Below are 57,671 nucleotides of genomic sequence, written 5' to 3'. Positions count from 1 at the left end.
GCCGAGCGAAACGGCGATTGAAATGACGCGCTTGATGGGCGGCGCCCCTACCCCAATGGCATTTGGCGAAGTATATACTGCCCTTCAGCAAGGAGTCATAGACGGTACTGAAAATAATGAAACCGCTTTAACTTCGAACAACCACGGTGAAGTAGCAAAAGAGTATTCTTACACAGAGCACGCGATTGTGCCCGATTTGCTTATCTTTAACCAAAGCCGCTGGGAAAGTTTTAGCGCAGAAGAACAAAGGATCTTAAAAGAAGCTGCACTTGAGTCAAGTGCGTTTCACAAGGAGTTATGGGCCGCCGAAACTGCAGAAGCGATTGCCCACGCAGAAGAGATGGGCGTCACATTCCATAAAGATGTCGATAAAGCGGCATTCCGTGAAAGTGTGGAACCTATGCATCAACAAGTAAAACAAGACCCAGATTTAGCACCATTTTATGAGCGTATTCAAGAAACGCGTAAGGAGGGGCACACAAATGATTGAGAAAATCAATGATGGATTAGGAAAAATCATCATGTTTCTGTCGTCTGCCATGTTTGGGCTCATGGTGCTCGTTGCGATTTGGCAAGTCTTTAGCCGCTATGTCCTCAATGCCCCTAGCACCTTTTCAGAAGAATTTCTACGCTACTCGCTTATTTGGGTCACGATGGTTGGCGGTGCCTATGCCTTCCATCTTAAAAAACATATAGCGATTGAGATGGTCGTAAACCGCTTTTCGGATTCGACTCAAAAACGAGCGCGCCAGCTCGTCCAGCTTTTTCTAATTGCGTTTGCCTTACTTGTCATGGTATATGGCGGGATCCAGCTTGTATCATTAACAATGTCTCAACAAACAGTTTCACTTGGCATACCAATGGGCTTTGTCTACTTATCATTGCCAATCTCTGGCCTGCTGATCACTTGGTTCTGCCTGACAGAACTACTAACAGGCAAAAACGGGGCAAACCACGGCTCCGATGAACCGATTGACCTATAAGATTATTTCATAGAGAAGGATTGATAAAATGGCTCTCCTTGCAGGAATTAGTTTAATTGTCGTGTTTTTAGGATTGCTTTTATTAGGCGTGCCAATCGCCATCAGTGTCGCAGGAGCATCGATTGTTACGATGTTTCTGATCGCCCCGTTTGATGTCGCGATCTTTACATCTGCGCAAAAGATGGTGACAGGCATTGACAGCTTTACGCTGTTAGCGGTCCCATTCTTTTTGTTGACAGGCATTATTATGAACCAAGGAGGCATCGCTCTTCGGCTTGTCAATTTAGCTAAACTATTTACGGGCAAATTGCCAGGTTCCCTCGCCCATACAAACATTGTCGGGAACATGCTTTTTGGATCGATTGCTGGCTCCTCCGTTGCTTCAGCTGCTGCAATCGGCAAAGTCATGAACCCATTGCAAGAAAAAGAAGGATATGACCGAACGTTTTCAGCCGCAGTCAACATTGCCTCCGCCCCAACTGGATTGATTATTCCTCCAACAGGATTGTTTATTATCTATTCCTTAGTTAGCGGTGGAACGTCGGTGGCTGCCCTTTTCCTTGCTGGTTATTTGCCAGGCTTCCTTTGGGGTCTTGCCACAATAGTTGTCGCTTTTTTTATTGCCAAAAAGAAAGGTTACACGACATCATCAGCAACAAAGGTCGAATCTCCCTTAAAAGTCATCTGGGAAGCCATCCCTAGCCTGTTTTTAGTCATTATCATTATTGGTGGCATTATCGGCGGTCTGTTTACAGCTACCGAAGCGTCTGCAGTCGCGATTGTATACGCGTTGCTCCTGTCTTTTGCGTACAAGAGTCTGACGCTGCGCCAGTTGCCGGGCATTTTTAAAGAAGCCGTTGAACTGACCGTAGTCATCATGTTCTTGATTGGGACATCGGCGATGCTTTCCCTTGTCATGTCTTTTACCGGCATCCCAGCCGCCATTAGCTCTGCGATTTTAGCTTTGACTGATAACCCTATTCTTATTTTGCTGTTGATCAATGTGATTTTGCTAATAATCGGCATTGTCATGGACGTCACACCTGCGATCCTTATCTTTACGCCAATCTTTTTGCCAGTGGTAATGGAGTTTGGCATGGACCCTGTCCACTTTGGTGTCATTTTAATTGTTAACCTATGCATTGGCAACATTACGCCTCCAGGAGGAAGCGCTTTATTTGTTGGCAGCACCATCGGCAAAGTCAAAATTGAAGAAGTTATTCGCCCCTTGCTTCCATTTTACGCCGCGGTCATCGTTGTTTTACTCCTCGTAACGATGTTTCCTTTTTTAAGTACGTGGCTGCCGACTCTAGCTGGATTAATGGAATAAAAAAATAGATAGATAAGCAGAAGGAGAGAAACCTATGAATATTCAACAGCGTTATTCATTTACTGTTGCAACGAAACGCGGTGCTCATGTCGAATTTTCTGCTCCACCTACAGAAATAAAAGCACATGTTTTTGTGCTTGAACCTAAAATCATCCGCGTCTTATTTGAAAAAGAAGGTGGGCTTGAACTTGAGCGCACGTGGAGCATTGCCCCTGGCCTAGACGATCTCGCTTATACAGGACGGGAGCGCAAGAGTACGGAACATTTTAGCTGTCCACCATATGATTTTCGTGAAACGGAAGACGCCTATGTGGTCGAAACAGAGATGTTAAAAGCGACCATTAAAAAAGAAGGATTTCGCATCACCTGGCACCGTCGTGACAAAGACAAGTGGACTTGGTTTGCCCAAGACCGAGACACACAAGCATACAATTTCAAAGGCGAGCTCGGGACAGGGGTCAAGCATTATTTAAAACGAGACATTCGTGAACGCTATTATGGATTAGGCGAACGGACAGGGACCCTGGACCGCCACCACGGCCGTTACCGCAGTGTAACGATTGACGCTATGGGCTATGACGCCGAGCACTCGGATCCACTGTACAAACATATCCCTTTTTATATCACACACCAACCTGAAACAGCCTTTTCTTACGGCTTGTTTTATGACAATTTGGCTCCTGGCTATTTTGACCTGGGCAAGGAACTGGACAACTACCATGGGCTATACCGCTATTTTGAGGCTGAAGCAGGTGACCTAGATTATTACATGATTGCTGGGCCAACGCTGAAGGAGGTCGTACAAACATACACGTGGATGACAGGGAATACGGCGCTACCGCCTAAATGGAGCATCGGCTACTCTGGTTCAACCATGACTTACACAGACGCTGAAAATGCCCAAGAACGGCTATACGAGTTTATCGAGAAATGCGAGGAAAACGATATTTTATGCGATTCATTTCAACTGTCGTCTGGCTACACATCCATTGGCGATAAACGGTACGTCTTCCACTGGAACAAAGACAAATTCCCTGATGTTCAAAAGCTTGCCCGTGACTTTAACGACAAGGGGCTACGACTTGCAGCCAATATTAAGCCTGCTTTGCTTAAGGACCATCCACAATATAGCGGCTTGGAACAACAATCGTTTTTTATTAAAAACGGTAACGGCGAAACAGAAACAGCCCAATTTTGGGATGGGGGCGGGGCTTATATCGACTTTACAAATGAAGCAGCTTATCGTTGGTGGATAGACCAAGTACAACAGCAATTGCTTGCATACGGGATAACGTCCACTTGGAATGATAACAATGAATATGAAATTTGGAGTCAGGACGCCCGTGTCAATGGATTCGGAAACGAGCTCCCATTCCAAACGATCCGCGCTCTCCAGCCGCTTTTAATGATGAAAGCCTCATTTGAAGCGCAAGCTGAGCATACGCCAAAAGAACGGCCTTTCTTAATTTCGCGTTCTGGCGCTCCTGGCATGCATCGTTATGTGCAAACGTGGACAGGCGATAACCGTACCGAGTGGAAAACGATTCGCTATAATATCAAAACTGGCATAAGTCTAAGCCTATCTGGAATTTACAACTTTGGGCACGATGTCGGTGGATTTGCTGGCCCAAAGCCAGATGAAGAGCTATTCATCCGTTGGGTGCAAAATGGGATATTCCACCCGCGTTTTACGATCCATTCATGGAATGAAGATCAGACCGTCAACGAACCTTGGATGTACGAAAATGCCATCCCTGCCATTCGGGAATTGATCCAACTTCGGTCGATGTTAACGCCTTATTGGTACACAGCTTTCTATCATGCCAGCGTCAACCATGAGCCGATTGTAAAGCCAACGTTTTTTGATTTTGAAGAAGACCCACGCACTTGGGAAGACAACGATGATTTTCTCGTCGGCCCATATATGCTTGTCGCTTCCGTTGTCGAACCAGGCGTTTCAGAACGGACTGTTTACGCTCCTGCTCACAAAGGCGGATGGTATGATTTTTATACAGGCAACCATGTCGAAGGCGGCACAACTACTACTTTGCCAGCCCCATCACACCGAACACCGCTGCTTGTCAAGGCAGGAGCGATTATACCTACAAATGAAGCAAAGCGAACATTTGCCAAAAAAGACGAGGACACACGCGGCTTTTTGCTGTTTCCTAGCCGCGGCGCCGGGCACACATCAAACTACACGTTATACGAAGACGACGGCATTACGAAAAATTGGCAGTCCGCACACGCGCTTGTATCCATCGACATGACCACAACAGCTGATGCCATTTATGTGACAACAAACGTTGTTTCAAAAGGCTATTCCCTGCCTTATGAAGAAGCACGTTTCACTATTATGACTGACGATAGCCGGCCTTTATTTGTAAACGGGAAAGAAGTCGTGGAGAAGGGGAAGGGGACAATTGTCTAGCCATACCCTGTTTTGAAATTCAGCGACATCATTCATATTGTCCACGTCAGACATTGGGATCATCATAAATAGAGAACATGCTAAGAAGCCCCTTCGAACGACCGGATGTGTTCTAAGGGGCTGTTTTTGCAACGATAAGCCTAAATGATTTTCTTATAAGATAGTGACAGGACTGTTTTGAGACTCTCAGCTTGTATAGCTTCAATCATCTCGGTCCGTTCCAAGCACATCTCCATTTGTGGCGTCGAGTTTAATGTCATAAGCGTTGCCTGCATTGGTGACCGTTACTTCATAGTAGGTCACTTGGTCGTCCTTCTCTAACTTCCAGCTGCTTATCGCACCTTCTGCTTCCGATAGAGCGATATCAACTGCTTCCTGAGGATCAATGATGTTGTCCATGTTCAATGCATCCTCTTGACGCTCCACCCCTCCAGCATCATTTGCATCAAGTGCTTCTTCCCGTTCATTTGTTACTTCTTGTGTATTTGCGTCTACGATGATCTCATATTCCTTTTCATCATCAAGTCCTTGAATCTCATATTGCCACGTACCGCGCTCCGCCTCTAACTCGATGCTTGAAATAGAGGCGTCAGGATAGGCGTTCTCAAATTCAGAAACTGCCGTTTCCATGTCCACTTGAATGTTTGCATTATTCAAGTCTTCTGTGTTATCTGCCCCTTGGCCTTGCTCTGTGCCAAGATCGGCCTCTTGCTCTGGTGGATTGTCGTTGTTATCGTTATTGTCTTGGTTGCATGCCATCAAGGCCATGACCATAAACGTCGAAGCTAATGTAACCTGTAATTTTTTCATAGCAATCTCCTTTGTGCATCTGAAAATCTTCCTACTTTTATATTCTCATCATTGCACAATTTAAAACCCGCTATACACTAAAAAGTGAGTGTAAATCCGTGGAGAAACGTGAAAAAACATATTAGCGGCGATAAAATCGTGCGTTGTGCTGGTTAAAACAGCAGCCATCGCACAGCCGGCTAGTTGGAAGAAGCACATAAATGTAAATAATGACAGGCAAAAGTTATCCTATTATAGTTATACGGTCATTATGTTTGTCACAATTTCCCTGTTCTACTTAACACACTGTTTACAAGAAAAATCGGTAGAATTTATTTTTATGTAGAGATTCAATCGTCTCCATTTCATTTATCTGTGTAGACTTGCTCCCTATCTTTATAACCCTAATTGACAGACAACGTTTCTCATTACAATTAGGCTCGATTCTGCTCGCTATCGCTTTATCTCATTACGAAGCTCCTTCCAACGTACCATCTGGAACTGGCAAACGTTCAACCTAATCATCATCAACAATGGAGAACGCCTCTGGCAAATGCTCAATAATATCGCTTGGGGTAATAGTGGCAAGGACGTGTCGTTGTTTAGCCAGCAAGTCCGCTGCATAGCCATGAAAAAAAACGGCTGATGACAGAGCAGGTTGAATTCGTTGCCGGGCAACCAGTGCAGCGACCATCCCTGTAAGCACGTCGCCTGAACCGCCTTTGGCAAGCCCGGCATTGCCTGTTACATTGACAGAAATACAACCGCCTGGTTCAGCAACAATTGTATTTGGCCCTTTCAAAACTACATACACGCCATATAGCTCGGCATAACTCTCTGCTACTTCAAAGCGATTTTTATTGACATATGAAGCTGATTGGTCAATTAACATCGCCATTTCGCCAGGATGAGGCGTAATCACCGTCGGAGCCGTTCGTTCCTGGACAATAGCCGCACACTCTTTCAAACTATGCAAAGCGTCAGCATCAAGAATAAGCACACCTTTGAAATGATGAAGCAAGTACGCAACCATCTTTGTCAGTTCGGGCGTACGTCCAAGCCCAGGTCCGACCGCGATTGATTGCTTATTGTCCATACAAGCGGCCAATTCTGCTTCTGTAGGGGCAAGATAGCCGTGTTCTTCGCTAAAAATGGTGTACATCGCTTCTTTTACGTGGCTGGCAATCACCGGCACATTTTGCGCTACTGTCGCTATGGTCGTAAACCCCGCTCCGCTGCGAACAGCTGCCGATCCGGCCAATGCTGCTGCACCTGGCATCGCTTCACTGCCGGCAATAATGCCGACCCGTCCGTTATCGCCTTTGTGGGCATTCGGTTTGCTCATCACCCAGCTATTAACTACTTCATTTTTGCCCCAAACATAGCGTTGCGACGCGAGATGGCGCAACGTGTTAGGCGGAATGCCGATGGGAACTACGTTCACTTCTCCGAAATATGGTTTGGTTTCCTCTAAATAATAGCTTACCTTTGTCCATTGTAAAGTAAGGGTACGGTCTGCTTTTATTGCTTCATGGCTCAGCTCCGCGCTGCCAGCTGGAACGCCGCTTGGCAAATCAATTGATACGATTTCGTTTTTCAATTTGTTTAAGCTGCTGATCACAGAGGCATACGGTTCCTTAACTTGGCCGCTTACACCTGTGCCGAGGAGCGCATCAACAATAATATCGGTTTCGTAAAGCATAGCTGGCAATTGGTTTTCAATGTCTTTCCAATACTTCCAGCGGTAGCCACTTTGCTCGAATACACGTTTATGCAGTTTGGCATCACCTTTGTACCGACTTTCTTCCGGCACGATGAACACTTGTACTTCTGCGCCTTCATCTTTAAGCACCCTCGCAACAACAAACCCATCGCCGCCATTGTTTCCACTGCCAATGACAATAAAAAAGCGGTGCTTACGTCCATAGAGATCTAACAGCTTACGGGCAATTCCGCGTCCGGCATTTTCCATTAGGACAGCGCCAGGGAGACCCACTTTGTTCATCGTAATTGCATCAATGCTCGCCATTTCCTCGCCTGTAACAATCCGCATCGCTACCACCCTTTTTATAATATTCGTTCTGTTCCCGGTAAACTGTAGCACAAACCGGAGATTTTTGCATTTTAAGAGAACTGATTCATCTATTTCCTAAAGAATGTGGTATAGTACTGATACAGTTTCTTTTTTTACTATCAAAGGAAGCAAACGTATTGTGAAAAAGAAAGGTTGAGCGTGCAATGATGGAGAGCAAAGCATTTCGTTTTGCGTGTTGGATTATTGTCCTTTTGCTGATCGTTTACTTAGGTTCATTGGTTAACTTTATTTTTCGGCCGATTGCCGTGCTTTTTCAAACGTTGTTTACGCCAATCGTCATCTCCCTTGTCATCTACTATTTGCTAAGACCATTTGTTAACTTGCTAAACAAAAAACTTCACCGCGGTCTTTCGATTCTCATCGTCTTCCTTGCGTTGGCTGGCCTTGCCACAATGGCATTGCTTTACGTTGGGCCGCTTTTACAAGACCAATTCATGGCATTCATTGACAATTTGCCAGGATACGCCAATACCATTCACCACTTTTTGGTCGATTTGCAAAAGCAGCCTGCGCTGCAAAATTTCTTGGAAAGCGCTAATTTTTCATTGGATGAGCTCTCTAGGACGCTAACAGAAAACTTGCAAGGCTATTTACAATCGATCATTGACAGCATTGGCACATTCATTAGCGCAGCAGCGAATGTCGTCATTATTGCCATTATTATCCCTTTCGTGCTTTTTTATATGCTGAAGGAGGGCAAGAAGGCGCCTATGATGGTCATTAACCAGTTTCCAGCAAGAGAGCAAGAAGAAGGAAAGCGTGTGCTTGGCGATTTAGACAAAGCCTTAAGCTCGTACATACAAGGGCAAATTCTTGTCAGTGCTTGCGTCGGCATTCTCTGCCTCATTTGGTATTTAATCATCGACATGAAATACGCGTTGATTTTGGCGCTTGTCGCTCTGTTTACAAACGTTATTCCGTTTATCGGGCCTTGGATTGGCACTGCCCCTGCTGTTATCGTCGCATTATTCGATTCACCAGGAAAAGCGTTGCTCGTTATTGTCGGTGTCGTCATTATCCAGCAAATTGAAAGCAATGTCTTTTCACCGCAAATTATGGGGCGCCAGCTTTCCGTGCACCCGTTGACAATTATCTTTGTTCTCCTTGTCGCTAGCCAGCTTGCTGGTTTTGTCGGGATTCTCCTTGCCGTGCCTGCCTATGCAGTCAGCAAGGTCATTGTCCAGCACACGTACCGGCTTATACGTATCCACAGACGGTCCAAGAACATTAAAACCTAAACGGGCAAGTTAAAGAGGATTGGCAAAAACATGGGCAGGGAATATGCGCAAATAGCAGTTATGTCCACGTTGCTTTTTGCTTAGACTCTATCTGAAGCCGCCCAAGTAATCATGTCAGCAAATCACCTATTTCAGAATTGGAAAGGATGATCCATCATGCTCTCGGAAAAAATTGTCAAAGCGTTGAACCACCAGATGAATATGGAATTTCAAGCTGCCCATGATTATATGGCGATGGCTGCCTACTGCCACCATATTAGTTACAATGGATTCGCCGATTATTTCCTTAAGCAGGCAGAGGAAGAGCGGGAACACGGCATGAAAGTGTATGACTATTTAAATGATAAAGGCCAGAAAGCCATCTTTGAGGCGATCCAAGCGCCAAAAGCCGATTATGGTTCTCTGGTCGCTACATTTGAAGCAGCGCTGGCCCAAGAGCGGGAAGTGACGAAAAGCTATTATAAGGTGTACCAGATTGCCCAGGAAGAACAAGAATACCAAACACTTTCTTTCTTAAACTGGTTCCTCGACGAACAAGTAGAGGAAGAGGCCACATTTGAAACGCACATCGATTATTTAAATCGCATCAAAGATGATGCCAATGCTCTTTATATTTATGAGCAAGAGCTGCGCAAACAAAAAGAAGACTAAACAGCAAAAAGCCGCGCCTAAGCAAAGCGGCTTTTTGCTGTTTTTACTTCTCGATTCCCTATCTTTGATGCTCGCCCAATCGAATAGGTCCAGGGCGACATAGGCTAACGGTAAGAAGGGATAGGGGGGACTTAAATATGTTTCCGTTTCGACAGGGGGGAAAAGCATACATGCCTGCCACAAGGCCACTGCCTCCTGCACCAAGACCTGTTGTCCATGAATACATTGTTCAAGAAATACAGCCTGTCTTAACAACGTACGTCACAAACCGTGTCTACCGCCATGTGCACACTTTCCCGCACTCAGCATCAGTCGCCAATGTCGTCCAAAATCAGCAAGCTTTTCCTCCTACGCACTATGTTCCAGGCCGACCTCCTCGCTAAGCGAGGAGGCAAGACTGATAGAAAACGCTCGTATATTTCACCGTACGCCTCAACTGACAAGCGCTATCAGTCTGATTGAGGAGGTATTTATGTGCGGCTCGCATAGCAAACTCGCCAGAAGGCATTTGGTTTCGAATAGCCTGCAGCGTAGATGCGGTGTCAGATGAAATCATTGCCTACTTAATATCCTCTCAAAATCCTCTATTTTCCTTAGCCCGGTCCAAAAAACGTTGAACCTCTTTCCTTGTCTTTAATACGACAACTCGCTTTCGATCTTTTACTTGCTCAACCGCTTGAATAACCTTGGGTCTACTTCTCTTTCTATAATTCCAAACCCAAACAAAAAAAGCCCAATCCAGTTTTTCAGGGCAATCCTCGTTCAAATCGGGTCTTGTTTTTCCATGAAAGATCATTCTTCTTTTTATAATCCTATAGATGCATAAAAGCCTAGGCATATCTAAAAATATGACGGCGTCTCCTTCATGCAACCTCATTTCGAGCGTCCTTGAATAATTCCCATCAATAATCCATTTATTTTGGCTTACCGCATCTTTAAGAAACGCATCCCATTCGTCGTTTGGTGTTGGCGTCCAGTTAGGTTTCCAATAAAATCGGTCTAAATGAATAACCGGCAACGATAAACATTCACTGAGTTTTCGAGACAAGGTAGATTTACCAGAGCCAGCTGATCCGATTACAACGATTCGATTCATCCCTTTATCCTCCTTGCTCTTTTCAAAGGATACTCCTGATCCTATTCTAACATGGACACAGCCCAATATATTGTTTTGTTCTTGTGCCCATCAAGGCTCCATTCAAACTGTATTCAGATGCAATAAAGCAGGCTAGATGCTAGCCTGCTTTTAAAATATGATTTTGATCCAACAGAAAGACTCTATTTCTTATAGGAGAATCGAATGGACAATTACTCATCCAACAAGCATGCCTGCAATCGCAGCGTTCATTAAATTGACGAGCGTTGCCGCAATAAGTGCTTTCAACCCATATTTAGCGATTAAAGGCCGACGTTCTGGCACGAGGCCACCAAGACCGCCAAGCAAGATTGCGATGGAGCTAATATTCGCAAACCCACACAACGCAAAGCTCATAATGACATATGTTCGTTCTGACAACTCGCCCGCTGCAGACGCCAGCGCATCAAAACCAATAAACTCGTTGACAATCGTCTTTTGCCCGATAAACGAGCCCGCTTGCACTGCCTCTTCCCATGGAACGCCAATGATCCACGCAATCGGGGCAAACACGTAACCGAGGATTTGCTCTAGTGTAATGGAACCATAGCCAAACCATCCGCCAATCGTACCTAAAAACAAGTTGATCAGTGCAATTAAGGAAACAAAGGCGATCAACATCGCTCCAACATTTAGCGCTAATTTCAGTCCGTCCAACGCCCCGTTTGAAGCGGCATCGATCACATTTTTGGACTCGCGCTCGACTTGGAAATTAATTTTGTCCTTTGTTTCGCTTATCTCTGTTTCTGGGACAAGCATTTTAGCCATCAAAAGCCCGCCAGGCGCAGCCATAAACGTAGCAGCAATTAAATATTCTAGCGGAATGCCCATCTGCGATATCCCTGCCATAACGGAGCCCGCTACTGTCGCCATTCCCCCTGTCATCACCGCAAAAATCTCAGACGTTGTCATTCTGCCAATATAAGGCTTAATTAGCAAAGGAGCCTCCGTTTGCCCAACAAAAATGTTGCCTGTCGCCGAAATCGATTCTGCCCGGCTTGTCCCAAGCAACCTGGCAATCCCGCCTCCTAAGTATTTGACAACAAATTGCATGATGCCGAAATGATAAAGAATACTAATAATCGCTGAGAAAAAAATGATCACAGGCAGCACTTGGAAAGCGAAAACACTGCCGACTCCTTCTGCTTGTAGAACACCGCCAAAGAGCATATCAATACCGGCAGCGGAAGTGTCAATCGCTGCTTGTACAGCGCCTGTCACTTGCTTAAGTACATAACTCCCTGCATCTGTCCATAAGACAATCACCGCAAAAACGAATTGCAACGCCAGTGCCGTCAAAATGGTTCGCCAGTTAATCGCTTTCCTATTTGCAGAAAGCAAATAGGCAATCCCAAGCAAGATGGCCATACCCATTAAGCCCCATAAAAAATTCATCTTTACCTCCTGAATGGTCAATCGTGAATTCTTGTCCGACTTTGTTTACTATTCCCGTTGTGCACCAATTTTTGCACGTTTCCCTTGAGAATCAGACACAATATGGCTAAGCTTATGAAAAATGACTAGTACTGTCAACCACCATTCAAGTTAAAAAAATTATCAAAAAACCCCGGGCGTGGTGTGGAAACGCCAGAGTCGTTCCTACCCATTTCATCGTATATGATTTCGATAACTCTCTTCTGTTACAAAATGACTCCCTTAGGAAAACGATGTATTCAAAAAAATAGGCAAAAAAAGCCTCCTGACTAGTTTCGTCAAGAGGCTTTGTGCTGTTGTAGAAAATCAGCTAATTCCTGTGTATGCTGCTCCGATCCCTTGCCGAGGCAAACAAGATGGCCCCACGTATCTAAATAGACGAGCTTCGAGGAGCGAATCCGTTCATGGGCATAGCGGGCATGCTCCAACGGCACAATCGCGTCATTTTTGCTATGGATGATAAGCGTTGGTGCAATAATCGTCTCTAATTCTTCCTCAAGGGACTGGCGCATATGCTGCAAATCAATATAAAAACCGTGCCCTGAGCGCTGAAATTCAGTCATCCGGTCAAACAAATACCAGTCTTTGGCCAGCATCCTCCGCTTAATTTCTTCATATGAGAGCGTGCTGTAAGCAGGTGCAATTTTTTTAAATGCATAATCTGGAGAAAACCGAGCTAAAGAAGAGAGGCTCCGCCAAACAAACCGCTCAATGAAAGGGTGGAATAAGAAGCGGCTCAACAACGCATCTCGGACACTCGCTTCTTTCCAAGGTTTCGTGATTGCCCCTTGCAATGTAAAAGATTGGACCCTTTCGGGATAGTGACTCGCTAAATAAATACCAGATGGACCGCCAGTCGATGCCGCAATCAAATGTACTTTATCAATATTCAATTCATTTAATAGTTCAATATAAAAGCTACACGCCTTCTCGAGGGTCTGGCCAATTTTCTTGGACGTCTGCCCATATCCTGCCCGGGACGGCACAATCACGGAGTAGCCTTTTTGCGCAAGTTCCTCAATCCCCAGTTGCTCCAAACAGTTTGAATGGCCACCATGCAAAAATAGAACTGGCTCCCCTTCTCCGGTTATGGCGTATTCAAGCGTGCAATCTGAATACGTAAAAGAAGCGATGCCTCTTTCCATCGGTCTCTATCCCCTTTATATTTATGATAATCCTTTTTTTTCAAATCGTTTCAAATCGCTGTTCTCGCCTGCCAAAATTAAAAGATCATTTTCGTAAATGACCTCTTCAGGTGACAAATGAATATTCAATTGCCCATTCCTCTTATAGCCAATTAATGTACAGCCATACTTTCTGCGAATGTTCAGTTGCGCGAGCGTCTTATTAGCTATCTTTTCTGTCGCAGCCAATTCAACAATGCTGTGCTCATCCGATAATTCAATATAGTCAATGACTTTAGTAGAATCAAGCAAGTGGGCTATACGAATGCCCATTTCATGTTCTGGCCGGATAATCCGGTCAGCGCCGACTTTCTCTAAAATACGGTAATGCTTGGTATTGCTTGCCTTCACCCACACATTGGCGACGCCGAGCTCTTTTAGAAGCAACGTAGCAAGAACGCTCTCTTGAATATGTTCGCCAATTGCCACAACAACATAATCAAAATTGCGGATTCCAAGTGCTTTAAGTGAGCGCTCATCTACTCCATTTGCAACAATCGCTTTTGTTGCATAGTCGCTGACAAACTCGACTTTTTCTTCAGACCGGTCAATGGCAAGCACTTCATGCCCCATTTCATAAAGCTCCTGGCACACACTTGTGCCAAAACGGCCGAGCCCTATGACAGCAAACTGTTTTTCCACTTTGTCCCTCCTGAACACAGCCAAGATTTTAAGTCTAAATGAGATCTTACTCCTGTGTAATAAGAAAGTCAACGCGTCCTCGTTATTTTTTATCTTTTCTTTAGGAAGTAACGGATTGCACTGATTCTCTTTATTAAAATTTTTGTTTATTGTAGACAGAAAAAATGATATTCTAACTATTCAACCTAAATGCCTGTCTTTTTTTATCGGGGTTTACCGACGGCTAATCGGGGTAAATTGAGAAAGAGTCTTTCTCCTTACCCATTCAAGAAACAACGTACTTTTAACGACAGGAAAGGTGGTTTGCGCATGCCGCAAAACTCTGACCCAACACCAAGAAAGTCTTCATTTGTCCTCTATGCGTCAGCAACGGGAATGGCATTATTCGTGTTGTGGGGCATCGTGAACCCTTCCCACTTAGGCGCTACGGCAGAAACGGCCTTAGCTTGGATTATTGACAACTTTGGTTGGTTTTATATGACCATCGCTAGCATTTTCATCCTTTTTGGCATTGTCGTTGCCGTTACGCCATTTGGCAAACTTAGGCTCGGCAAGGACAACGACCGTCCTGAACACTCTTTTATTTCATGGATCGGCATGCTTTTTGCTGCCGGCCTTGGTGTCGGCTTCGTCTTTTTTGGTGTAGCTGAACCTATTCTTTACTATATGGATCCGCCACCTGGCTATTCGTTCCACTTACCTGAAGATTCGGCGAATGCTGCTGCGATTGGACTCCGTTATGGTGTTTTTCATTGGGGGCTTCATGCATGGGGGGCGTTTTCAGTCGTCGGCTTAACGCTTGCCTTCGTACAATACCGCAAAAACCGACCAGCACTGATCAGTTCAGCGTTTTATCCCATTCTTGGCTCAAAGACAGACGGTTGGATGGGCAAAACGATTGACTTGCTTGCGGTTATTTCCACTTGTGCAGGTGTGGCAACGACATTTGGCTTAAGCGCAATGCAAATTTCAGGTGGAGTTTCCTTTTTAACGCCGCTAACGAACAACATTCCTTTACAGCTATCAATCATTGCCGTCATCACTTGTTTGTTTTTGTTCTCCACCATTGCCGGAATTAATAAAGGCATTAAACGGCTGACCAATTTGAATTTGGTGTTTGCTGGCATCTTGCTGTTATTTGTTTTATTTGCAGGACCTACCATTACAGTGCTTGAAAGCATGGTAACGACTTTAGGGGGCTATTTGTCCAATGTCGTGTCGATGTCATTTACGATGACGCCTTTTTCTAATGATGAATGGCTAGGATCAAACACCATTTTCTTCTGGGCTTGGCACATGTCATGGTCGCCATTTGTTGGCTTGTTCATTGCGCGGATTTCAAAAGGGCGCACCATCCGCGAATTTATCGCAGGCGTCCTGCTCGTCCCGACACTTATGGCAGTCGTTTGGTTTTGTGTGTTTGGCGGTACCGCCTTGAATATAGAGATTTCTGGGCTGTTCCCCCTTGCGGAGATTGCTCAGTCTGAAGTGGAGCTTACTCTTTTCTATATGCTGCAAAATCTCCCATTCACCACAATTTCGAGTATTTTAGCAGTCATTGTCGTTGGAATCTTTTTTGTGACGTCCGCTGACTCGGCTGCGTTTGTACTAGGGTCGATGACATCGAACGGCTTGCTTAACCCAAGCTTTAAATTAAAAATGCTCTGGGGTGTACTAATTGCTGGCACTGCGTCTGTTCTCCTAATAAGCGGAGGCGGAGGATTGGATGCTTTACAGACTGCCGCACTTACGGCCGCACTCCCATTTGCTTTCATTCTTGTCTTTATGCTGTTCTCGATTAGCATTATGATTGCCAAAGACTGGCGAACAGAGCAGCGGAAGGCGCGTCTTGCACGCGATGAAGAATTAAAACAACGCTTAAAAAAGGAAGCGTACGAAGAACTGCGACAAGATTTGAGCCAAGAGTGGCGCGATGAACTCCGCAGAGAACTATTGGCAGCCGGTCGCAACACTGCGGAAATGATCCACTTCCAAACGACAGAGGATACGGCAATTGTCGGCAGAACACTTGCTGAAATCGGCTTTCCCCCTCATGTTAACGTAAGTGCAATTGAACGAGGCGATGATGTGATCTCTCCTTCTGGGAGCACAGAAATTAAAGCAGGTGATTATTTGTACATTCTAGTAAAAATTCAACAAAAGGAAGCATTGCTGGCTATTTTACGAGAAACGAAGTCAGGATTGTAAAAAAATCGGTAGAGGTTTTCCTTTCGAGGAGGACCTCTATTTTTTAATAAGCGCTTTCATTTTATTACGTATTCACTACATTAAAATAATTTGACAATTACGATCTCCTCTATGTAAAATAATAATAAAAATTGGGAAACTAAGGGGGATACGCATATTAAAAAAAGACTTTTTCCAATCGCCCTCACATTAGCGGCAACAATCGGGCTTGCCGGATGTGGCGGAAATGACAATGACACAGGTGGAAACGGGAATGAAGCTGAAAACAACGGAGAAAACGCCTCATCAGAAGATCCGCAATTTCTCAACCTTTTGACAGGGGGCACAAGCGGGACCTATTATCCACTCGGCGGAGAAATGGCCAATTTTATTTCCGACGGCACTGGCGTCGAAACAACGGCCCAATCATCGAATGCTTCAGCTGAAAACGTAGCACAATTAAGCAGCGGCGACGCGGAGATTGCGTTTGTGCAGACCGATGTAATGTCCAATGCGGTGGAAGGCGTCAATTCTTTTGAAGGGGAGCCTGTTGACAATGTGCTTGCGCTCGGCTCGCTATACCCGGAAACCATTCAAATTGTAACCACTGCCGATTCAGGCATTGAGAGTGTCGAAGACCTTGCCGGCAAATCAGTATCTGTTGGAGCTCCAGGATCAGGTACATATGTAAATGCTGAACAGATCCTCGAGATTCACGGCATGAGCATGGATGACATTAATCAACAGCCTTTAAGCTTTGATGAATCGACGAGCGGCATACAAGACGGCAACATTGACGCAGCCTTTATTACCGCCGGAACGCCAACAGGAGCTGTTGAAGGATTATCGGCGACAAATGAAGTCTCAATTGTGCCAATTGACGAAGACAAAGTCAATGAGCTAATCGAAACGTACCCATATTATGCATCCGATGTCATTGAAGCCGGTACTTACGGAATGGAAAACGAAGTCCAAACAGTAGCTGTGCTTGCAATGATTGCTGTCAGCGATACGTTATCGGAAGACTTGGTCTATAATATGACCAAATCCATTTACGAAAATGCTGAAAACATGGCACACGAAAAGGCACAATTTATTAAACTTGAAAACGCTTTAGACGGCATTGGAACAGAAGTTCATCCTGGGGCACAGCGCTATTATGATGAACAAGGCGTATCAGCAGAATAACGGAGATATGGGTTAGAAAAAACCGGCTGTCAAACCGACAAGGCTCTTGCGGCCGGTTTTCTTATTCCAATAAGGAGGATTCATGGCGCGTTTGTTGTTAACGAGGAAATATTGGGTCGGTATTGTATTGTTGCTGTTACTTGCCACTTCAGTGCTACTGATTCCTTTTCGTACCGCTCTCGTTTTTTATAAAGAAAACACGAACTCCATTTCCGCCTACCTTCCCCTTAAACCTGGGGATACGTTTGAGATTATTTATACACACTCCATTCATCGATCAGATGTAAGTGAAAAATATATTATTCTAGACAACCTTACTATTCAGCAATATGAATTCGTTTTTGAAGAGTTTGGTATCGGCATGCCGTCAAACGCAAGAGGCAAAGAACAATTCGTCATGGAAGACGGAAAATATTACATACGGAATATGGAAAACATCTTTCCATCCTTTGCGCTGCGAACTGGATCAGTCGTACCAGAACACCGGCTAGTGTGGGGACAACATGCTGAACATATGGCCTGGTTCGCTGATTATTTTGATCCAGGCGCTTGGTTTACTGTCAAAATGGAACGTCTCAATTTATGGCAACGGCTGAAAGGAGAAGAAATAAATGACAAATAACGAGCATCAGCTTTCGCTTGAAGAACAGAACAAGCTAATGGAAAAATACGATGCCGAATCACGTACACGCAAATTAACAGGCATCTCAGCCGGTATCGTCTTTGTCGGCCTTCTTGCCTTCTCGCTATTCCAGCTCTATACAGGTGCATTCGGCCAATTTACCGCATATATCCAACGAACAGTCCACTTAGGCTTTGCCTTGACATTGATCTTCTTCTTATTTCCAGCAAAGCGGAAAACGAAGAAAGAAAGCGTTCCTTGGTATGATTACATTCTTATATTGGCTTCTATTATTGTGTGCGGGTATTGGCCTGTCTTCTATGACACGCTTGTACAACAATTTGGTGGTATTAGTTCAGCTCAGCTCATTATCGGGACTGCCGCGATTGTGCTCGTATTAGAAGCGACAAGGCGTGCAGTCGGTTTGCCGATCATCATCATTGCAGGCTGCTTTATCCTTTACGCTCTTTTTGGCCCTTATATGCCTGGCATGTTCGCCCATAGAGGCCTATCGCTAGAACAATTTGTACAATCAATGTTCTTTACAACAGAGGGCATTTTAGGGACACCGCTGCAGGTGTCGTCCACTTACATTTTCTTGTTTCTATTGTTCGGCGCCTTTTTAGTGCAAACGGGAGTCGGGAACTACTTTAATGACCTTGCTATTGCAATCGCGGGGAGGCGCGTTGGCGGGCCAGCAAAAGTAGCGATTTTTTCAAGTGCTTTAAATGGTACGATTTCAGGGAGTTCCGTTGCCAACACCGTGACCACTGGCGCTTACACGATTCCAATGATGAAACGATTGGGCTACAAACCTAATTTTGCCGGTGCAGTGGAAGCAGCCTCTTCTACTGGCGGCCAAATTATGCCGCCGATTATGGGGGCAGCTGCATTTTTGATGATTGAATTTGCAGGGGTCGGTTATTGGGAAATTGCCCGTGCTGCTCTTATTCCGGCTGTATTGTATTTTTCGGGAATTTGGATTATGACCCATTTTGAAGCGAAGCGTCTAGGTCTATTAGGTCTACCCAAAGAGAGCATCCCGAAAAAAAGCGTCGTGTTAAAAAAAATTCATTTGCTATTGCCGATCCTCGCTATCGTGTACTTGCTTTTTGCAGGCTTTAGCATTGAACGTAGCGCGATATACGGAATCGGCATTACTATACTCGTTAGCCTATTCTTAAAAGAAACGCGCATTACGCCAAGCAAGTTTGTCCTTGCCCTAACAAGCGGGGCTCGTACCGCTCTCAGCGTAGCAGCAGCGACGGCTTGCGCAGGTATTATTGTCGGTGTCGTCACCAAAACCGGCTTAGGCCTTAAGCTTGGAAACGGCATTGTAAACATGGCTGGCTCTTTAACCACTTCCGTCGATATTCAACTTTTATTGACTCTTGTGTTCACGATGATCACTTCGATTATTCTTGGGATGGGTTCGCCGACAACCGCCAACTATATCATCACATCAACGATTGCTTTACCTGCGATTATCGCTTTAAATGGGCAATTGGAGGTAGCCATCCCGGTTTTAGCTGCCCATATGTTTGTTTTCTATTTCGGTATCGTCGCAGACATCACTCCTCCAGTAGCGCTTGCTGCGTTTGCAGCCTCTGGCATATCGGGAGGAGAGCCGATTCGAACAGGAATCAACGCCACAAAGTTGGCTATTGCCGCCTTTATTATCCCGTATATGTTTGTATTGCAGCCGCAATTGCTAATGATTGACTCGACCCCTTTCCAAATCGGTCTTGCCTTCGTTTCGGCTCTTCTCGGCATGATCGCCATTGGGGCTTGTATGATTGGTTTTTGGTATAAAAAGCTGAACTGGATTGAACGAATTCTTTCCTTGGCAACTGGGCTTATGCTTATTTATCCAGAAGGGTACAGCGATGCAATCGGCTTGTTTTTATTCGTTGCCTTAATTGGTTACCAACTAATCGGCATGAAAAACAAGAATAAAATGCAAGAACAAAGCAAAAGTACAGAAAGCTAGCGATGATGTAAAAAAGCACGACGGCTTGAGCCATCGTGCTTTTTTAGCCATTATTGAAGCAATGCTGCATTTCAATAAAATCATAAACAGCACCTTTGATTTCCCGCTTACGGGCGCTTCCTTTTTCAAAACCACACTCTTCAGATACATGAATGGCCCGTTTATTGTCTGCAGCAACAAATAATTTAACAGCCGTTATTTCTTCGAAGTTGTTTTTAATAAACGACAAACAATTTTGTAAAAATGCACGGCCAAATCCTTTTCCTATGTAGTCTGGTTTCATTCCGAGTCCGATCTCGGCCACATCCTTTTTAGGTTTGATCCCAAGAAACCCTACCATATCTTCACCTTTATAGACGGCATATTGTCTTGCACTGCTCTTCCCAACATCTATAAATGCATGCAATCCAAGCTTTTCAACGTCTGTATGGTAAAAAGCATAAGCCCCCTCATATTCCCATTGGTAAGCGAGCCATTTCGCTTGGTCTTCCGACATGGCGACAAAGCGCAGTTCCATTTTTCGCGAAGCCTCCCTTTCACACCCTTTTCCTGTTAGTCCATATACGGCTGCCTTTGGTTAAGCTGATTGCGGATAATTGAAAATTGCTCTAGTGTATTACGGTTTGCCGATAGCGGCGGCAAATCATCAAATGAAAAGAAGCCAACGTTGCTCGTTTCTACGCCTGTTCTTGCTGTTCCCCCCGTGATTGTACAATGCAAAACCAACTTATAAAAATGGAACATATGGGGTGGATGGCGATGTTTCTTCGTATCGAACAAGGCAAGCACCCGCTCGTATTTGCTTTCGTAACCAGACTCTTCTTTAATTTCCTTTACGATGTTTTCTACAGGCGACAACCCCACTTCACAATAGCCTCCTGGTAACGCCCACGTGCCGTCGTTTTCTTCTTGCACAAGCAAAATATGGTTGTCCTTTATGACAACGCCACGGACATCCATTTTCGGTGTCTGGTAGCCGTTTTGTTGGACAAACGTTTCCTTAACACTCGCAGCATCAAGATTTTTCGCACATGCCATCATTTCAGCACTTATGGTCAATAACTCTTCGTAACGTTCCATGTCATACTTGTCTTTTGTAAATGTGATTCCTGCCTGCGCTAGGGCTTGAATACGCTGTGCCCAGTTAAGCCAATTTGAATTCACCCGAGCATCCCCCTTTTTCTTGCTGTTGATACAGCGCGAAAAACACAGCTCTAAAAAAGGAGCGGCTACCCAAATCGCCATGTTTCTTTGCGCCTTTTAATAATGCCCCTCCCTAAATCATATCAATAATTAGCCTTGCTGCAACCCTTGGACCTAAGCCAGCTAGTAGACATTCCCAATTCGTTAAGACGAAAAAAGGCATTTGACGTATACGAACGACCTAGGACAGAAACACTGTTAGTAAAAAGGAGGGACGTCCTATGAAGCATTCCTTGCTGTTGCTTTGCAAATTTATCGCTTCCTTTATTGCCTTTACAATTGGATTTTTTTATTTTTCAGAAGCGACCTTTGTTGATGTTACTACATTTGCGCTCCTCGTCACCGCCGTTTCCTACATCGCTGGCGATTTGTTTCTGCTTCCTCGCTTTGGAAACATGATTGCTCTCGTTGGTGATTTTTTGTTCACATACTTGGCTGTATGGATTTTCGGGTCCGTTTTGTTCCATAATTACATGCTAATTGCCTGGGGAAGCATCCTCTCCGCTTTCATCGTCACAGTCGGAGAAGTTTTCGTGCACCGTTATATGTTAAAACATTCCCGTTCTGTTGAAACAAACGAGAGAACGCAAACACGTTTTGCTTTTGACACAGAGTTCGGCGAAGAAGAGGACTATTCGGAGATACAAAAGAAAGAGGACTAGCCATCCTCTTTCTTGCTGAGACTTCACAAAACGATCAAGCTACCAAGTTCTCAGACAAAGCGCCGCCCCTTTTAGCCGCGGTGCTTTTTTCTGTGCCTGTTTTGGAAAAATAAATGTCCACGGCATGCTTACCTGAGGCTTCAAGCCCAGGCGTTTAAGCGAAAAACGACTGGCTGCCACTTCCTCGCCGTCCTCTAAATAGACATACTCCTGTTCTTCATTTGGCCACTCCCCGTTCCCTGTATGCTGAACAAGAACGGTCACCAAAAGATCGCCACGATGGTTAAGCGCTTGCCATAGCGGGAGAAACGGCTGCAGTTCCCCTTGCTGGGCTGCAAACACGTTTTTGATCGCTTGTACATCCTTCTCCGAAATCGTCCGTTGCCAAGCCTCTTCAAATTTAAGCGTCTGCATCAAGGGATCCTCCTTTCAATTGTTTCACATAACAGCGGCATTCATGGACCCGTTTGAAAGCGTTCCGTACTTCCTCTTTCCGATCACCACTGTAGTGGGCAAAAACGCCTACGGGTGTAATGCTTTGGCAGTGGCTATGTATATTCCTTTTCGCTTCTTCTGCGTCCATGTATACATGAAGATAGCTCGTGTTTTGTCTAAAAAGGTGGCGCTTGTACCATTGGTTAGCAGCCGGATCTTCCCTCGTCCACGCTTCTAAATAATCAAGGCTGTATGCATGTGCTGCTTTTTCCACTTCAGCAAGCAACAAGGAGGCAATGCTTCTTCTACGATAATCAGGATGAACGGCAATGTGCCAGATCATTCCGCCCTTTCCCTCTTTTAAGGAACAGACGGGGCGGCTATCGCTATCAAGCTCAACGTCAATAAGTCCGACTAGCTGGCCCGCTTCGACGCAAACCAATTCAATTGCGGGATTACGGTACCTTTCTTTCACTTGCAGGACATTGTCATAATAAGGCGTGTCCATAAAAGCAAGCACCCGTAAGCGCAACCAGTCTCTCTCGTCATCAGCAACATACGTGCGCACTTCCACTGTCATTCACTCTCCTACGAATTGGTCGTCATATGCTTTCCTTACTTGCAGGAGACCCTTCTCCATGTTTTCCAAGCTTTCAAACGCAAAAGAAAAGCGGATCGATGCCTGTCTCTCCTCTCCGTAAATAAATCCAGGATGAATGACAACGCCTCTTCTGTGGCAAGCAGTCACAAAACGTTGCATATGAGGCGCTCGCTCTTTTCTAAAAGTAAACCAAATGAAAAAACCGCCTTGCACGTCTCCACAAGACCCTAGTTCGCCAAAGTGTTTCTGGAGCAAACCAAGTAACCAATCTTTCCGCTCCCGTAAATGTTCTTTCAATGTCCATACATGGCGGCGGTACGTACCGGTTTCCAATAGGTGACGGCAAACAAATTGGGACAACATGCTCGAACCATAATCCGTTTGCATCCGCAAGTCGGCCAACTTCTGGACAATATCGGGCGGTCCCACTAACCAGCCAATCCGTAAACCTGGGCTAACCGTTTTTGAAAAACTGCCTAAATACAATACTTGTCCTTTTCGATCATAGGCTTTTAATGGCTTTGGCCCTTCTTCAAATGACAAATCGCCATAAATGTCGTCTTCGATTATCGGCGTCCTTGTTTTGCCTGCAAGCAAAAGCAACTTGCGGCGCGCCCCTTCATCAAGCGTCATTCCTGTTGGATTGTGGTGTGTCGGGTTCACATATAACGCATGGGCACTCTGCTTGGCCAACTCTTTTTTTGCATGGTTGGCTGCAAAATCAAGAGGCGACGTCCGGATGCCCAAGCTTGCGAAAAACGTTAAAGACCGCAAATAAGAAACAGGCTCGTGGAACAACACACTGCCCGTCTGCAAAATCCCTGTGCCTATTAACTGCAAGCCGCCGAGCGCTCCGGAAACAATTAAGATCGAATCAGGAGATGCTTGAATCCCCTTTTCCTGTAAATACACAGATAGTGCCTGTCTTAACCCTTCATCCCCTTTCCCGTCGCCATAACCGAAACCAACATTTTGTGCAGCCATTGCCGTGAGCGCTTCCCTGATTGCATTCTTTGGCTGCAATTCATGAGCAAGCACCCCTTTGCTTAGCTGAATAAGAGTAGCATCGTTTTCCCATTCGTTCAAATGCTGGACAAGCGCTTTGTTTTTCGGATAAAACGACCATTTCGCCAACTCTTTCCACACAACGCCTTCTTCATTGCCAGAATCGTTGCTAACAAAAGAGCCTTTTCCTTGAATCGAAACAATGATGCCTCTTGCCTTTAAACGGTCTAAAGCTGCTATGACAGTGCTTCGGTTTACCTGATAATAGGCAGCAAGCTCTTGTTGGGTCGGCAGCTTCATCGTCGGATACCATTCGCCAGCTTCAATTTTTGCGCGAATGTCAGCCGCAATTTTTGCACGTTGCCCTGAAATGATGCTCACTCCTTCTAGTTGTTGGTTTTATTTTCTCATAAGTTGTTGGTTTCTCCAAACCAGATTTGCCTTAGGCTAGACCCACTAGCTTAAAAAGGAATGATCACCATGAAACTCATTTTTGTTTACGGAACAGCTGTCCTCCTATGGGCTTCGGCTTTTCCCGCCATTCGTGCGAGTCTTGGTTATTACTCACCCGAGCACCTTGCTGCTTTAAGGCTTCTCATTGCCTCGGCTGCCTTGCTTCTCTTTGCCTTGGCTGCGCGTATCCCTTTGCCGAAACGAAAAGACATGCCCGCCATTTTTTTGCTTGGCTTTTGCGGCTTTTCTGTTTACCATGGCGCACTTAGCATTGGGGAAAAAACAGTCGAAGCCGGCACAGCATCACTGCTTGTGTCGACGACGCCGCTTTTTTCAACGCTGCTTGCAGCCCTGTTTATGAAAGAGCGCCTGCATCTAAAAAACGGGATTGCTGCTCTCATAGCATTTATAGGGATTGGGATCATTATGCTAGGCAGCGGCGCTTCGTTTCATTTGCAGCTAGGGGCACTTATTATCCTCGTAGGCGCTTTTGGCGAAAGCATCTATTTTGTTTTTCAACGCCACCTTTTGCCGATATACGGTTTCCTGCCACTGACTATTTATGCCATTTTAACAGGGACGCTGTTTATGCTGGCGTTTACCCCTGGCCTAGGGCAAATGATGTTAGCTGCACCTTCCTCTGTCAATTGGACAGTTTTGTACTTAGGGCTTTTCCCAACGGTTATTCCTTATTTTTGCCTCGCCTATGCTACAGCAAAAGTTGGCGTCTCAGAAGCTACGAGCACTCTCTTTTTAACCCCGGTCGTGGCGCTTTTTCTTGCTTGGCTTTGGCTCGGGGAGACACCTGCCTTGTTGTCTCTTGCAGGCGGTGCACTTACTCTTGCAGGAGTGGCGGTTGCCATAACCGGAAAACAAAGTTAACAATACGGCGAAATTTGCATAGTTATTGCTGCCGAATGATCGCGACAGAATCGGCACCTTTTTGAAATTGATAAGACACCCGTTTTTCCGTGACCGTATATCCTTTTTGCCGAAGACGTTTAAAAAGAGGATCAACATGGGCGGACCGCTTCCCATCCAACGAAACAAGCGGGAAAACACGCACTTCTTTTGCGACTCTTAGCAATTCATCAAGTGTAGACTGGTGGAAGGCATCATCCAATTGTTCACTATAGGTGAACAAAAAATGAGCTGACAAAACAAGGTCAAACGTGTGATTGGCGAATGGCAGCTTTGGCAAAACAGCGGCCACATAACGTTCTGGCCGCCTGGCCATATCTTCTGTCGCCAATAGCAGTGCCTGCTTTCGTTGGGCAGCCAACGCAGGAACGTCGGCAACATTTGTCCAGATGTAATCCTTTTTGGCTTGTTTGATTTTATCAATTGTATGACCAAGATCCGCCAGCCCTTTTTGTCGAATCGTTGCTGGCGAGAGCTGATAGGCCATGTCGCTTGCTGTTGCATCTATGCCTAAATCAGCAGCTTCCTTTGTAAAAGAACAAGCACCCGCCGGACAGTCAAGTATACGGCGCCCTTGAAGCTTGGCTGTATCTAGGTCAAACATGGCCACATATTCAGCAAATGTCCTGCCGATAAACACAACTCGATCTAATTCTAAACTCACCTTTACTCAACTCCGCTAAATTTAAAATTGGTCAATCGCTTCAAACAGTCTTTCCTTCAAAGACCGACTGCTTTCTTTATTTCCTGTAAGAATGGCTGGCTATATGCTCTAGCCCGTTCCGCCCCTTTAGCCAGTAGGCGGTCCACTTCTGGAGATGCCAATAACTCGTTGTACCTACGTCTCGGTTCGCTCATAAACTCATTGATCGCCCAATACAGCTCTTTTTTAACTTCCCCCCAGCCAATGCCCTCGGCAAACCGGGCCCGCATCGCTTCCACTTGCCGTGGCTCAGCAAACTCCTTATAAAGGGTAAATAAGTTAGATGTCTCTGGATCTTTTGGCGCTTCTGGCGGCAGTGAATCGGTTTTGATCCGATTCACTAGCCGTTGCAGTTCGTTCGCCTCTGAAAACAGAGGGATGGTATTTCCATAGCTTTTGCTCATTTTCCGGCCATCCAGCCCAGGCAAAACAGCAACGCTTTCTTCGATGTGGACACGCGGCTGCTTAAACACATCGCCAAAGACATGATTAAAGTGCCGCGCTACATCACGGGCAATTTCAATGTGCTGGATTTGGTCACGGCCAACTGGCACAATATCTGGCTGAAACAACAGGATATCAGCCGCCATTAAAATCGGGTACGTAAACAACCCCATATTGACGCCAGCATCTGCTTCCTTGCCTGCTGCCTGGTTTTCATCGATTGCGGCTTTATAGGCATGGGCGCGGTTCAAAAGTCCTTTCGGCGCTACACATGCCAAAATCCAACTAAGCTCAAATACTTCCGGCACATCGGATTGACGATAAAAAACCGATTTTTCCGGATCGAGGCCAAGAGCTAGCCAAGTCGCAGCGATTCCTCGTGTCAATTGCCGCATTTCCTCGCTGTCAGTGATTTTCGTCAAGCCATGGGCATTGGCAATAAAATAAAACGACTCTAAACCTGTCTGCTTTGTAAAAGCAAGCGCCGGCTTAATCGCGCCAATGTAATTGCCAAGATGGACTTCCCCAGTGGGCTTAATCCCAGTTAAACTCCTTGTCGCCATTGCGTCTCCTCCTTTTGCTTTTAACTATTTTTGAACGCCAAAAAGGGCTACCCATCCTAAAAAAGGACGGATAACCCGCGGTGCCACCTTCATTCGCTCCACAAAAAAGCGCTTCTCAAGACGTACAGAAGTCTACTGCTTCAATACGCTGCCTTTTTTAACGGCAAGGCACCCGCTTCGCCTACTCTCTTTTTCAGCCAAGAAGCTCCGAAGCCCATTCCGCCTTGCTCCTGCACTGATTTCCACCAACCATCAGCTCTCTACAGCATTCCACAACGCGTACTTACTCTTCCTCATCGCTTAAACGTTTTTTCTATCATAGCCGATTTGATCAAGGCCTACAAGGGAAATTTGCTGGCTTATTGCTCTCTTTTTTTACAGACGAAAATCATTTCACTACTATTGTTTGTTAGCACTGTCTCGTTCCAATCTTTATAAACATGAATGATTTCAAAACCACACGCCGTTAAAAGACGTTCCATTTCTTTCGGAAACGTGTAGCGCAAACGAACATTGCTTCGTTTCTCCTTGATGATAGCACCAACGTTGTTTTTGTACTTTCTTATCGTCGTATAATGTTGGATTTGCTTGAGCGCGTCGTACTCACTGACCGTATAAACATCGACTGTAAAGCTCGTTTCCCTATCTACGTATGTCCGCCAATACTCCTCCGTGCAGGGCTGAAGCAATTCTTCCTGACTCGGAAACCGTGTATCAAAAATGAACACGCCGCCGCTATGCAAATGCCCATTGACAGAAGCAAGCAGCTGATTCTGAGCCTCGTTTGTTAGAAAATGTTGAAACGAATGGCCAACACAATAGATTAATTTGCTTTTTAGCGGCAGATTCAAGTTTGTACAGTCTTGCTCGACCCATTCAATTGGCAAGCGGGCTGCTTTTCTTCTTGCCTCGTTTAGCATCCCTTTATGGACATCGACACCTACTAGCTCAAACCCTTTTTCAGCCAATGGAATTGTTGCTCTCCCTGTTCCACATGCCAAGTCAATGATAAGCCCCTTTTGCTTGGCTGCCCATTTTAATAAGAATGGAATTTCGCTTTCGTGTTGGCCATTTTCTTGATCATATAATAGAGGGTCATGGTACTCCTCGAAATTGTCAAAATCGATCATTTCACTCACTCATTTCGTCACTATCGGATCTTTTCAGTCACAATGGCTATAGACACCACATACGGCGAGATTATGCACATCGCAGCCCCAAACAACGAAGAGATTCGTTCTAATTTCTCGTCTAAAGTTCAAAAAAACCCATTGTTTTCACATCGGCTAAAGAAGATAAGTAATCATCAATGATATAATTTTCAAAATTCATTTTGTCTACCTCTGGCAAGCCAGCGAAAAAGGCGACCAAGTTATATAATCTGTTTATCGTGCCACCAATATAGCAACCAGACACCGTCTCAAAATCATCTGTTTCTAAAATGACGAGTGAACCAATTGTAAGAATCGTGTCGGTATTCGTTAAAGGAACGGATTTTTGAGCTAATTGTTGAAATGCCATATCATTGACACTTTTTACTTTGCCATTAAGAAGCGCAGTAATGGCTGAATCATATATCCCATAAATTCCACCTATTTTATTCCTTTCAGGTATCTCATGCTCGATCAAAAATGGTTTGAGATCTTTATCAGACAAGGACAGGGGCTGCGCTTTTAAAGTGTTGATAAAAAAATCATGGACATCTTCGATTGGCCAAGGTTTGTATCTATTTTTTGTTTTCTGGTACAACGCATATTTATTCAATTTCGTTATTCCCCGTACGTTCCCAAATGAAATGGACAAACATTACTGTTTCCCCATTGAATTCAAATACTTCATCACTAGTGCCGACTTTTTTAAAGCCGTTGTTTTCCATCGTTTTTTGGGAGGCGATATTGTTGTTTGTTGTTTTTCCTTTTATTGTTTGAAAGCCTTTTTCCGTTTCAAGTAACTGTTTTAATGCGTTGGAGGCGACTCCTTTTCCGACATTGTTTTCGCCTACTCTAAAGCCAACTTCGGCCACACGATTGGGCTCGTCAATGGCAACAAAATTGATTCTGCCGATAATGTTTTTCCTATCATCTCTGATTAAATAAAATCTCGAGCCAGTGTCGTCTTGTTCGGTCAGCAAGTCTCTATGTCTAACTTTAAACGTTTCAAATTGATAATAGGCTTCGCCTCTACTTGGCACCATTTGTTCGAAAAAAGCCCGATTATCGGTTTCAAACTTAAACAATTCCTCGGCGTCACTTTCTTGTAACCTACTAATCGATAAACCCACGTCCATTCATCCCTTCAACATTAATTCCTTTCATTTGCATCATACCATGGCAAGCGGTAACTGAAACGTTTCTTTATACGTACATAAATAGTCGGCCATTTCGTCTTTTGTCGGATAACCTTTTGGATCGCCGCTAAAGTCAAGGCCAGGCAAGCTGCTGTAAAACCTTGGTGTAAACAAAACTAGCGAATCATACCGTTTTCGCCACGAATCGCCTGCCTCGTTTTGCTCATCTACTATAAGAAATGGTTGCTTTTGCTTTTTCAAGTAGTAACCAACTGCCAGGCCTGCTTGGCCGTCACCTATAACGACTACATCATATTGCATTGAGACCAACCCTTCCATGCAAAAGTTCAAAACAGAATCCTAAGTACGCGATCAAATCGGCCTACTCTTTTACACCGATTAGCCTCATGCTGTTTAAGGCAACCAACAGCGTAGCGCCCATGTCTGAGAGAATCGCTATCCAAAGGGTTAGCCAACCTGGGACAACGAGGAGCAATGCCGCTAGTTTAATGGCAATCGCAAAGGCAATGTTTGCTTTAATGATGTTCAATGTTTTGCGGCTCAGCTTCACTGTAAAGGGAAGCTTCTTTAAGTCGTCGCCCATTAGGGCAATGTCGGCTGTCTCCAACGCCGTGTCTGTGCCAGCTCCGCCCATGGCGATGCCAACCGTTGCCGCAGCAAGTGCAGGAGCGTCATTGACGCCGTCACCAACCATGGCCACATGGCCATGTTTCTCTTGCAGTTGTTTAATAAAATGTAATTTGTCCTCGGGCATTAACTCTGCCTGAATATCAGCAACGCCTACAGCTTGGCCGATGGCATGGGCAGTCCGTTTGTTATCGCCTGTAAGCATCACTGTCTTCGCAATGCCTGCTTCATGAAGTTTACCAATCACTTCTTTGCTTGATGGGCGCACTTCATCTGCGACTGCTACGATGGCGAGCAGCTCCGTTTCTGTCCCGACCAGCATCGCTGTCTTTCCCTGTTGTTGCAAGCTTTTGATGTCTTGCGCAAGTGGCGTTATATCATGCATTGGCAACCGTTCTTGGAACAGCTTCGGACTGCCAACGTAATACGTTTCTCCATTGACTGTTCCTGTAATGCCTTTGCCTGTGAGCGCCGTGACGTTCTCAACCGTATAATCGTGATAAGGCAATTGTTCGTCTTCTGCCTTGGCGACGATGGCAGAAGCCAATGGATGTTGCGAACGATTCTCTAATGCCGCCACAATTGCAAACAGTTGTCTGTGATCAAGTTGGGGGTTCAATAAGGCAAAGTCGGTAACAACAGGGACACCTTTCGTTAAAGTCCCTGTTTTGTCAAATGCAATCGCTTTTAGCGATGCCATTTCTTCTAAATAAACGCCACCTTTGACAAGCACCCCTTTTTTAGCTGCATTGCCGATCGCAGAAACAATCGAAATCGGCGTGGAAATGACCAACGCGCATGGGCAGCCGACAACAAGAACAGCTAACCCTTGGTAAACCCAAGTACTCCAATTCCCTCCCGTAAATAACGGTGGAATGATTGCAACAAGGGCAGCGACAACCATAATAATCGGTGTATAATACATAGCGAATTTATCGACAAACGCTTGTGCCGGAGCCCGTTCACCCTGTGCTTCTTCGACAAGGTGGATAATTTTTGAAATCGTCGTGTCGTCAACCAACTTTGTAACTTCGATTTCAAGCAGCCCTTCTTCATTTAACGTACCGGCAAAAACCTCGTCAGAAACCGCCTTTTCCACAGGAATCGATTCTCCTGTAATCGCTGCTTGGTTTACAGAAGAATGGCCACGCACCACTATTCCATCCATCGCGATTTTCTGGCCAGGTTTCACAATCATGACATCGCCAACGACAATATCACCAACATGAACAGTGAACTCTCGGCCATTCCGCTTAATAAGTGCTTCATTTGGGGCAATGTCCATTAACGACTGAATCGACTTTCTCGCCCGGTCCATCGAAAATCGTTCGAGCGCTTCGCTAATGGCGAATAAAATCACAACGACGGCCACTTCCCCCCATTCGCCAATGATGGCACCACCAATGACGGCCACCGTCATTAACGTCTTCATATCAAATTCAAGCCGCGTTACATTTCGAAGCCCCGTTTTTAGCAGAGGAAAGCCGCCGACGAGAATCGATGTTAAAAACAAACCGATCGTTCCGATATTCGACTCGCCATATCTAAATTGAAACACGTAGCCAAACACAAGCAATAAGACAGATATAAGAATCGAGCGGTGTTTTTTATAAAAAGGAATTTGTGTATATTGAAGAGGCTGTCGCCGACTCGGTTCCTTTGTCACTTTTAACTGTTCAAATGCACCTGCTTCCTCAAGCGCTTCTATCGTTGCCTCTCCGTAGACGGTTAGTTTCGAGGCGCCAAAGTTCACTTTTGCATCTTTGACCCCTGGCAAGTCCTTAACGTTTTTTTCAAATTTCCCTGCACAGTTCGCGCACGTAAAGCCGTCTACACGATAGACAGAGGTATGTTCATCCCCCATATCCTAAGCCCCCCTTTTATGACTGGCTCCATCATTCAAACATTTATTTGAATGTAAGTGTATCGGCAACGATACGCTATGTCAATCTATTATTCAAACATTTATTTGAATGATGCGGCATTTGCCCGTCCAAGCAGAGAATTGACAAAAAAACAGAACCTGTCTAAAATGAGTGACACCATTTTCACGACAAAGGAGGGGAGGAATGTGAACAAGAAAGCAAACGACGGCGACCGTTGTGAAGTGTTTTGTTATGATGAGCAGAAAGTGAAACGAGTCCAAGAAAATGTAAAAAATGAGACGTTTGCCCCCCTTTCTACTATGTTTAAAGCGTTAGCAGACGAAACAAGGCTAAAAATTGCTTATGCCTTAACAACCGAACAAGAGCTATGTGTATGCGATGTTGCCCATATCATCGGCAGCTCAACAGCAACGGCATCGCACCACTTGCGCCAATTAAAACAAGCCGGCGTCGCCAAAAGCCGCAAAGACGGAAAATGGGTATTTTATTCTTTGCAAAGTCCCCATATTGCCGCTTTTATTCAATATTCGTTTACACAACAAAAAACATCGGTTTAACACAGCTTTTCTAAAAGTGAGCCGTTTTTCAAACATTTCCCCTAAAACAGGCAAGCCGCTGCAACAGCTTGGATAAATACCCGCAACCATCCCTCCGAAATACGATAATGAGATCGAATTCGAGCGTGCGAAATCGTCACTATCTGAAGAACAAATGACAAACAATTATGTCATTTCCCTTGCCAATTAAATGCCTTTTAGGTAACCTTTTCTTAATCAAACAAATAGGGGTGGTTCGAGTGCACCGAAAAAAAATCCCCCGTTAATCTCGAGGTCCTCCATTCATCGTTCATGTCACACACCCAAATTGAAACAAAAGGAGATGGATGTGAATGAACATGAATGGACCTGCACCAATGTCGCAAAAAGAAAGACTTCAGACTTGCCATGAAATTGCCGAGAGATTACACGAGGTTTATGGAAACGACATTCTCGCCATCGGCGTCTACGGTTCTGTGTCCAGAGGCACAGATGGCCCTTTCTCAGATATTGAGATGTTTTGCGTACTCCGTGACTCGACTGAAACGGTAGATAAAAGTTATGAATGGTCAGCTGGACCGTGGAAGGCGGAAGTTGACGTTTGTTGTGCGAGCATTCTGCTAAAAGACGCTGCAACTGTTGAAGAACGATGGCCATTGACACATGGGCCTTACTTCTCTCCGCTTCGTCTCTATGATCCTGAAGGCTTCTTTCAACGCTTGCGGCTTGCAGCTGAATCGCCAACAAAAGAAGATTTCCGCCAAGCTATTCATGAAATCCTTGTAGCAGAAATGTATGAATATGTTGGCAAGCTTCGAAATGTAAACCGAAACGGCCCTTCTACCTACTTGCCATCCTTGGCATTGCACTTTGCCCACTATGGCGCAATGTTGATCGGCCTCCACAATCAGACACTCTTTTCTACGGGCGCAATGGTTTTGCCTGAAGCGCTGAAACTCCCACATCAGCCAAAAGGGTTCGACCAAGTTGCCGAGTTAGCGATGTCTGGAGACTTAGCAAAACCAACGAAAATCGTGGCCGCCTGCGAAAATTTCTGGGAAGGCCTAGTCGCGTGGGCAGCGGAACATGAATACGTCATTCACTCAAAACGAATCCCGTTTTAAGCAATGTCAAACCGATCATCCTTTGTAAATGAACGGAGGCAGCTTCTCATACTGAGAGGCTGCCTTTCGAATCGACTATTCTTTCCGTTTTTGTTCTAAGATCGCGTACAGTTCATCCAGCTCTTCTTTTGTTAGTGATTCTTCCTCCAAGAATTGGACCAACAATGGTTTTACTGTTCCCCCGTAAACTCTCTTTACGAAAGACTGCGCTTCTGCATGCTTACACTCTTCTTCTGAGTATAGTGGAAAAAAGACATAGATTTTCTGTTCTTTATCCACGCCTACTACTTTCTTCTTCGTTAATCGATCCAGTAACGTACGAATCGTTTTCGGCTTCCAGTCCGTTTGCTCTTGGATCGCGGAAATGACTTGATTGGCTGTTTGCGGCCCCTTTTTCCACAAGACTTTCATTACTTCCCATTCTGCTTCTGATATGCTAGGTGTTTGGTTCGACATCTTTCTCTCTCCTTTTGTCACAACTAATCAATAAATTCCTTTGCTTGACAGAATGGATAAAGTGATTTCAGCAGCCGTGCTTCCAAATGCATGATCTTGCTGTTGAATGTTTGTCGCAAAAAAGTACGTATCCGTTTCAGTTTCGACAAATCCGATAAACCAACCATTTATTGCATGGCCGTTAACAATGCCAGTCCCGGTTTTTCCATAAAGCGTGCCCTTTTGATTTTCTTCAAGTTTCATAACCTCTTTAACGAATTGCACATGCTCTTCTTTAAAGTCTAGTTGGTTTGTATAGAAGGAATGTAGAAGCTCTACTTGTTCTACTGGTGATATCTTCAAGGAAGATTCCAACCAATAGTGATTTAATCCACCGGAAAGATCTTTATTCCCATAGTCTAATTGGTTTACAAAAGATTGAATGTTCCTTTGTTTCATCCGCTCGTCTAACTCTTGAAAGTACCAAGTGACCGATTGGCTCATCGCCGATTTCAAATCTTGCCCGCTATTCCAGGCTTCATCCTCGTATTCGACTCCATCCCAATCTAGCCATGAATCATCTCGCCCAATCACTCCTAGTTCCAATGCCATGAGCGCGGTGTAAATTTTATAGGTAGAATTGGGGGAAACTCTCCTTACACTTTTTTCTTTATTATAGATTTCGAACTGGTCGCTGTTTAAGCTATATAATACAAAACTACCCTCATTTCCTGCAAAATGAGTGCTATAATCTTCAACAACCGCCTGGCTTTCATCAAATTGGTAGCGCTCTGTAGAAACAGCGGTTGCCGTTAAAAAAGGAAATTGAGCAATGACAAAAACGCTGAGAATAGCAAAAACAAACATGCTTTTTAATTGGCGCCGCTTTGACTCGCCAGTAAAAGAAGCAATATTCAAGATCCGTATTTTTAAAGCCTTTTTCGAACTATGCAGTTGGTTCGTCAAATGGAAAAACCGAGATTTTCTTTCCAGAAAACGCATGATCGTCTGGCCATACGTTTTATACTCCCGCTGGCCCAATGTAAGCAAGACCTCCGTATCACAAGCTAATTCCCGATCAAGACGCATCTCTTTAAAGGCTTTCCATACTAAAGGATGAAACCAATAAACCATTTGGTAAACGACAAATACATAGTTCACTTTAATATGTTTGCTTTTATAATGGTGCAACTCATGCAACAACACATGTCTGATTTCATCATCAGATAGATACAATTCGATATTTTGGGGCAACAAGATATACGTCTTTAACAATCCAAAGGTCATTGGCGTTTGAATGGCAGGGGATTCTAAAAGCGTTAATGTATTCGTTATTTGCAATTCTGCCATGCAATCGCTAAACGCCTTTTGGACTTTTTGATTTTGTATGCGACTTGCAGCTTTTACTAACCGTTGTAGCTTTGCATAATGGTACAACGTCAATAAAAGGAAAAAAATCATTCCCCCAATCCAGATTGAAACAACCGCTGAATGAATGAACGTATCGTCAAAGCGACTAACGGACGTGCCAAAATCAACCATCCACTGCTCATTTTGATTCGCAAAACCGAAACGCTCCTGTGATGAAGGGGGAATCTGTTGACGCCCCTGGTCAAAAAAAGACAAGCCCGTCAATAGATGAATCGGTATAAACGGAAGCGTCATCACAGTAATGAGTAAAAACCATAAATGATAACGCCATTTTGCCGACAATTGTTTATAAAAAACGGCTCTCGCACAAAAGATCACTAGAATCGTTGCCGTTATTAATACAAGAGAAAGTAAAATATGCGGTAACGTCATTTTTATCCCCATCTTCCATCCTTTTGCTTCTGACTTCCCACCCCTCATAACCATAAAAAATTGTAGCATTCCCATCCGTGAATGTAAATTTCTATTGACAAAATAGACTACAAATGTAATATTAGATTACACGCGTAGTCAATACACGTCACACATTATAAAAAGGAGTTTTTTTATGCTGAAAACAAAAATGACGTCGTCTATCCTTGTAGGTGCCTGTTTACTGTTTGGTTGTTCGAATAGCAATGAGCAACCGGTTTCCAACGAACCTGAACCTGAAAAGTCTGTTGAGACTGGAGAGGCGGTTTTTAAAGCGTTAGAAGAAGAGTACGCCGCCCGTCTTGGCGTATTTGCTTTAGACACCGGGACAGGCGAAACGGTTTCCTACCGCGCCGATGAACGCTTCACCTATGCGTCTGCCCACAAACCACTTGCCGTTGGCGTTCTGCTTCAACAAAAATCAATAGAAGAGTTGGAACAATTGATAACGTACTCGGCTGATGATTTAGTAAACTACAATCCAATTACCGAAAACCACGTTGAGACAGGCATGACACTAAGAGAGCTGAGCGATGCTTCGATTCGTTATAGCGATAACACGGCTGCTAACTTAATTTTCCATGAAATCGGCGGGCCAGAGGGCTTTAAAGAAGGACTTCGAGCGATTGGAGACACGGTAACCGAACCTGAACGCATCGAACCTGAGCTCAATCATGTTGAACCTGGAGAGATCCAAGATACGAGTACACCAGAAGCGTTGGCCAAAAGCTTGCAAGAATTTACGTTAGGAGAGGCGCTACCAGCTGACAAACAGGAACTGTTAATCGATTGGCTAATAGGAAACACGACTGGAGATGCTTTAATACGTGCTGGGGTGCCAGAAGGTTGGGACGTTGGCGACAAAACAGGAGCAGGTTCCTACGGGACTCGAAATGATATTGCCATTCTTTGGCCACCTGAAAAAGAGCCCATTATTTTAGCCGTCCTATCCAGCAAAGACGAAAAGGATGCCGAATATGATGATGAACTGATCGCGAAAGTAACAGAGGAAGTGATCAACCTCCTCGCCCAAACAGAATAGTAGCGTTCTATAGTGGGGAGCTCTCTCCCATAATGGAATACCATTTTGACCAGCAAGAAAGGCTAGGGTCCGTTAATTCTCTCAACCTTCTTAACTATATGGGATTGCAGGAGGTACAGCATTCTACACAAACGCCTCCTCCTCTCTACACCCATTGAGCAGCAAAAAAATTGCCCAGACAGGCAGTCCGTGATATGATTTTTCTGTACGAACATGCCTGTCACACAGACGACGGCAAATTCAACAGCCGTCCGTTCACCGTTGGCTTTTATATCTACCTAGAATGTTGTCAAAAACCGATCAAACGAGCAGGGATAACGATCCTTCGCTCGTTTTTTGTACAGGGTGATTACAATGAATCAAATGAGAGGTCGGTTCGCGCCTACACCGTCAGGCGAGCTCCATCTCGGCAACCTTTACGTTGCCTTGCTCTCCTGGCTTCAAGTGCGGCAAGGAGGCGGACAGTTCATTTTACGTATTGAAGATATCGATCGTCCACGGTCACGGGACGAGCTCGTTGGGCCGATGATGGACGATTTGCACTGGCTTGGCTTGGATTGGGATGAGGGCCCAGACCAAGGCGGAGCAAACGGCCCATACTACCAATCGAAGCGGCTGCACCTTTATGAAGAAGCACTACACAACTTGCAACAGCAACAGTTGCTGTACCATTGTTATTGCAGCCGAGCTGAGCTGCAAGCAGTCGCTAGCGCTCCCCACGGAGTTGCCTCGGAAGGCCAAGCCTATCCTGGGACATGCAAAAGGCTGACCGCGGCGGAGCGAGCGGCCAAAGCGGCCAAAAAGACGCCTTCATTGCGCTTCGCCATAGACAAATGGCCCACTGTTGGAAAAACGGACTTTGAAATGGAGAGGCTACTACGCCGCGGCGGCGATTTTGTCGTTCAGCGCGCAGACGGTATCATAAGCTATCAACTTGCTGTTGTCGTCGACGATGCGTTAATGGGCATTACGGATGTCCTCCGTGGCCAAGATTTATACGACTCCACACCAAGACAGCTATTGCTATATGCCGCGCTCAGGTATACCGCTCCCCGATTTGCACATGTGCCATTGCTTTACGGGCCGGATGGGCGGCGGTTGGCCAAACGGCATCGTGATTTGTCATTGGCAGCAATCCGCGCAAATGGGTGCCGGCCAGAGGATATCATTGGCCTACTGGCAGCGTTAAGCGGTTTAATTGAGCGCCCAGAACCGCTGACCGCCACGGAATTAATTCCAGAGTTTCGGCTAGAGAAGCTGACGAAAGAGCCGATTTTATTGGACGCGCATTTGCTGCAACTGCTCAACTAACCGATTGATTTGGCTGGCCGCTGCGACCTTTTTAAAGGATAGCCAATGGCAGCAGCTGTTTCACAGAAAGATAGTGACACTAACTTTTACTTAGGCCATAAGCGCCATAGAGACCTCACTCCCATCGCGCGATCAAATCATGTGGGCCAGACGGCTTAGAACACTTTTCGTTGGTAAATCACATGGGTAATTCCCCAAGAAAGAACGTAGACTGCCAAGATAATCAGTGCCGCTCCTGAATATAAAGCCGGTACTGATAAATGGACAACAAAGTTGGTAATTGCTGATAATTTTTCAGCTAAAAATATCACAATAGACGGTCCAATGCCTACGAAAAGGAAGAAACTAATCAGAACAACGATTGAAATAAACCCCGGTTTAAATATATAAAATAAAGGAAAGGTAAACGAGACAAACAATAAGAATAAACCACTGCCCATGGCAATATCCGACAGCGTAAAAGGTTTATTAAAAACAAACAACGCCAAACTAGTGATTACAATCGCTAAACCCATATAAACAATCGCACCAATATAACGGGATACAATAATTTCCGTCCGTGTATAAGGCAAGGAATTTAATAATATGTTTGTTTCAGCTTTTTCATCGTAAGCATGCGTGTTAAAGGGAATAAAAATACTGGCGACGAGAAAAATCAAAACTGGATGAGTATCCATAATAATAAAAAATAAAATAAAGGGAAGATACACGATTAGTTGCCTTTTCTGTAAGATGAGATCACGTTTGATTAAATTAAACATCGTGTGTACCCTCTTTCAAATAGTACATAATATCCTCCAAAGAAGCTTGTTCAATCACAACCGTATCGCCAAAGATATCGTTCACTGCCTCGATGTTATCCGTTAATGCTTCAAATCCAGTTGATGCACGATGAGTATGAACAAAGGCCTTTTCCGTGTCCCTATCCAAAAGTTCGTTTCTTCCTTTAACAAGGGCATAATTTTCGGCAATATCGTGGATCGACTTATTAAATACTAGTTTCCCTCTTTGTATAAAAGCGATATAATCAGCGATCCGATCCAAATCAGTCGTTATATGGGTAGAAAAGAAAATCGTCCGATTGCCATCAATCATCAATTCTTGTAAAAGATCCAACAGCTCCCGTCTAAAAATTGGATCTAAGCCTGCTGTTGGCTCATCCATAATGATCAGCTCTGCATCATGGGATAGCGCGATCGCCAATGAAGCCTTCATTTGCATCCCTTTCGAAAATGTCTTTATCGCTTTATTAAGGGGTAACTCGAATTGGTCAACATATTGATAAAACGATGTATCGTCCCAGTGTTTGTAAGCTGGCGCCACAATACGCTTAATATCTTTTAAGTTCAGTCCTTCAAAAAAAATATTCGCATCGTAAACAAATCCAACCCGGTCCTTGATCGCCTTTTCATGCGTTTTGTAGTCGAGCCCAAAAACCTTAACTTCCCCGGCATCAGGCTTTAATAAATTCATCACTATTTTTAACGTTGTTGATTTGCCAGCTCCATTTGCACCAATGAATCCCGTTACAAAGCCCTGCTTTACTTGTAGATCAACATCTTTAATGGAAAAATCTTCAAATGTCTTCGTTACATTTTTTAATTCAATTACATGTTCCATTCCTTTTACTCCTCATATAAAATCTTCAATAATTCCTGGAGGTCTTCAAGAGACAGCCCGATTTCTCTGCTATTTGCAATAACCGTACTCAGCTGCTCCTCAATGACCCTTAACTTCTTCTCCCTCATAACCTCCAAATTTTGCTCCGCAACAAAAGAGCCTTTTCCGACAATAGAATAAATAAAACCGGCCTTTTCTAACTCCTCATAGGCACGCTTTGTCGTTATTACACTAATTTGTAAGTCCTTTGCAAGTTTACGCATAGAGGGGATTGCCGTTCCCTCTGACAGCTCACCTGATAAAATAGCCGATTTAATTTGATTCGTAATTTGTTCATAAATTGGCTCCTTCGAACTGTTGGAAATAATGATTTGCATGCCAATCCCTCTTCTTTGTTTTTTACAAAATACGCTCTTATAAGGATAATGTTTTACTGATATTCCCCAAACTTTCATATATTGTATATATACTATATACCCATTATATACAGACATGATCCGCCATGCAACCTTTATTGCTTCTACCTCCCTGATAACCGACGGTTGTATAACAGAGAGATAAAAACCCCTTTTCAATCGATTTTATCGAGAGAAAAGGGGGGCCTTATTTCTACTAACCATTGTGGGCAATCCTGGTCCTGATGACTTACTTTGCTTTCATAAAGTAAATCGAACCTGTAAAATAAAACAACAAAGCAAATCCATTTAACAAGACTAACCGTAACGACGACGATGAGGATGACACCAACAATTGGACTAATGTAGCAACAGAGACGGAACTTACCGAGTGGGGAGTTCCACCAAGCCATTCAAACCTAAAAAAATTGGCAGAAAGGTACTGATTTAATCGTAGTTTTGTTCAAAGGCCCCATAGCCAAATAGGTTCATTTAAGGGAGGTGCCTTTGCGGGTAATGCCCCCTCCTGCCTCACCACCTAACGATGTTTTCAGAGTTGGTCTTTATTCAGAGTATTTATTATTCAACCCATTCAACAACGACTAAGTAGTCAACCTCTTCTCCATCTGTACCCCATATCATCACATCGTTTTTGTTTTTGCTGTATGACTCACCTTTCTGTGAAATAAAATCAGAATACGTGATTTGTTCATAACGTTGATGTTCTCCAGAGATTGAATTGAAAAAGTAGTCTATTTTATGATAGCAGACATATATGCGGCTATCAGCTGTTAAATGAAAGTCGAGCCGTTTCTTCTGTTCTGTTGCACTTTGCACAGTTAATTCCACTATCAGTGTGGAATCTTTTACCTCAACTAGCTTTCCGCTAAGATAATTAGGTGTTTCGATAAACTCCTGAACAAGTTCTTCGTTTTCTACAACTACGTTTTTCGGAAAGAGTGTGAATAAATCGGTATGAGTAACGAATAAAATGCTTAAAACAATCGTTCCTGAAACCATGGTCAAGGCTACCATCGAAGCGAGCAGAGAAAAGCTTGATGCTGCCTTTTTCTTGATAATCTTAAAAAACCAATAACCGATAATCGTTCCACACGTATTTAAAATCAAATCATCAATATCCGTGCTTCCCAAACCAAAGAGAAGCTGACTCATTTCGATAAATGCACTTAAAAGAATGCCACTGAAAAGAATATTCCTACCCTCTCTTTTTATAATAACGGGTAGCAGTAGTCCTAAGGGAATAAATATCCCGATATTCCCAAGAACATTTTCCATTATTCGCATGGTTGAGAGATCCGTTTTTACCATATCCAAAATAGATGCAAAAGGAATGACATTTATCGTTCGTTCACTTGCACCTATTGCAGCAAAAAAATTGTATAAGCTCACCTGTTTAAACAGGGTAATACGAAACAAAAAAACAAGATAAAGAGCAAAAAGGCCATAAAGACAATAAAGCAATACTATTTCTTTTGTGCTATGTTTATGAACCGTCAATCCATCGTTCCTCCATTCACTAACTGTCAAATTAAAAACGGTTTACTTTATTTAGATGCTACTAAATAAAAGCAAACCGTTTATTGTTTATTTCTTACGCAAATCTTATTTTTTTCTTATCTTTTCTAATTGCTTTTATCGAGAGGCAAAGCAAGTGTAAAAATCGTCATTTCATTCATACTTTCTGCGGTGATCGTTCCATTATGCAGTCTCATAATCTCCTTTGCAATCGCTAATCCAAGCCCTGCGCCACTTAAATCAGAATCTCCTGAAGGGTTGGTACGATAAAACTTATCAAATATACGTTCTAGATGATTAGGAGGTATCGTTTCCCCATGATTTTTAATCATCACCGTTATCCGTTCACTTGACTTTTCTGCAGTAACCTCGATCACGCTTTGAGGATAGCTATAGGCAACGGCATTTTTTATGACATTGTTAAAAACCCTTGCGACTTTTTCAGCATCAGCTAAAACCACTAAATGATCAGGAATGTCTAAATGGAAGTGTAGTCCTTTTTTTCGCAGCAATGGGTAAAATTCATTAGCTATTTGCTCAATCAAAAAACTTAAATCGACTTGCTTTTTAACAAATGCTTTGTCCGATAAACTGTAACGTGTGATATCAAAGAATTCATCAATCAATTTTTCAAATTTCAATGCTTTTTCAAATGCCGTTCTGATGAACTTGTTTCGTTGTTCCGGCGGCATATCCGGCGCTTCACATACAAGACTTAAATAGCCAATTACAGAAGCAAGTGGTGTTCTTATATCGTGGGCAAGATACGTAAGGGTATCAGACTTTTTTTGAGCTTCTAGTTCAATAAAATGCTGCTGCTCTCTGTTTTGCGCTTTTAAAAGATTGAGCCGGTTTTGCAAATCAGAAAACTCTGCTGGTAAGACAATCTCCTCTGTTGAATAGTCTAAAACGTCGTCGAGACTGTCGATTATTTTCATCATTTTTCGTGAGGAATGCGATTCAACGGCGATCCATATCAAAAATTGTGAAGTTGCCAAAACAAATAAGATAACTGCCGGTTCATAAGAATGAATGAAATAAGCGAAGTCATAGCCGAGCGCCCATTCAAGGATGATATAAAAATAGTCTGCAAAAGCGATCTCTACGATGAAATAGCAAAGAAGAAAAACAACGAATCCAGCAACCGCCGATACGAAATGTCGAAGCAATAATGTTTGTTTATATTTTTTTGAAAATGTTTCATTCAATGATATACCCTACCCCCCAGATCGTTTTTATATATTTAGGGTCCTCTCCCGTATCGCGTAGTTTTTCCCGTATATGTCTAATTTGAACCATGACCGTATTTCTGCTGTTTTTGAAATATTTCTCGCCCCATACTCGTCTAAACAGTTCGTCTGCACTAAAAACTTTCCCCCTGTTTTCGCATAAAAGCCATAGGATGGAGAATTCTTTTGGCGTCAATCGAATGGCTTCACCATTCAAATAGCATTCATGAGCGGTTTTATTTAAATAGAGGCCTGTAACCGTAAGAGTCTCTGATGTGTTGCTATCTTTTCTGTCATAATGCTGGACGCGTCTTAATTGAGCTTTGACACGCGCGACTAATTCAACTGGCAAAAAAGGTTTCGTAACGTAATCATCTGCCCCTAATGATAGCCCCGTAACCCGGTCGATTCCTTCTGTTTTTGACGTTAGCATAATGATGGGATAGGTATATCTTTGTCGAATGAGTTTGCACAAGTCAAACCCGTTTCCGTCTGGCAGCATCACATCGATAATGGCTAAGTCAAAACGTTCATGTTTAATAAGCATCCGTGCCTCCTGTGAAGAATAGCACTTAGACACTTGAAAATTTTCATTATGTAAATAGATCTCGATTAAGTCGGCAATCTCTTTTTCATCATCAATCACTACTATCCGGTTCATAGGATATCACTTCCTTGGCTTTCTCATTACGGTGGAGGTTTAGTATGCTTTAATGTTTGCTGTCATCATATACAGCTATTATATCAGAGCTAGGACAGGGGAACAGGGGAGGAGTATCGTGTATTCAATGATACGTGACAGAACAACTACTCTTCGCGAAGAGTATAAAAAAGCTTTCAAAAGGAGAAAGCTTAAGAACATACTTATAGAATTTTTCTAAATCGCTTTGACTTTTTATTCATGAACCTACCTTACGTGACATTCTTTGGAACCGCTACACTTACTGCTTCACCTTCGGAAATCCTAGCGACAGGGTCAACCCGGAACCAGGCTCTGATGTGGCCTCCAACTGAATCGCTAAATCATAAGCCATCTTGCTCACTAAGAAAAGCCCCATTCCTGTTGCTTGCCTTGTATAAGCCCCTCGCCCTCCAGTAAAACCTTTGTCAAAAATAAACGGTAAATCTTCTCTCGATACACCAGGTCCATTATCACGAATATGCAAAACCGTTTGATCACTGTTTTCGTCATATGCGGTTTCAAATGTGATTATTGGGTCATCCTGATGCTCTGCAATGTGTTTTGTACTATTGGCGATAACTTGTTCTATAATAAACGCTAATCCTTTGCGGTCGGAGAGAATTTCCGTCTCTTTGCCTACGAACTGAATTTGAAAACCAGATTCATCGAGTAATGTTTGGTAGTCTTCAATCGTCTGTTTACAAAACGCTAGGACGTGGATCGACTCAAACAGATAATCTTTATGGGCAGCTCCAAGTCTGGCATAATACAAAATTCGCTCTACGTCTCCACGCATTTGATCTCTGACATGAAGCAGGCGCTGTCGAACAAGGGGAGACATTTCGTCACTGCGGTTATCTAAAACCAATGTCATCAATGACAGAGGTTTTTTCATTTCATGCACCCAACCTTCAATATAGTTTTCATAATCGGCGAGCTCAAGCACTTGTTCATTTCGTTCCTCTTGATAGGACCTTAGAACGCTTCCGATTCTGCGGATAAATGGCCAATGTGTTTTCGGAGATACACGGCATAACATTTCTTCGTTCGCCTCATTCGGTTCTAACAAAAAATCTTCAAAGGCAGCTTCGATTCTTTTTTCCTTTCTCATAATCAGGAATACAGATACCGATATCATCGCTAACGTAAAAACAATCATTAAGCTTACTAAAATGTTAAACGTTTCAGGGTAAGCTAACCAAGCGAAAAAAATAAATAAAAGATTGGTTAGCATTAGCATAAAAAACCATTGCTTATACGCATGAAAACAATCATAGATGTGTTTGACCCGTTTCATGATTTATACTCCTTAAGTCGATACCCTTGGCCCCTTACCGTTTCAATTTGGCCTTCCAAGTTTAATTGCCGTAGCGTCTTTCGCAAACGCGTGAGATTGACTTGAATGGCATTTTCGTCTATAAATTGGTCGGTTCCCCATAAGAGCTCACTCAGTGCTTTTTTTGACACAATCTCAGGGCGACTCTGTACTAACGCCAATAAAATTTTCCCTTCATTCGCCGATAAGACGAGCGACTCGGCCCCCTTATACAACGTATAGGTATTGGGATCAAGCGAAAAATTGCCGCCATCGACCAAGCCTGGTTGTCTCGCAAATCGTCTTAACAAGTTTTGAATGCGGGCCAATAAGCGATCGCGATTGCATGGTTTCGTCAGATAATCATCGGCACCTAAATGAAAGCCATGTAACTCATCTTGTAACTTGTCTCGCGACGTCAAAATCAATATCGGGCCAATCCCTTTCAATTTTAGGCTTTTGCATATATCAAATCCAGATTGCTCTGGTAAATTGATGTCTAACAAGACTAAGTCAGGTGCCAAAGTGGCGATTTGAGGCGCAATGTCACGGAAATCTGTAACCGCTACGACATCAAACCCTTCTTTTTTCAAAATATCCATTAACTCTTCTCTCATCCATACATCATCTTCAACGATTGCAATCCTCGCCACTTTAGCACCTCCTCTGTACAGATACTCGTTAATCGATGTTTGGCTTCCACCGTAATTTATCAATCTCATGGTCAGCCGAACGGGCAACAGCGACTCCATAAATCGCTACAATGGCGATCACGATACAGGCAAAGGCAATCGCGATAGGATACAGGAGCGGATCGTCCTCAAAGCGAATTACCACAAATGAAATCATTGCCCTTATCCCAACAGCTGCACTTACGCATGCGAGAGACATCGGTAACAAAAAGGCCCACAACACCTGTGTATGCATCGATTTTTTCATTTGATCACGTTTGGCGCCTAACATGGATAGAGTGACATAGCGCCCTCCAGTCTGCTTCATTTGCGTCAAAAATTGTAAAGCCAATACCGTGCAAGCAATAATTAAAAACAAGAATCCCATATACAAGACAGTATAACTCCCAGCAACGACATAGAAGAGCCGGCGCCCGAAGTTTTGCAAGTAACTTTCAAACGCGAAGCCTGAAGTTGTTAATATGTCCCTAGCCTCCATTAGTGGTTTCATTAAACCTTGCTGCTCCTGCAACTTTTGCGGGATTCGGAAATTCCAATAGGACACATACGTTTCCTTATTGACTAATTGTTCAAACATCCGGTCAGTCACAATAAAGGCTGAAAAGATCTCCACGGAACGGTCCGCTACCAATCCTCTCATAGGAATCGATGGGCGTATGAACATGTCTTGATTATCAATACTCAGCAAACGTTGCCCCTCTTTTGCCGCCTTATCAAGAATCGAATCAAGTACAGGCATGCGATCAAGATTTTCCATAGGGACAAAATCCGGGTTAAAGTACAAGGCGATTTCATCTGAATCAAGGTTCAGGGGTTGTTCTCCTATCGCTGTTAAAAGTCCATTATATGACGATTCAGGAATTAGATAAGGTGTCGTTGTATCCATTTCTAACACCCCTAGCAAATTAAGGGCTTCGGGGTTCTCTGAACTAATATCGTAACTTTGCATTTCTCCAGATAAAAGTTGCTCCTTATAGTCGCTGGGCAAAGCTAGGATGAGTTGCTCTTTTAATTTAGACCAATCAACCAATGACAGTGGCATCCCATCTTCCACCCGCTCTCCCTGATGGTTCATCTTTCCCATTTCCAACAAAGTTGAGTCTTCCACATAAGGGCGCATTTTTTCGGAAGCCAAAAATGGCTCCACTTTTTGGCTCTCTCCGTTAACCGTAAAATCATATACCGAGGAATCTCGATTATACAAACTGTCTAAACTCAAAATCGTTGAAGCACCATTGGCAATTAAAATAATCGACAACGTGAGCAAAATCGATGTGACCGCAACAGCAGTTGAGCGGTTGGCGACGTTCTCTTGAAACTGCCTTAATGTAAAGGTGTGCAGCCCTTTCAGCGATTTACGCTTGGACAAACTTGCCCAAATGCCTAGTAGCTTTCCAAACCCCCTTATAAAAAGGATCGTTCCTAAACTTCCAAGACCCAGTGCCACAAACAGAAGCAGTCCGCCAAAGTCCGCAAACCGATATAAAACAATCCAATAGGCAACACCTAGTAAGACAGAACCTAGTCCTACATGGAGTGCATTGCCTTTCACATGCCCCATATCCGTTTTCTTGTCCATTTGCTCATACAGTAATTGATGGACCTCCTGTTGAAACAATTTTACACCAAGCATGACCAATGCAATAAACTGGATCAATAAAAAGCCAATAATCGTAAAAATAATCGCCTCTACTGACAAACTAAATTGATGGCCGATGATCCCCTGTCCAACTAACTTAGAAACGGTCAAACTAATGATTTCTGCTAAAAAGCCCCCTACTAAAAGACCTCCAGCGAGGGCCAAAATCGAAGTCATCAGCCCCTCAGCCAAAAGCTGGACAATTAGACGCTCCTTGCGCATTCCTAACATAAGGTAAAGCCCAAACTCTTTACTTCTTCGATTTAATTGGTACCGATTAGCAAATAAAACCAAGAAAAACAATAAAAATAACGCAAACAGATAGACAATCTGCATTTCAGCTAGCAGCTTATCAATCGCATCACTCTCAAACTCCCTTAAAAATAAGATAACATCTTGTTTGCCAAGTGAAAGAATGATATAAAACGAAGCGACTGCTGTTACAAGAGTAGCAAAATAAATCGCATTTTCCTTACGGCTTCGTTTGGCATTACGAAAAACCAGCCTAGAGAACATTGGCGCTTCCTCCCCCAAGCTGAGCTAATACCTGTAAAATTCGTTCATAAAATCGTTCTTGTGACTCATCCTGTTTTCGACGCAGTTCATGAAAAATGACACCATCTTGAATAAATAGGATTCTTGAGCAGAAGCTTGCTGCGTTCGGGTCATGGCTAACCATTAAAATCGTTCTTCCACTACTCCGATTAATCCCTTCCAGCTTGTTCATTAACGTTTTTGCCGAGCGTGTGTCCAATGCCCCTGTCGGTTCATCGGCAAGGACGATATCAGGATCAGAAATCAAACAACGGGCAGCGGCGACTCTTTGCTTTTGCCCCCCAGACATCTGAGCGGGAAATTTGTTAAGGATGTCGGTTATTTCTAAAAAGCCTGCTAGCTCGTTTATTTTCGCTTGTGCTTTGGCAAAATCGACCCCATGAATGGACAATGGCAACAATATGTTTTCTTGCCCCGTTAAATTATCCAGCAGTTCAAAGTCCTGAAACAAATAGCCAATCCGACTGCCGCGATACTCTGCCAAATCCTTGCTGTCAAACGCGCTAATGTTTTGCCCATTTAACAGGACCCGCCCTGACGTCGGTTTGATCATCGTCGCAATGCAGTTTAACAATGTCGTTTTGCCAGAGCCGCTCGGTCCCATGATTCCTAAAAATTCTCCAGGAAGAATATCAAACCGAACACCGTTTAAAGCTTTCGTTCTATTGTTTTTCTTTCCGTAGTGTTTTTGTAAGTCTTGCACCTCTAATAATTTTCCTTGGCTGCCCATGTATAACTCTCCCTCTTTGATTCTCATTTTCCGGAATGATCATCGATCGATGAAGCTATACACATTATAACCAGTCTAAAATTAGAAAAATACTTACAGATGGTGTAAGGGACCCTGTTTAATTGCCGTTCCCAGCAAACCTACAACGTATTAGGACAGGATCGATACACTGGAAATCGATAAATCGCGTGTCTTGCCCTTCATAAAATAAATAAAGCGTTCGGTCTTTTGACCAAACACTTTACGAACGTGTACAGCTATAATGATTTCGCCTCATATAGACCCAGTACTTTTGTTTATTTAATCAATGCATTCTGATATTCACATTAGCTTCCTAGCCAATTTTTCTCAGAATCACACTAGCTGCTTTTACAGCACCGCCAGCCTCCCGAAAGCTTTTTGCCAGTTTCTGTGCTTCTTTTTTATTCGTATTTATAATGGTTGCAATACTCGCGTTAATTCAATAACGAATATGTTGTACACCCCCAGTGTTTAACACTTGATTTTCTTTTTCCTTCCCAATTCTTTTTCTTTAGTTCTTCGGCAATCAACCTATTGAAAAACCCGTGCCCAACTAAAACAACTGATTTATACTGCTCTGCATACTTTACTAATTGTTCAGATGCTAATTTAGCCCTTCGCTTTGCACTTGTCAAAGGTTCACATCGTTTTGAATAACCACACAGCCAGAGACATCTCAACATAATCGTCCAACTATTTGGACTCAGTTTTAACCCCAATTCTGTTGGAGACGTAGGCAATTCTATTTCCCGAAATAATGAATCAGAAATGACACCTACATTTTTATTTTGATTTAAAAAACTTGCTGATTCAATTGCCCTTTTCAAATCACTTGTAATCAAAACATTTGCTGTCCCTATTTTTTCAAGTGTTACTGATGGGTAAGCATTCTCTTCAAAAACTCCACTGCTATCATACTTTTCAACCCATTTTTGAAAATCTTTATAATTTATTCGATTACTTTCTAGGTGCATCGATTTCCCATGTCTAATTAATGAAATTTCCATAGTCATCACAATGGTGAAGGAATATTCATTTGTTCATCAAAATTTAATTCTAAAAGCTGTCCCGCATGAACCAAACCTGATCCGAAACCGTACATAAGTACTTTATCTCCATTTTTAACTTTTCCTTCACGGATTCCAAGGTCAAGAGCTAAAGGAATGGTAGCAGCAGAAGTATTCCCAAAGTTGACTAAGCTATAAAGGGTTTTTTCCATTGGGAATTTTAATTTCTCACAAATCGGCTCGATTAGACGTAAGTTAGCACTATGGGGTATAAACCAATCAACTTGTTCTAAACTCGTTTTTGTTGTTTTCAAAATTTGTTTTACACGATCAGGAATATTCCTTACCACCCATCGGAAAACTTCCCTGCCGTTTTGTACAAGATATTGAGTATCAAGTAACTCAATGCCATTGACCTTTGTGGATAATCCAGAACGATATACATGCTGTGCTCCACTCCCATCACTTCCGAGATGAAATCCAATGAAACTATTTGATTGTTCATCTCCTTCAACTAATACCGCACCTGCACCATCGCCAAATAAAATGCATGTACTTCTATCAGTATAATCTGTAATTTTTGAGATTGTATCTGCTCCAATAACGAGTACCTTTTTGTGGAGGCCAGATGAAATTAAACTGTGTGCTGTATGCAATGCATAAACAAACCCTGCACATGCTGCGCTTAAATCGATGGCACCTGCCTGGGCAATATTTAAACGGTCCTGTATGATACTTGAAACAGATGGAAATGGAAAGTCTGGAGTGCTTGTGGCTACAATGATCATATCGACATCTTCAACTTTTTTATTGTATCTGTGCATTAATTCTTTAACAGCAAATACACATAAATCACTAGTAAATTCATCAGGACGCGTTATCCTCCGTTCATGAATTCCCGTTCTTTGAATAATCCACTCATTCGTTGTTTCGACCATTTGCTCTAGCTCAAAATTTGTTAATTTTTTCTCGGGCGCATAGGTACCAATAGCTGTAATTCTAGCTTTTGAACTCATTTGTTTGTCCTCCTTCACTATTTTTTACACCTGGTTTTATAATTCAATATTAGTACTAGGTACTAATTGGTGTCAATAATCCACAATAACTACTTCTGCTCAATAATATATTCTTGCAATAGAGTGTCATAAAAAACTCCCCTTCGTTTACCTCAACCAAAGGGGAGTTCTCATTTTTATTTCAACACGATTTTATCGATAGCCTGATTGGTCTAAAGACTTTTTTTGCTCTTTAAAGTATTCTCCCTGCAACAGGCCCATTTGCACAATATCATGCCATACACCTTCTCTGAACAGAGCCTCTCGACTGGTTCCCTCATGCCTGAATCCTAGTTTCTCATATAAACGAATCGCCTTTTTATTGAATGAAAACACTCTAAGATAAACCCGGTGCAGATTCATTTCTAAAAATGAATAGTTTAATAGCAATGTCAATGCTTCTCTCCCGTAACCTTTGCCCCAAAAGTCTTTTTCTCCAATGTCGATAATACATTCAGCATTTCTGTTCTTATCATCAATATTGATTAATGTTGTAATGCCAATCGGTTTTTCATTTTCCTTCTCAATAATCATATAACTTTTAGCCGTATTGGAACCAAGAATCACTTGTTCAACAAAGCCTCTCGTTGCTTCAATCGTATAAATATCTAAAGAAGGGCTTGTATTTCGCATCACTTCCATATCATTTCTCCACGTGTGGTAAAGCTCTGCATCGTCTATCGTAACTTTTCTCAACTTAACCTTTGCAGACTCGAATAACATGACGATTTACTCCTTTTCTAGCGGGTTTATCATTTGTTCAAGTGAAAAAAGCAATACGGATAGCTGTTCCTTTACTTTTGTTTTTTCATTCCCCAATTGAAAACTATCCAGCATTAAACCATTTATGCACGAAATAAGGTACCGCGAGATGAGTGCCGGAGACAGCCTAGGTTCAAATTCCCCTCGTTCCTCCCCTTTATGAATGACTTTTTCAATAACACTTGCTGTTCGCTCATAGCGTTCAGAAATATAAGGGAAATCCCCTTTATTTTTAACAAACTTTGATGAAATGAAAAATTCAGCTCTTGCCAACAATAGCGATTGATCCACTTCTTCAATTTGCGTTTGCAGCTCTGTTATCCAGCGTTTAAAGGCTGGCCATAACGGCCCCTCATCTAAAAATAGATCGATAGTGTCCTGATCATCTACTTTAAGAACTTCCATAAAAATATGATCAATATTATCAAAATAATTATAAAGCGTTCCTCTGGAAACATTGGCTTCATCCATAATATCCTGCATCGTAGTGTGAATGTAGCCGTTTTTTATAAAGACTTTCTTTGCCGCTTTTAATAACGTTCTTTTCTTTTCCTTCCTATATTCGTCAGCGACTTTCGGGGCCATATTGATGTCACCTTCCCTTTAAGCGTAAACAAAAAATTATACACTAATGTCATTTTTATAATTTAATTATAAATGACACGAGTGTATAGTTTCAATGTTTAAATTGAGAAAGTCACGAACTTCACTTTGCATCAAAGAAACAACAAGCCGTCCCCTAATGCTCCAATCCACGTGATAGACCCGCTCCGTCGCCATGCATCCGCTGTGTGAAATTCATTCTTTCATCAGCGAGGTGGCGGGTTGAATTTTTTATCATATTTAGATTGAGTAGTCATATAAACCATCCTTCCTATTTTTTTCTACCTTGACCGTACTATAGGATAAAAAGTTTATAGTGCATTAATAGTAAAAACGCGGTTTTTTATGATACGTGAAATGAATAAACATAGACAAAAAAGAGGCTTATACAGCCCCTTCCTTTTGCATATATGCTTCCAGTTTCTCCAGCAACTCTTCCGCGCCCTTAGGACTTAACGTAATCTTCCCATTGGCCAATGAAAAGTTTTTATCGTTAATCTCTCCAGTTACAATGCATTGACTCGCTGGCCTATACTTCTTTAAGATAATCTGTTCCCCCTCGACAAATATTTCTACTGGGGTTTTAATATCAATTTCTAGGATACGACGTAGCTCACTCGGAATCACTACTCGTCCCAACTCATCCACTTTTCGTACAATGCCTGTAGATTGCATCCTAATTCCTCCTCGAAAATCAAGTTTTTAATTGAAGCATTGGATAGACTGTTTTTTCTTCATTCTCCTCATTGTCTGTACCAGTGTTTTTATCTTCTTTTTCATTATTATCTCCTGCTACAGGATCATTTTCTTTAGACGGTTGTTCTTTATTGTCATCTGAACTACAACCAATTAATAAAATGCCCAGCAATAAGGTAGTGAAGTTAGGTTAAATGTTGACATAACCGTACTCCCTCTTTTAATTAATTCATTCAACCTAACAATCTTAATATATTTTCTTCAACATTCACATTCCAATTCTTGCTCCTCCTCTTGGCAACGTATGCAATGATTTCTCAGCCACGCTCACTAGTTTTTTTAATGTCCTTCTTGATCACGGAAAGAAAGCCTCCGCAGGCTTTAAATCCTGCAGAGGCTTATGCAGTGGGCATCTTTTGGATGGCGATGGCAGTCAACAAAGCACTTTTTTGAGTTCGGCTTCTAACTAAAGACTACCACCTATTATTGTGTCTACTCTTATAAAATGGCATAGTCAACCACTCCATGATATAACCCTCTATTATTTGTTGTTTATCCCAATTGTCATTAAAAGCAGGAAAGATAAACGTTTGATAAACAGTCAGATAATAAACAGGGGCAATGGCCTTCATCCGATTATATTCCTCAATTAGATGGGACTTAGAATCAAAGACGCTCCATTTTTCCAAATAGTCATTTAACAGCACCTGAGCAACTTCCACTGAAAAAAGCTGTTCCACTTCTTTTAAGATGACCATTATACTCAGAAACGGGTGTGATAACGTACAATCAGACCAGTCATAAATAACTAGTTGGCCTTTTTGAACAATGATATTGCCACCAAAAAAGTCACCATGCTCTAAGGCGAGTGGGATATTCGATTTTTCCACCTTGTCGCATATGTTTATAATGGTTGGAATACTCGAGTTCAACTTTTGATAGGTCTCCCTTGAAATCTGATGGCTCCCATATAAACCATCTAATGAGGGCTTTACATACGATTTAATTACCTTTGCTACAGGCCTAACTGGACAACTTCGTTTTCTTAATTCGTCAATATGAAAAGTAGATTGCTTTTGCATAACTGCTAACTGTTCAATAGCTTGTCTCCAGTAAGCGATTTTTTCGGTCTTGCCAAGTAAAGAACCTTGTATTTCTCGCATTAAATACCAGTTTTTGTTCGGTTCGATTTGTACAATTTCAGGTACGTACAAAGGGTAATGTTGAAATAAGTAATCGCTCAATAAAGGTTCATGGTCAAATACGTCTGGTACTGCTTTAAAATAGTAGTTCTGTGTATCTGAAACGATTCGAAACAAAGCCGACCTTTCCCAGCTTCTTATTTGTGCAAACGCTAAGGAACTATTTGACAAAACATTAGCTGCCCATCTCTCCATTTGGTCTCTCCATCCTTCATGAAACCATGGAATCTCAGCTGACCTTTGAGTAGCCATCCAAGTCTTCAGTATCGTTTGGTCATCACTATTCAATTTTTTCAAATCACTAGATTGTGATAAACTTAGCCATACATGATTAGCGGATTGGGCGTTTCCTTCTTCCAGAATTTCCACTTCATAAATTCGTATATTCTCGAGTTGGCGATAGCATCTTAGTACATTCGTTTTCAGTTGAAAATGCTCTTTTAAAAATTCATTTATATGCCCTACTACTGCCACATGAGCCAATTCAGGTTCGTAAGAAGGCAAGGAGAATCCATTTGTGCCGTAAGTAAGCAATAATTTATCCTTGAGTTTCGAATGAACAATAAGCTTATATACCCAATGGCTACTCATAAATCTCACCTTTTCACATGAGTCATCGCTTAATTATATCAAGAATTTTGAAATGGTTGTTTTCTATTCGTTTCATGCCCTATTCCCCTACAGTATGTTGTCCAATTATATCTGAAAGGAACGTATAAATATTTGGAGGGTATTCGGCAATACGATGAACGACATATAAATACCACTCGCTACCATATGTTACATAAACTTTCGCCTGAATATTATCCTCTTTTAAAGATCTTAATAAGTCAGGTCGAACTCCATCCAACATCTCTACTTCAACATTTGGCCTGTAAAGAAGCCCTTTCGCTTTTAATTCCGTCAATAGATTTTCATCATGTGTAGCAATAGATAATAGATGATTCCGCTCTACACACATAGATACAAATTCTATATACCGTTTATTTAATTCTTCCGATCTTGGAATATAGATGCCTTCAGGCTCTTGATAGGCGCCCTTTACTAAACGGATTCTACCTGGAGTCTTCAATAGATCGTTTAGGTCAATCAATGAACGTTCCAAATGAACTTGTAATGTTATTCCGACATTTGAGAATGACTTTGCTATCCTTTTGTATAGTGATAAAATGGTATCTGTTTTTTGCGATTCTTCCATACTTATCATTAGTTGAACATTATGTTTTTGTGCTTCTTTTGCTAATTCTTCTAAATTCGTAAATGCGACTGAGTCGGAAATCATCATTCCAATATGGGAAAGATCAAATGACACGGTAGCCTTCATTTGCTTATTTCCGAGATCTTTTATTAGTTCTATGAATTCATTTTTGGCAAGTATACATTCTTCTTCGGAAGTCGTATTTTCGCCAATAAATTCTAATGAAACTTGGTATCCTTTGTTATATAGTTTAATAACACGTTCTATCCCTTCCCTGCGTGTTTTCCCAGCTACAAAACGGTTCGCACCTTTCATTAAAATCGGGAAAAGCTCTTTGGAATTTTGAATATACGCTTTGAGTTCATGGTTTCTAGCAATCGATTTTAGAGCTTTGGAAAAGCGAATTTCCTCATTAATCATAAGATGATCACATCCACATTTAATTTAGAATTAAATCCTTAATGAAAAAGATATTACATACGGAAGTTCATCAAGCGGTCATTTACGATTCTCGATAAAAATATCTCTGTATTGTCCGGGTGTTAATCCAATAAACTCCATAAAGAAATTGCTAAAGTGACTTTGATCTACAAAACCTGTCTCGATGGCTGCATCAAGTGGTTTTTTACCCTGTTCCAATCGTTTCTTAGCTTCACTAATACGAACGGTTTGCAAGTAACGATAAGGAGTAATCCCCCGAATTCGCGTAAATGAGCGTAACAAAGAATATTTGTTCATGTTCGCTATCTTTGCTAAATTGTCTAAAGTAATTTGTTCTGCATAATGTGCTTCTAGGTAGTGACAGACATGTTCAATTTCTTGTTTAATCGCTATCGGTTCAGTATCTGTGTTCGCTTCGGTATATTCTTCAATAAGCTGTTGAATAAAGAAATAAAACGTTTCTTCTTTCTCCAAATCTATAACTTCATCCATAATCATCTGGTGAAGATGATGCAATAATTGAGCTTGTCCACTACGATAAGCAACAGGAGAAGAAAAGGAAGGAAGATAATCTTGCCCTGTAATCTCTTTTGTGACTTTTCGCATAATTTCAGGCTTGATATTCAAACAGCGATAATCTAATGTTTGGTTGTCAACTGATTCACAGGCATGATTGTCCAGAGGGTTAAAAAAGATAACATCACCTGTACCTATTAAATAATCTTTATTTTTACAAGATAACCGTCTTTGTCCACTCTCTATATAGCCAATTACATAATATTCATGGAAGTGGTTCGGAAACTTTTGCATGATTCCTTCAAAACGATATGCTTCTATTTGTAAATCATGATCAAAACGTACTGTTCTTTCTTCTCGTCCCACCGAACAACCTCCTTTTGATTTCTGATACTGAGTGTAACACATTTGGATAAAGCACTCTTGTAAGATATTGACTAATAAAGATGGCAGAATAATATAAAGATCACATACCATTTGTTTTATTATCTCGATGAATCCATAAATTCTTTTACCCTGTTTTTTCTCCAATGCCTCAATCCCGCGGATGATGGAAGCCAGTTGTCCATCTTGTAGTACAAGTGATAATTTCGGTTTTATTGTCGTCTCTGCCCTAGGACCAGTAAATGGGCTGCAACGAACATAATAAAAGAATGATCAAAGCGCCGATATATGATTAGAACTAAACCAATGTGACGATATGTAAGTCATCCCACCAACCATGTAAAGGGCACTTCCCCATCTATCGGTACTCTGCCTTGTTCCATGAAAATACCCCTTCAGATCATTAAATCCAAAGGGGTACAAAACGTTTGGTACGTCATATCGTTAGCTCTTTCAACTTCTTTGATAGGGTTTATCAATTCACACTATCTACCTGCGAATAAACTTTATAAAACCTCGCCATTACTTTCAATAACATTTTTATACCAATAGAATGATTTTTTCTTCAATCGCTTCATCGTACCCCTGCCATCATCGTGTTTATCAACATATATGAATCCATAACGTTTAGAGAATTCCCCTGTAGAGGCACTCACTAAATCAATACACCCCCAACTTGTATAGCCCATTAAATCAACACCATCATCAATAGCCTCGCGCATTGCTTCAACATGACTACGCAAATAATCAATTCGATAATCATCGTTTATGGAACCATCTTCTTCAACTTTGTCGTAAGCGCCTAAGCCGTTTTCAACGACGAAAAGCGGCACTCGATAACGGTCATAAAGTTTGTTCAACACGATGCGTAAACCAATCGGATCTATTTCCCATCCCCAGTCACTTGCTTTTAAAAATCGATTTTTCACCCCTTCTAACAGATTACCGGGAGTGGAATCAAGTCCCGTTTTATCTTTCTTCTCTGTTAAAGACATATAATAGCTTAGCCCGATATAATCAACACGATGTTCTTTGATTAATCTCAAATCACCATCGTGGATATCTAAAGATATGTGGTGTTTTTTAAAAAAACGCTTCATAAATGAAGGATATTCCCCTCGCACTTGTACATCTCCACAGAAATAATTAAAGATCCGTTCTTCCTCCATAGCGTACAAGACATTCTCAGGATTACAATCGTATGAATAGACAGGAGCGGCGATAATCATAGACCCAATTTTAGCTTCAGGAATGATTTCATGGCATGCCTTAACGGCAAGACTGCTTGCCACAAATTGGTGATGAAAAGCTTGGAAAATCGGTTGATATTCGTCTTCTCCCTTTTCAATTGAGAAACCCATGCTCATGATTGGGAAGTGTAAGGCACTATTAA

General features: G+C 42.8%; 55 protein-coding genes, 1 pseudogene and 1 other annotated feature (2 of these 57 cut by a window edge). Of the genes and pseudogenes, 17 read left to right on the top strand and 39 right to left on the bottom strand.

Annotation, left to right across the window (positions count from 1 at the left end; all coding sequences use genetic code 11):
* The 4 genes in view from N6H06_RS11045 to N6H06_RS11030 are tightly spaced (at most 34 nt apart) and all read left to right on the top strand, a layout consistent with a single transcriptional unit that may run on beyond the window.
* On the top strand, positions 1-490 hold the final stretch of the coding sequence (locus N6H06_RS11045) for a TRAP transporter substrate-binding protein (RefSeq protein ID WP_062748888.1). It extends 524 nt beyond the left edge of the window; only the last 490 of its 1,014 coding nucleotides appear in the window; the start codon falls outside the window, past its left edge; the stop codon is at positions 488-490.
* On the top strand, positions 483-983 hold the full coding sequence (locus N6H06_RS11040) for a TRAP transporter small permease (RefSeq protein WP_062748890.1): 501 nt from the start codon (positions 483-485) through the stop codon (positions 981-983). The genes N6H06_RS11045 and N6H06_RS11040 overlap by 8 nt, the downstream gene beginning before the upstream one ends.
* A gap of 28 nt (positions 984-1,011) precedes the next feature.
* A complete protein-coding gene (locus tag N6H06_RS11035; RefSeq protein ID WP_062748891.1) occupies positions 1,012-2,313 on the top strand; it encodes a TRAP transporter large permease in 1,302 nt (433 codons plus the stop codon).
* A gap of 34 nt (positions 2,314-2,347) precedes the next feature.
* Positions 2,348-4,744: a glycoside hydrolase family 31 protein gene (locus tag N6H06_RS11030; RefSeq protein WP_263706541.1), complete on the top strand. Its 2,397-nt coding sequence runs from the start codon at positions 2,348-2,350 to the stop codon at positions 4,742-4,744.
* 201 nt (positions 4,745-4,945) lie between these two features.
* Here the strand turns inward: N6H06_RS11030 and N6H06_RS11025 are convergent, their stop codons facing one another.
* Both N6H06_RS11025 and N6H06_RS11020 read right to left on the bottom strand, forming a co-directional pair.
* Positions 4,946-5,554 carry a PepSY domain-containing protein gene (locus N6H06_RS11025; RefSeq protein ID WP_062748895.1) on the bottom strand — a complete coding sequence of 203 codons (609 nt, stop codon included), beginning with the start codon at positions 5,552-5,554 and terminating at the stop codon, positions 4,946-4,948.
* A 496-nt stretch (positions 5,555-6,050) separates the two neighbouring features.
* Entirely contained in the window at positions 6,051-7,586 is a 1,536-nt protein-coding gene (locus N6H06_RS11020) for an NAD(P)H-hydrate dehydratase (protein WP_263706539.1), read from the bottom strand.
* Positions 7,587-7,771: 185 nt separating this feature from the next.
* Between N6H06_RS11020 and N6H06_RS11015 the strand changes: the two genes are divergently transcribed.
* The 3 genes from N6H06_RS11015 (at position 7,772) to N6H06_RS11005 (ending at position 9,900) form a co-directional block, all read left to right on the top strand.
* Positions 7,772-8,866: an AI-2E family transporter gene (locus N6H06_RS11015; protein WP_062748899.1), complete on the top strand. Its 1,095-nt coding sequence runs from the start codon at positions 7,772-7,774 to the stop codon at positions 8,864-8,866.
* Positions 8,867-9,022: 156 nt separating this feature from the next.
* Positions 9,023-9,517: a ferritin gene (locus N6H06_RS11010; protein ID WP_062748901.1), complete on the top strand. Its 495-nt coding sequence runs from the start codon at positions 9,023-9,025 to the stop codon at positions 9,515-9,517.
* Positions 9,518-9,654: 137 nt separating this feature from the next.
* On the top strand, positions 9,655-9,900 hold the full coding sequence (locus N6H06_RS11005) for a CotD family spore coat protein (protein ID WP_062748903.1): 246 nt from the start codon (positions 9,655-9,657) through the stop codon (positions 9,898-9,900).
* Positions 9,901-10,091: 191 nt separating this feature from the next.
* On the opposite strand, the gene N6H06_RS11000 is transcribed toward N6H06_RS11005, so the two are convergent.
* The 4 genes from N6H06_RS11000 to N6H06_RS10985 all read right to left on the bottom strand — a co-directional run bounded on the left by N6H06_RS11000 (position 10,092) and on the right by N6H06_RS10985 (position 13,912).
* On the bottom strand, positions 10,092-10,613 hold the full coding sequence (locus N6H06_RS11000; RefSeq protein WP_213029057.1) for a DNA topology modulation protein: 522 nt from the start codon (positions 10,611-10,613) through the stop codon (positions 10,092-10,094).
* Positions 10,614-10,829: 216 nt separating this feature from the next.
* Entirely contained in the window at positions 10,830-12,047 is a 1,218-nt protein-coding gene (locus tag N6H06_RS10995) for a NupC/NupG family nucleoside CNT transporter (protein ID WP_062748907.1), read from the bottom strand.
* A gap of 317 nt (positions 12,048-12,364) precedes the next feature.
* Positions 12,365-13,231, bottom strand: a complete 867-nt coding sequence (locus N6H06_RS10990; RefSeq protein WP_062748908.1) for an alpha/beta fold hydrolase — start codon at positions 13,229-13,231, stop codon at positions 12,365-12,367.
* A 21-nt stretch (positions 13,232-13,252) separates the two neighbouring features.
* Complete coding sequence (locus N6H06_RS10985; protein ID WP_082808356.1) at positions 13,253-13,912, bottom strand: potassium channel family protein; 660 nt, start codon at positions 13,910-13,912, stop codon at positions 13,253-13,255.
* A gap of 309 nt (positions 13,913-14,221) precedes the next feature.
* On the opposite strand from N6H06_RS10985, the gene N6H06_RS10980 reads away from it, so the two are divergent.
* The 4 genes from N6H06_RS10980 to N6H06_RS10965 all read left to right on the top strand — a co-directional run bounded on the left by N6H06_RS10980 (position 14,222) and on the right by N6H06_RS10965 (position 19,899).
* Positions 14,222-16,120 carry a BCCT family transporter gene (locus tag N6H06_RS10980; RefSeq protein WP_249413908.1) on the top strand — a complete coding sequence of 633 codons (1,899 nt, stop codon included), beginning with the start codon at positions 14,222-14,224 and terminating at the stop codon, positions 16,118-16,120.
* A gap of 156 nt (positions 16,121-16,276) precedes the next feature.
* Entirely contained in the window at positions 16,277-17,287 is a 1,011-nt protein-coding gene (locus N6H06_RS10975) for a TAXI family TRAP transporter solute-binding subunit (protein WP_062748910.1), read from the top strand.
* Positions 17,288-17,369: 82 nt separating this feature from the next.
* Complete coding sequence (locus tag N6H06_RS10970; protein ID WP_062748912.1) at positions 17,370-17,909, top strand: DUF1850 domain-containing protein; 540 nt, start codon at positions 17,370-17,372, stop codon at positions 17,907-17,909.
* Positions 17,899-19,899, top strand: coding sequence for a TRAP transporter permease (locus N6H06_RS10965; protein ID WP_263706531.1), 2,001 nt, complete (start codon positions 17,899-17,901; stop codon positions 19,897-19,899). The genes N6H06_RS10970 and N6H06_RS10965 overlap by 11 nt, the downstream gene beginning before the upstream one ends.
* Before the next feature lie 43 nt (positions 19,900-19,942).
* On the opposite strand, the gene N6H06_RS10960 is transcribed toward N6H06_RS10965, so the two are convergent.
* Complete coding sequence (locus tag N6H06_RS10960; protein WP_213029054.1) at positions 19,943-20,416, bottom strand: GNAT family N-acetyltransferase; 474 nt, start codon at positions 20,414-20,416, stop codon at positions 19,943-19,945.
* A gap of 35 nt (positions 20,417-20,451) precedes the next feature.
* A complete protein-coding gene (locus N6H06_RS10955) occupies positions 20,452-21,063 on the bottom strand; it encodes an NUDIX hydrolase (RefSeq protein ID WP_062748918.1) in 612 nt (203 codons plus the stop codon).
* A gap of 260 nt (positions 21,064-21,323) precedes the next feature.
* On the opposite strand from N6H06_RS10955, the gene N6H06_RS10950 reads away from it, so the two are divergent.
* Entirely contained in the window at positions 21,324-21,764 is a 441-nt protein-coding gene (locus N6H06_RS10950; RefSeq protein WP_263706524.1) for a YndM family protein, read from the top strand.
* A 39-nt stretch (positions 21,765-21,803) separates the two neighbouring features.
* Here the strand turns inward: N6H06_RS10950 and N6H06_RS10945 are convergent, their stop codons facing one another.
* From N6H06_RS10945 to N6H06_RS10935, 3 genes are read right to left on the bottom strand one after another with little or no spacing between them, the layout of a single operon-like run.
* Entirely contained in the window at positions 21,804-22,178 is a 375-nt protein-coding gene (locus tag N6H06_RS10945; protein WP_263706522.1) for an SLAP domain-containing protein, read from the bottom strand.
* A complete protein-coding gene (locus N6H06_RS10940; protein ID WP_263706520.1) occupies positions 22,165-22,779 on the bottom strand; it encodes a GNAT family N-acetyltransferase in 615 nt (204 codons plus the stop codon). Before N6H06_RS10940 ends, N6H06_RS10945 begins: the two co-directional genes overlap by 14 nt.
* Positions 22,780-24,186, bottom strand: coding sequence for an aminotransferase-like domain-containing protein (locus N6H06_RS10935; protein WP_263706518.1), 1,407 nt, complete (start codon positions 24,184-24,186; stop codon positions 22,780-22,782).
* A gap of 99 nt (positions 24,187-24,285) precedes the next feature.
* On the opposite strand from N6H06_RS10935, the gene N6H06_RS10930 reads away from it, so the two are divergent.
* Positions 24,286-25,140: a DMT family transporter gene (locus N6H06_RS10930; RefSeq protein ID WP_062748928.1), complete on the top strand. Its 855-nt coding sequence runs from the start codon at positions 24,286-24,288 to the stop codon at positions 25,138-25,140.
* 22 nt (positions 25,141-25,162) lie between these two features.
* On the opposite strand, the gene N6H06_RS10925 is transcribed toward N6H06_RS10930, so the two are convergent.
* The 7 genes and pseudogenes from N6H06_RS10925 to N6H06_RS10895 form a co-directional block, all read right to left on the bottom strand.
* The gene (locus N6H06_RS10925; RefSeq protein ID WP_263706516.1) at positions 25,163-25,843 is read right to left on the bottom strand and encodes a class I SAM-dependent methyltransferase; all 681 of its coding nucleotides are present in this window, start codon (positions 25,841-25,843) and stop codon (positions 25,163-25,165) included.
* A 56-nt stretch (positions 25,844-25,899) separates the two neighbouring features.
* Positions 25,900-26,889: a tryptophan--tRNA ligase gene (locus N6H06_RS10920; protein WP_263706514.1), complete on the bottom strand. Its 990-nt coding sequence runs from the start codon at positions 26,887-26,889 to the stop codon at positions 25,900-25,902.
* Between the two features lie 59 nt (positions 26,890-26,948).
* Positions 26,949-27,195 (bottom strand) — a binding site (T-box leader).
* Between the two features lie 53 nt (positions 27,196-27,248).
* The gene (locus N6H06_RS10915; RefSeq protein WP_263706512.1) at positions 27,249-28,019 is read right to left on the bottom strand and encodes a class I SAM-dependent DNA methyltransferase; all 771 of its coding nucleotides are present in this window, start codon (positions 28,017-28,019) and stop codon (positions 27,249-27,251) included.
* 121 nt (positions 28,020-28,140) lie between these two features.
* Positions 28,141-28,653 (bottom strand): hypothetical protein, encoded by a 513-nt coding sequence (locus N6H06_RS10910; protein WP_263706510.1) that lies wholly within the window; start codon positions 28,651-28,653, stop codon positions 28,141-28,143.
* Positions 28,646-29,170, bottom strand: a complete 525-nt coding sequence (locus N6H06_RS10905; RefSeq protein WP_263706508.1) for a GNAT family N-acetyltransferase — start codon at positions 29,168-29,170, stop codon at positions 28,646-28,648. The genes N6H06_RS10910 and N6H06_RS10905 overlap by 8 nt, the downstream gene beginning before the upstream one ends.
* A 51-nt stretch (positions 29,171-29,221) precedes the next feature.
* A pseudogene (locus N6H06_RS10900) lies at positions 29,222-29,497 on the bottom strand (oxidoreductase); the annotation flags it as partial.
* A 61-nt stretch (positions 29,498-29,558) separates the two neighbouring features.
* Positions 29,559-31,688, bottom strand: a complete 2,130-nt coding sequence (locus N6H06_RS10895; RefSeq protein ID WP_263706506.1) for a heavy metal translocating P-type ATPase — start codon at positions 31,686-31,688, stop codon at positions 29,559-29,561.
* Positions 31,689-31,895: 207 nt separating this feature from the next.
* Here N6H06_RS10895 and N6H06_RS10890 point away from each other — a divergent pair, with 207 nt between their 5' ends.
* A complete protein-coding gene (locus N6H06_RS10890) occupies positions 31,896-32,267 on the top strand; it encodes an ArsR/SmtB family transcription factor (RefSeq protein ID WP_404830347.1) in 372 nt (123 codons plus the stop codon).
* Positions 32,268-32,599: 332 nt separating this feature from the next.
* Positions 32,600-33,370, top strand: a complete 771-nt coding sequence (aadD2, locus tag N6H06_RS10885) for an aminoglycoside O-nucleotidyltransferase ANT(4')-Ib (RefSeq protein WP_263706503.1) — start codon at positions 32,600-32,602, stop codon at positions 33,368-33,370.
* 75 nt (positions 33,371-33,445) lie between these two features.
* Here aadD2 and blaI read toward each other — a convergent pair whose 3' ends face one another.
* Entirely contained in the window at positions 33,446-33,826 is a 381-nt protein-coding gene (gene blaI / locus N6H06_RS10880) for a penicillinase repressor BlaI (protein WP_011245129.1), read from the bottom strand.
* Positions 33,827-33,853: 27 nt separating this feature from the next.
* Positions 33,854-35,608, bottom strand: coding sequence for a BlaR1 family beta-lactam sensor/signal transducer (locus N6H06_RS10875; RefSeq protein WP_263706499.1), 1,755 nt, complete (start codon positions 35,606-35,608; stop codon positions 33,854-33,856).
* A 175-nt stretch (positions 35,609-35,783) separates the two neighbouring features.
* Here N6H06_RS10875 and blaBCL point away from each other — a divergent pair, with 175 nt between their 5' ends.
* Together blaBCL and gluQRS are read left to right on the top strand one after the other, a co-directional pair.
* Positions 35,784-36,689 carry a BCL family class A beta-lactamase gene (gene blaBCL / locus N6H06_RS10870; RefSeq protein WP_263706497.1) on the top strand — a complete coding sequence of 302 codons (906 nt, stop codon included), beginning with the start codon at positions 35,784-35,786 and terminating at the stop codon, positions 36,687-36,689.
* Positions 36,690-37,043: 354 nt separating this feature from the next.
* Positions 37,044-38,000: a tRNA glutamyl-Q(34) synthetase GluQRS gene (gene gluQRS / locus N6H06_RS10865; protein WP_263706495.1), complete on the top strand. Its 957-nt coding sequence runs from the start codon at positions 37,044-37,046 to the stop codon at positions 37,998-38,000.
* Between the two features lie 155 nt (positions 38,001-38,155).
* On the opposite strand, the gene N6H06_RS10860 is transcribed toward gluQRS, so the two are convergent.
* From N6H06_RS10860 to N6H06_RS10770, 19 genes are all read right to left on the bottom strand, one after another.
* Positions 38,156-38,761: an ABC-2 transporter permease gene (locus tag N6H06_RS10860; RefSeq protein ID WP_062748950.1), complete on the bottom strand. Its 606-nt coding sequence runs from the start codon at positions 38,759-38,761 to the stop codon at positions 38,156-38,158.
* Complete coding sequence (locus N6H06_RS10855; protein WP_263706492.1) at positions 38,754-39,620, bottom strand: ABC transporter ATP-binding protein; 867 nt, start codon at positions 39,618-39,620, stop codon at positions 38,754-38,756. The genes N6H06_RS10860 and N6H06_RS10855 overlap by 8 nt, the downstream gene beginning before the upstream one ends.
* Positions 39,621-39,625: 5 nt before the next feature.
* Positions 39,626-39,997: a GntR family transcriptional regulator gene (locus N6H06_RS10850; protein WP_062748954.1), complete on the bottom strand. Its 372-nt coding sequence runs from the start codon at positions 39,995-39,997 to the stop codon at positions 39,626-39,628.
* 597 nt (positions 39,998-40,594) lie between these two features.
* Entirely contained in the window at positions 40,595-41,533 is a 939-nt protein-coding gene (locus N6H06_RS10845; RefSeq protein WP_263706489.1) for a VanZ family protein, read from the bottom strand.
* 125 nt (positions 41,534-41,658) lie between these two features.
* Positions 41,659-42,759: a sensor histidine kinase gene (locus N6H06_RS10840; RefSeq protein WP_263706487.1), complete on the bottom strand. Its 1,101-nt coding sequence runs from the start codon at positions 42,757-42,759 to the stop codon at positions 41,659-41,661.
* Positions 42,752-43,441 (bottom strand): response regulator transcription factor, encoded by a 690-nt coding sequence (locus N6H06_RS10835; protein ID WP_263706486.1) that lies wholly within the window; start codon positions 43,439-43,441, stop codon positions 42,752-42,754. The genes N6H06_RS10840 and N6H06_RS10835 overlap by 8 nt, the downstream gene beginning before the upstream one ends.
* 280 nt (positions 43,442-43,721) lie before the next feature.
* A complete protein-coding gene (locus N6H06_RS10830) occupies positions 43,722-44,759 on the bottom strand; it encodes a sensor histidine kinase (RefSeq protein ID WP_263706484.1) in 1,038 nt (345 codons plus the stop codon).
* Entirely contained in the window at positions 44,756-45,430 is a 675-nt protein-coding gene (locus N6H06_RS10825) for a response regulator transcription factor (protein ID WP_263706482.1), read from the bottom strand. Before N6H06_RS10825 ends, N6H06_RS10830 begins: the two co-directional genes overlap by 4 nt.
* A gap of 28 nt (positions 45,431-45,458) precedes the next feature.
* Positions 45,459-47,624 carry an ABC transporter permease gene (locus N6H06_RS10820; RefSeq protein WP_263706481.1) on the bottom strand — a complete coding sequence of 722 codons (2,166 nt, stop codon included), beginning with the start codon at positions 47,622-47,624 and terminating at the stop codon, positions 45,459-45,461.
* The gene (locus tag N6H06_RS10815; protein WP_263706479.1) at positions 47,614-48,393 is read right to left on the bottom strand and encodes an ABC transporter ATP-binding protein; all 780 of its coding nucleotides are present in this window, start codon (positions 48,391-48,393) and stop codon (positions 47,614-47,616) included. Before N6H06_RS10815 ends, N6H06_RS10820 begins: the two co-directional genes overlap by 11 nt.
* A 455-nt stretch (positions 48,394-48,848) precedes the next feature.
* Positions 48,849-49,421: a histidine phosphatase family protein gene (locus tag N6H06_RS10810; RefSeq protein ID WP_263706476.1), complete on the bottom strand. Its 573-nt coding sequence runs from the start codon at positions 49,419-49,421 to the stop codon at positions 48,849-48,851.
* A gap of 5 nt (positions 49,422-49,426) precedes the next feature.
* Entirely contained in the window at positions 49,427-50,437 is a 1,011-nt protein-coding gene (locus N6H06_RS10805; RefSeq protein WP_263706474.1) for a ketoacyl-ACP synthase III, read from the bottom strand.
* Between the two features lie 192 nt (positions 50,438-50,629).
* Positions 50,630-51,199, bottom strand: coding sequence for a GNAT family N-acetyltransferase (locus N6H06_RS10800; protein WP_263706472.1), 570 nt, complete (start codon positions 51,197-51,199; stop codon positions 50,630-50,632).
* A 6-nt stretch (positions 51,200-51,205) separates the two neighbouring features.
* Positions 51,206-51,823 carry a TetR family transcriptional regulator gene (locus N6H06_RS10795; RefSeq protein WP_263706469.1) on the bottom strand — a complete coding sequence of 206 codons (618 nt, stop codon included), beginning with the start codon at positions 51,821-51,823 and terminating at the stop codon, positions 51,206-51,208.
* A 402-nt stretch (positions 51,824-52,225) separates the two neighbouring features.
* Entirely contained in the window at positions 52,226-52,516 is a 291-nt protein-coding gene (locus tag N6H06_RS10790; RefSeq protein WP_062748986.1) for an AbrB/MazE/SpoVT family DNA-binding domain-containing protein, read from the bottom strand.
* 494 nt (positions 52,517-53,010) lie between these two features.
* Positions 53,011-54,330 (bottom strand): aminoglycoside phosphotransferase family protein, encoded by a 1,320-nt coding sequence (locus N6H06_RS10785; protein WP_263706467.1) that lies wholly within the window; start codon positions 54,328-54,330, stop codon positions 53,011-53,013.
* Positions 54,331-54,409: 79 nt separating this feature from the next.
* Positions 54,410-55,357, bottom strand: coding sequence for a proline dehydrogenase family protein (locus N6H06_RS10780; protein WP_263706465.1), 948 nt, complete (start codon positions 55,355-55,357; stop codon positions 54,410-54,412).
* Positions 55,358-55,435: 78 nt separating this feature from the next.
* Positions 55,436-56,260: an AraC family transcriptional regulator gene (locus tag N6H06_RS10775; protein ID WP_263706463.1), complete on the bottom strand. Its 825-nt coding sequence runs from the start codon at positions 56,258-56,260 to the stop codon at positions 55,436-55,438.
* A 524-nt stretch (positions 56,261-56,784) separates the two neighbouring features.
* Positions 56,785-57,671, bottom strand: the 3' portion of a protein-coding gene (locus tag N6H06_RS10770; RefSeq protein WP_263706462.1) for a glycoside hydrolase family 1 protein. 556 nt of this gene lie beyond the right edge of the window; the window shows 887 of its 1,443 coding nt (coding positions 557-1,443); its start codon lies beyond the right edge, outside the window; it ends in the stop codon at positions 56,785-56,787.

Origin of the sequence: Shouchella tritolerans (assembly GCF_025770735.1) — a bacterium.
Taxonomy (GTDB): Bacteria; Bacillota; Bacilli; order Bacillales; family Bacillaceae_D; genus Shouchella; species Shouchella tritolerans.
This window is presented reverse-complemented; position numbering and strand designations above follow the sequence as displayed.

Bases quoted from the DNA above. Each gene is read 5' to 3' on its own strand.
- N6H06_RS11040 (WP_062748890.1), top strand. From the start codon at position 483: ATGATTGAGAAAATCAATGATGGATTAGGAAAAATCATCATGTTTCTG.
- N6H06_RS11035 (WP_062748891.1), top strand. From the start codon at position 1,012: ATGGCTCTCCTTGCAGGAATTAGTTTAATTGTCGTGTTTTTAGGATTG.
- N6H06_RS11030 (WP_263706541.1), top strand. From the start codon at position 2,348: ATGAATATTCAACAGCGTTATTCATTTACTGTTGCAACGAAACGCGGT.
- N6H06_RS11025 (WP_062748895.1), bottom strand. From the start codon at position 5,554: ATGAAAAAATTACAGGTTACATTAGCTTCGACGTTTATGGTCATGGCC.
- N6H06_RS11020 (WP_263706539.1), bottom strand. From the start codon at position 7,586: ATGCGGATTGTTACAGGCGAGGAAATGGCGAGCATTGATGCAATTACG.
- N6H06_RS11015 (WP_062748899.1), top strand. From the start codon at position 7,772: ATGATGGAGAGCAAAGCATTTCGTTTTGCGTGTTGGATTATTGTCCTT.
- N6H06_RS11010 (WP_062748901.1), top strand. From the start codon at position 9,023: ATGCTCTCGGAAAAAATTGTCAAAGCGTTGAACCACCAGATGAATATG.
- N6H06_RS11005 (WP_062748903.1), top strand. From the start codon at position 9,655: ATGTTTCCGTTTCGACAGGGGGGAAAAGCATACATGCCTGCCACAAGG.
- N6H06_RS11000 (WP_213029057.1), bottom strand. From the start codon at position 10,613: ATGAATCGAATCGTTGTAATCGGATCAGCTGGCTCTGGTAAATCTACC.
- N6H06_RS10995 (WP_062748907.1), bottom strand. From the start codon at position 12,047: ATGAATTTTTTATGGGGCTTAATGGGTATGGCCATCTTGCTTGGGATT.
- N6H06_RS10990 (WP_062748908.1), bottom strand. From the start codon at position 13,231: ATGGAAAGAGGCATCGCTTCTTTTACGTATTCAGATTGCACGCTTGAA.
- N6H06_RS10980 (WP_249413908.1), top strand. From the start codon at position 14,222: ATGCCGCAAAACTCTGACCCAACACCAAGAAAGTCTTCATTTGTCCTC.
- N6H06_RS10970 (WP_062748912.1), top strand. From the start codon at position 17,370: ATGGCGCGTTTGTTGTTAACGAGGAAATATTGGGTCGGTATTGTATTG.
- N6H06_RS10965 (WP_263706531.1), top strand. From the start codon at position 17,899: ATGACAAATAACGAGCATCAGCTTTCGCTTGAAGAACAGAACAAGCTA.
- N6H06_RS10960 (WP_213029054.1), bottom strand. From the start codon at position 20,416: ATGGAACTGCGCTTTGTCGCCATGTCGGAAGACCAAGCGAAATGGCTC.
- N6H06_RS10950 (WP_263706524.1), top strand. From the start codon at position 21,324: ATGAAGCATTCCTTGCTGTTGCTTTGCAAATTTATCGCTTCCTTTATT.
- N6H06_RS10945 (WP_263706522.1), bottom strand. From the start codon at position 22,178: ATGCAGACGCTTAAATTTGAAGAGGCTTGGCAACGGACGATTTCGGAG.
- N6H06_RS10940 (WP_263706520.1), bottom strand. From the start codon at position 22,779: ATGACAGTGGAAGTGCGCACGTATGTTGCTGATGACGAGAGAGACTGG.
- N6H06_RS10930 (WP_062748928.1), top strand. From the start codon at position 24,286: ATGAAACTCATTTTTGTTTACGGAACAGCTGTCCTCCTATGGGCTTCG.
- N6H06_RS10920 (WP_263706514.1), bottom strand. From the start codon at position 26,889: ATGGCGACAAGGAGTTTAACTGGGATTAAGCCCACTGGGGAAGTCCAT.
- N6H06_RS10915 (WP_263706512.1), bottom strand. From the start codon at position 28,019: ATGATCGATTTTGACAATTTCGAGGAGTACCATGACCCTCTATTATAT.
- N6H06_RS10895 (WP_263706506.1), bottom strand. From the start codon at position 31,688: ATGGGGGATGAACATACCTCTGTCTATCGTGTAGACGGCTTTACGTGC.
- aadD2 (WP_263706503.1), top strand. From the start codon at position 32,600: ATGAACATGAATGGACCTGCACCAATGTCGCAAAAAGAAAGACTTCAG.
- blaI (WP_011245129.1), bottom strand. From the start codon at position 33,826: ATGTCGAACCAAACACCTAGCATATCAGAAGCAGAATGGGAAGTAATG.
- N6H06_RS10875 (WP_263706499.1), bottom strand. From the start codon at position 35,608: ATGACGTTACCGCATATTTTACTTTCTCTTGTATTAATAACGGCAACG.
- blaBCL (WP_263706497.1), top strand. From the start codon at position 35,784: ATGCTGAAAACAAAAATGACGTCGTCTATCCTTGTAGGTGCCTGTTTA.
- gluQRS (WP_263706495.1), top strand. From the start codon at position 37,044: ATGAATCAAATGAGAGGTCGGTTCGCGCCTACACCGTCAGGCGAGCTC.
- N6H06_RS10860 (WP_062748950.1), bottom strand. From the start codon at position 38,761: ATGTTTAATTTAATCAAACGTGATCTCATCTTACAGAAAAGGCAACTA.
- N6H06_RS10855 (WP_263706492.1), bottom strand. From the start codon at position 39,620: ATGGAACATGTAATTGAATTAAAAAATGTAACGAAGACATTTGAAGAT.
- N6H06_RS10850 (WP_062748954.1), bottom strand. From the start codon at position 39,997: ATGCAAATCATTATTTCCAACAGTTCGAAGGAGCCAATTTATGAACAA.
- N6H06_RS10835 (WP_263706486.1), bottom strand. From the start codon at position 43,441: ATGAACCGGATAGTAGTGATTGATGATGAAAAAGAGATTGCCGACTTA.
- N6H06_RS10830 (WP_263706484.1), bottom strand. From the start codon at position 44,759: ATGAAACGGGTCAAACACATCTATGATTGTTTTCATGCGTATAAGCAA.
- N6H06_RS10820 (WP_263706481.1), bottom strand. From the start codon at position 47,624: ATGTTCTCTAGGCTGGTTTTTCGTAATGCCAAACGAAGCCGTAAGGAA.
- N6H06_RS10815 (WP_263706479.1), bottom strand. From the start codon at position 48,393: ATGGGCAGCCAAGGAAAATTATTAGAGGTGCAAGACTTACAAAAACAC.
- N6H06_RS10810 (WP_263706476.1), bottom strand. From the start codon at position 49,421: ATGGAAATTTCATTAATTAGACATGGGAAATCGATGCACCTAGAAAGT.
- N6H06_RS10805 (WP_263706474.1), bottom strand. From the start codon at position 50,437: ATGAGTTCAAAAGCTAGAATTACAGCTATTGGTACCTATGCGCCCGAG.
- N6H06_RS10800 (WP_263706472.1), bottom strand. From the start codon at position 51,199: ATGTTATTCGAGTCTGCAAAGGTTAAGTTGAGAAAAGTTACGATAGAC.
- N6H06_RS10795 (WP_263706469.1), bottom strand. From the start codon at position 51,823: ATGGCCCCGAAAGTCGCTGACGAATATAGGAAGGAAAAGAAAAGAACG.
- N6H06_RS10790 (WP_062748986.1), bottom strand. From the start codon at position 52,516: ATGCAATCTACAGGCATTGTACGAAAAGTGGATGAGTTGGGACGAGTA.
- N6H06_RS10785 (WP_263706467.1), bottom strand. From the start codon at position 54,330: ATGAGTAGCCATTGGGTATATAAGCTTATTGTTCATTCGAAACTCAAG.
- N6H06_RS10780 (WP_263706465.1), bottom strand. From the start codon at position 55,357: ATGATTAATGAGGAAATTCGCTTTTCCAAAGCTCTAAAATCGATTGCT.